Source organism: Chitinophaga sp. YR627, from assembly GCF_900114995.1.
Lineage (GTDB): Bacteria > Bacteroidota > Bacteroidia > Chitinophagales > Chitinophagaceae > Chitinophaga.
This window is the reverse complement of record NZ_FOUX01000001.1, coordinates 1,268,772-1,326,442: the sequence shown is the minus strand read 5'-3', so window position 1 is coordinate 1,326,442 and position 57,671 is coordinate 1,268,772. Positions and strand designations below refer to the sequence as shown.

The window sequence follows — 57,671 nt, the reverse complement described above, 5'->3', positions numbered from 1 at the left end:
CTATTTTTCCGTTGGCCATGTTGCTGTCCATCAGCCGATGTGCAGCCACGATTTCCTCCAGGGTAAAAATGCCACCTATGCTCAAACGGATATCGCCGGATTCTACATCCCGGATAAACTGCTGAAAGCTATTGGCGGCTATCCTGATTTGTCCGCTGCTGTAAATAGTGAGACTCACAGCAGAAGGTATAAAGTCCATCGGGGCAAAATCAGGAACGGACCATTGTTCGGAGAGGATGCCTGTCATACAAACGATCCCTCCGGGGGCAGCACATTGCAGGGAGTCTTTCAGGGTTGCCGTACCTACCAGTTCCAGGACCTTATCAAATCCGCCTGCCTGTAACGACTTCGCCTGCGCTGCCAAATGACCATCGTCAATCAACACATTATCAGCCCCATTCTTTAATAAAGCAGCTCTTTTCTCTTCTTTCCGCGTGGTGGCTGTGACCGTCAAACCCTGTCTTTTTGCGAGCTGGATCGCCAGCATACCGACAGAAGACGTGCCACCTCTCACCAGTAAAGAGTCCCCTTTTGCCATCTTCAGTGCCAGGTGTAAGGAGCCGTAAACGGTCTGGAACATTTCCGGAATAGCGCCCAGCACATCCCAGCTCAGATGACTTTCAAAGGCATAAAGGACCTCTTTGGGTAGTATGGCATATTCGGCGTAGCCGCCATCGAAAACCCTACCCATGCCTCCCATAAAGGCGGCTACTTTTTGTCCGGCGCTCCATTCTCCCGAAGGGTCCTGCTCCACTTCCCCAACACATTCAATCCCGAGTACCCTGGGAAACTGTATACCGGGCGACATGCCTTTGCGTGTCATCAGCTCTGATCTGTTCAGCCCAAATGCTCTTACTTTCACCAATACCCATCCCGCTGGTGCTGTGGGGATCGCTCTTTCTTCGATAACCAGTTGTTCCGGACCACCCGGATGATATATGACTGCTGCTTTCATGATGATCTGTTTAATTATTTTACTTTCACGCGGTTAAACATATACCGGAAGATCTTCCAGTCTTCGTTGTCCTTTCTGAGTACAAAGAAGTCCCGGCTCTGCTGTGTGATTAATTGCTGTGTATCCGGGTCGAGTAGTGCTGCGGCGGCAGTTGCGCGTACAAATGCATAGGGCAAGCCGATCTCCACTTCTTTTATGGTAAATCCGATCTGAAAATGAGATCGTTGCAGATATCCATTACCGGTACGTTTCAGATCAGCTGCTTTCAGTATCTTAAAACCATCTGGCATAAACACGGCATCTTCCGTGAAGAAAGAAGAGATGTGCTGGATAGTTGCCGCATTCAGTGTGGCCGCAAAATCTGATAACAATTTTTCTATCGCCTGATTCTCCTGCTGACTTTGCATAGTGTCTTCAATTTGATGCAAAGTTGGCGCATCCGGACTACCCGGTACAATAAACCATCTTAATAAATAGTCTTAATCTAGTTTAAGGGTAGGTATTGTCACTGCTCTAAAAAGAAGATAGACAAGCTGTTATTTTCTTATTATCTTCGTCACCATATTCAATGCTATGACATTTTCTTTCTTCGCATCCAACACGCCTCCTCCGGTAGCCTAAAGGCTGAATAACCGGATTATCCGATGCCCGCCACTACAACGGGCAGGATGTTCTCTGCAACTTATTGTCTCTTTCAAGGTTGTTTAGCCGCCACATGGCAGGTACTGATTATTTTATATCTATTCACACAATCTTGAAATGAAAAATTTTAGATATTCATTCATGGTCCTCCTGGGAGGCGTGATGTACGGCACGATGTCTTCGTTTGTGCGCTTAATCTATTCCTATGGATATAATGCGGCGGAAATTGCCTTTTCGCAGGCCCTGTTAGCCGCGATATTTTTAGGTATACTATTATTCCTGAGCAGTTTCCGGGGAGAAAAGACACCTTTATCCCGTAAAGGTCTGTTATCATTATTGCTAACCGGCGGTATTATCGGTATTACCAATTTCCTCTATTATCAATCGGTGAGTTATATCTCCGCCTCCCTTGCGATTGTAATCCTGATGCAGTTCACCTGGTTCAGTTTATTACTGGAATGGATCGTTTTTGGTCAACGGCCGGGGAAAGCTGAAGCGATAACTGTTATCTTTATCCTGATCGGTACGGTGATGGCTGGTGATCTGCTGCATGCAAAGGATCTGTCCTTTTCCTGGCAGGGCATCTTATTCGCCCTGGCATCTTCACTGACCTATGCTGTTTATATTGTCGCGAACAGCAGGGTACCAAAGGAGGTGAAATGGCAGTCGAAAAGTACATTCATTATGGTGGGTTCGGCCCTGGCTATTTTTATTGTCAATGCAAAAACGATCCTTGTCGCGAATCACTTCGGATATGATTTCCTCGGATGGGCGATCTTCCTCGCAGTAGTAGGTACGACGATACCAACGGCCCTGTTCGCGGTAGGTATTCCGCATATCGGAGCAGGCACCAGTGCTATTCTGATGACGATCGAGTTTCCTGTTGCGGTGATCTGTGCGCATATCGTTTTAAAAGAGGCTGTCAGTCCGTTACAGATAGGCGGCATCGTGGTGATGCTTGCAGCGATTGCTGCGATGAACTATTATAAATCATTAAAAACCAGAAAGGAAATATCATTATGATCAATGTAAGTGAAGTGATGACGACGGCTCCGGCGGTTTTTAAAACACCATTACAGCAAATGGTTTATACGACGTTGGAGCAGCAAAACATCCCATTTGAAAGAGTGGAAAATGATGAAGCGATTACAATGGAAGACTGTATACAGATCGATGAGCGGCTGCAAATGAAGACGGTTAAAACGCTCTTTCTGTGTAACCGTCAGCAGACGGCCTTTTATCTTTTTGTAACGACTGCGGATAAACCGTTCGTGACGAAAGACCTGAGCAGTGCGCTTAGTATCTCCCGTGTATCCTTTGCACCGGCGGAATTACTACTGAGCATGCTGGGGACTACCGTGGGTGCGACCACTATATTCGGCGTATTACTCGATACCGAAAATAAGGTACAGTTAGTCATTGATAGTGATGTACTTAAGGAAGAATGGTATGGTTGCAGTGATGGTACCACGACCAGTTATATGAAGATCAATACCGATTGGGTCGTGAACGTATTCCCGGAATATGCCAAACATCCGGCGAAGATCATTCAGATATAATGGTCTGATTAAAATAAAGACGGGCAGCAGGAATAATCCTTGCTGCCCGTCTCTTTATTATATATAATATATAAGACGCTTTTATCTTGGTTCTGCCGCAACCCTGTACTCAGGGTCCTCCAATATATTCACCTCGATCACACCTTCCGCATTCTTCAGCAGTAAACGGCAATCTTCACTCAGGTGACGCAGGTGCAGTTTTTTATTAAGTTGCTGATACCGTTCTGTCAGTTTACTCAGAGCTTCGATCGCACTCATATCGGCTACACGACTTTCCTTAAAATCAATGATCACTTCCGCGGGATCATTTTGTACATCAAACTTGTCCATAAAAGCGGACACGGAACCAAAAAACAAAGGACCGTAGATCTCATAGTGTCTGATCCCGTGTTCATCTGTATATTTTCGTGCACGGATCCTTTTGGCACTTTCCCAGGCAAAAACGAGTGCGGAGATGATCACGCCGATCAGTACGGCCAATGCCAGGTTGTGTAACCAGACAGTGATCAATGCCACCAGGATACCAACCGCTACGTCATGACGGGGCATTTTATTGATGATCCGTAAGCTGATCCATTCAAATGTTCCGATAGCGACCATGATCATTACACCTACCAGGGCTGCCATGGGTACTCTTTCGATCACGGGTGCACCGAAAAGAATGATGAGCAGAATGGTCAGTGCTGCGATGATACCGGAGAGTCTGGCCCTGGAGCCAGCTGAGAGGTTTACAAAAGACTGTGCGATCATCGCACATCCCCCCATACCGGTGAAGAACCCATTGACGATATTGGCGGTACCCTGGGCAACGGCTTCTTTGTTACCCCTTCCTTTGGTGCCGGTGATTTCGTCCACTACGTTTAAAGTCAGCAGACTTTCAATCAAGCCCACACCTGCCATCACCAGTGAATAAGGGAAAATGACCTTCAGTGTATCAAAACTAAAAGGCACTGACGGGATATGGAATGGCGGGAAACCACCACTGATGGAAGCAATGTCTTTGACTGTTTTGGTTTCGATACCCAATCCCAATGCCAGCAGAAAGACAACAATGATGGCTACCAGGGAGGCCGGTACGGCTTTGGTTAGTTTTGGGAATAAGAACACAATGACGATGGTCACTGCGACCAGTCCCAGCATGGTCCACAAAGCAGGTCCTGATAACCACTCCATCCCGTTACCCGTATTTACCCTGAACTGCTGGATCTGGGCCATAAAAATAATCACGGCCAGTCCGTTCACGAATCCGTACATCACGGGTTGTGGTACCAGGCGGATAAACTTCCCTAATCTGAAGATACCTACGCAGAGCTGGAAGATACCGGCCAATGCGACTGCTGCGAATACATATTCCACTCCATGTGACTGCATCAGGGCAATCAACACGACTACAGTAGCGCCTGCCCCTCCGGATACCATGCCTGGTCTGCCGCCAAGAACAGCAGTGATCAGTCCCATGAGAAAGGCGGCATATAAACCTGTGAGCGGAGATAATCCGGCTAAGATGGCAAAAGACAGCGACTCGGGGATCATGGTCATTGCCACGGTCAGCCCGGCCAATACTTCAGTCTTGTAATTAACCTTTTGTTTAAAGTCAAATAAATTAAGGTAAGCCTTCACGAAAATGAAAGTTTAAAAAGTAAGATGAATCAATGATTACGAATGATGTGAACAGAACAGTGCGCTCACCGGTAACAGACGAGCGTAAGCGATAGTCAATGATGAACTATCAAGGTGGAGTAAGGGAAGATGATGTGATATTGCTGTTCATAAGTCCGCGAAGGTAAACAAAAAGAGCCTGGTATGCAAGAACCTGGGTATTAATTCTCTTTAAATACATATCCCGGTGTCTACCATTGCTGAATGATCACCCCCAGCTGTTTATCCATCAGGGCGAATTCTTTGGCTCCCCAGGGCCTGCGTGTGATGGTGCTGAGATTGGGGTGTAAAAATGCAGGGTGCGAGGCAGCGACTTGCCGGTAGACGGCTTCTATGTCATCGGTAACAAGCCTGAATTCCGGGTTATGTTCCTTTGCCAGTGCAGCATTCTCAAACAGGTTGATCCGCAGTCCGTCTTTTTCCAGCACACAAAATGGCTGAGCGGCGGTACGTTCATCGTGTGTGATGACGAATGCGAGGCAATCGACAAAGAACGTCAGTCCTTCATTGATATCGGTATAAAACACATTCGGAACAAGTTTGCTGAAATGCATATGACGGGGGTTTCTTAAATGTACACAAAAGATGCATAAGCAGTCTTTACTAACTTAAGCTACGCTCCTTCCTGATCTTGCTGAGGAACTCGGGGGTGATCCCGATATAGGAAGCGATCTGTGTATTGGGCAGGCGGTTGGCCAGATGGGGATATTGCTCCAAGAAATACAGATATCGTTCTTCTGCCGTCGCGCTGATATTGAGGAGTAAGCGATTTTGTAAGGCGATATACTTCTGTTCGATAATGATACGGAAGTTCCGGTCAAACTTGTGATAGTTCATATAGAGATAGATCAGGTCCTCATGTTTGATCTGGAGCACGGTGGTTGGTTCGACGGCTTCTATATATACCTTACCCGGCTTCGCCGCATAAAAACTGGCCATATCGGCAATCCAATCATTTTCGGCCACAAACTGGAGGTTATGCTCTTTACCGGCAGCATCGACGGCATACATTTTCAGGCATCCGGTTACGACGAAGGTAAAATGCCGGCATACATCTCCTGCCTGCAGGACGAAACCCCGTCTTTTGATCTTACGCTCGCTGAAACGGGTGGATAGTTCCTCTTTTTCCTTTGCGGTGAGCGGAAAGTAGTTTTTAAAATATCGGATCAGTGGTTCAACCAGCGTCATATAAAATTTGAGTAATGCCTTGTTCCAAAGATACAATTCTTTGGGAGTGTTCATTTTCATGGAGGAGAAAAGATCAGTTTGCTGATACCTGTTAAACTAAATCTCACCTAACAGTGTTAAATTTATGCCAGTGCATTTTGCCACCAATAAAAATACACGTAATGAAAACTGTTACTTTTTTCCAGACCCTGCTGCTCATCCTGGGTATAAGCGGTATCGTCAGGGCACAAACTTCCGGTGATGATATCGTAAAAGAGTGGGAACGCGCAAAAGCGTATACCAGGGAATACCTGGACTCAATGCCGGACAAGGACTATTCACTCAAGCCAACACCTGAAATGCGCTCTTTTGCAGAGCAGATGTTGCACATTGCTGACGCCAATTATGGTTTCTCTTCGGCAGCCACTGGTGAAAAGCCGCCTTTCGGTTTTGGTGAAGCCGAGAAAACGGCTGATAAATCCAAAGAAGGCGTGACCAAAGTAGTGATGGAAAGCTATGACTTTGCCATCAACTGTATTAAAAAGCTGACGCCTGCACAGCTGAACGAAAAGTTCAAACTGATGGACCGCTTTGAAATTACCAAAGAACAGGCATTTGAAAAAGCGTTCGAACACCAGACCCACCACCGGGGACAAACGACTGTTTATCTGCGGCTGGCCGGTGTAAAACCACCTATGGAGAAATTGTTCTAGCCATAATATAAGGCTATTCACCGCCGGTGGGTAGCCTTTTTTAATGTATGTCAGTTCCATCCTCATTTGCTGTTTAACTGGTTAGATAATCCTATCCCCTTTCTGCCGAAGTCTCTACAGTCTTACTCCTGTCAATATACAGTTAACCCGACGCGGATACGGCGCGCCTTTCATACAATATTACACAGACTTTTAGGTGAATAATGAGACAGTAATTGGCCTCGTGAATACAATACAAATTTACGCCAAAAGGCAGAGAAAGCGTGTGCGGGAAATACTGATTTTTACCCTTCTTTTATTGAAGAGATATTGTTTGCGCTTTTGTTATCCTACGTTAATCTTACGTTCCGGAACGTAAGATTAACGTAGGATAACAAATATCTAAGCGGCATCAAACCGGTAATAAAAGCCGTTATTGAGCCTTCCCCCGTCACCTAAAATAACCTCTTTTTTGCTGGCCCTTTCAACAAAATAATTTTGGACTTTTCAACAAAATGGAGATCGCTGGTTTCTCCCGAATTTTGTACTGCGTAAATGATAAAAAATGGAAAATTCCAACAACAACAAACTGGTACTGGTAACCGGAGGCTCCGGATTTATCGCTTCTTATTGTATGATCGCATTACTGCATGCAGGCTTTAAAGTGCGTGCATCCCTGCGTTCGCTGAAGAAGGCCGATGAAGTGAAGGCGATGCTCCGTCAGGGTGGCATCCAGTCTTTTGATGCCCTGTCTTTTGTTACCGCTGACCTGCAGGATGAACGTTCCTGGGAGGCGGCCGTAAAGGATTGTACTTACGTCATTCATGTGGCCTCACCTACTCCTAATACCGATGCAAAGACCCTGGAAGATTTTTTGGTTCCTGCGCGTAATGGAGTACTGTTCGTCATGCGGGCAGCTAAGAAAGCAGGTGTAAAACGTGTGGTGCTGACCTCTGCATTCGGAGCAGTCGGTATGGGTACCAATAAAACCAGTCTGTATACAGAAGAAGACTGGACCGTTATTGATGATACCGTCGCGCCTTATCAGCACTCAAAGACGGTTTCCGAAAGGGCTGCCTGGGAATTTATAGAAAACGAAGGCGCCGGTATGGAACTGGCAACTGTCAATCCGACGGGGGTATTTGGTCCGGTGCTATCAGGAGATATGTCTCACTCGGTTCAGAGTATCATACAAATGCTGAATGGCAATATGAAAGGTGGTTGTCCGAAGATGTCCTTTAGCTTTGTGGACGTACGCGACGTTGCCGATCTGCACCTGAAAGCAATGATATCTCCTGCCGCTAACGGACAACGGTTCATCGCATCTGCCGGCCGGGCTTATTCTATGCTGGACATTGCCAATGTACTGAGAACGAATCTGGGAGAAAAAGCAGCGATGGCCCCCAAAAAGGAAATTCCGAACTGGCTGATCAAACTCACCGCCCTGTTCAATCCAAAGGTAAGAATGGTGGTACCGCTTTTAGGAATGGTCAAAGGCGCCAGCGGACAGAAAGCAAAAAATCTGCTCAACTGGCAACCCAGAAGCACGGAAGAAGCTATCTTAGCAACAGCTAACAGCCTCCTGGATCTTAATCTTATCAAATGAGATTTACACAGATAAAATCCTGTTTTGTCGGACCGGCCATTTCTCCGGAACAATATATCAGTGAGCACACCTTTATCTATATCGGTAAGGGTGCGATCACAGGGTTTGATGGTAATGCGCAGCATACGCTCAGACCAGGGGAATATTGTGTCATGCGGAAGAATTGTCTGGTCCGGTATAATAAGGAAAAAGAGAACAATGAGTTTGAAAAGGTGGTCATTGTTTTCGATGAGGAATTTCTGAAACGCTTCCTGGACAAGTATAAACCCAACCGGGAGGTGGCGGTACCATCTGATGTGTTTGTCAGACTTACAGAGAATACCCTGATCCCTAATTTTGTACACTCGCTGATCCCTTATTATGACGGACAGGGGAAAATCATGGAAACCTTTGTAGATGTAAAGCGGGAAGAGTTAATGCTGATCCTTTTACAATCGCAGCCTGAACTGGCAGGTATATTCTTTGATTTCGGCGTACCGGAGAAGATCAATCTGGAAGAGTTCATGAATCATAACTACCGGTTCAATGTCAGCATCGAGCGTTTTGCATATCTCACCGGGAGAAGTTTATCCGCTTTCAAACGGGATTTCAGGGCGATCTTCAATGAAACACCCAACCGCTGGCTGATCTACAAACGACTACAGGAAGCCCATTTCCTGATCGCCAAAAAACAGCAGAAGTCATCGGATATTTACCTGGATCTGGGGTTTGAGGATCTGTCACACTTCTCTTTTGCATTCAAGAAGCAGTTTGGGTATGCGCCAACGGAACTGGCGAGATAGCTGCATAAAAAGCAAATCAGTGCTGTATGAAAAAGAAGTTAAATTTTATCTGAATTTTACTCTTTTTATTAATAGCTTTGCCCACATTAACCATTGTATTCTTTCTGATGCGCAAACAACTCATAACGGTCCTGCTGATGATGATCTGGCTCTGCCAGCTCTCCGGCCGTTATTTTGTCATGTTTGAGTTCTATCTGAACCAGGAATATATTGCGCAGAATCTTTGTGTAAATAAGGACAAACCACAACTGCATTGTAATGGGCGATGCCATTTGAAGAAGCAGTTGAATGAAGAAGAAAAAAGAGATCAGAATAATCCGGAACGCAGGACTGACAACAGAAGCGAGATCTTTTACGATGCGTCTTTTTATGTTGCCGACCTCACTCCTGCTTATACAACATTACATACTCACTATAATAATCCAGCTTGTATCGGCACTCCTGTTGATCAGGCGTTTACCATCTTCCATCCGCCAGGAGCTTAAGCTTTCAGCTAATCAGCTTTTCCATTTTATTCTTTTTTGATTCGTATTTATTAGTGGCTGTTCGACATGAACGACTGCTATCAGGACTTGTATTGTCTCATCATTCCTGATGATCTGCAATACGATCCAGCTTGTTTATTTCCATTATGCACGCATATACGGGAATGGATAACTATTGCCCTTATTGACCAATGCATGCTGCAGGTAATCCTTTGCAGATGGATATTCAATAAAACCGGTTATAATATGCTGATGACTTCCGTAACGCACGCGTATACGGGATCGGGAGTGCATTGCCCTTATGTCACATAAGCTATTATAGCTGCTATTTGTAACAAATTTAATCATCATTGATCCGCTTCCGTAGAAACGCATGTACGGAAAAGGGAGGCTATTGCCCATACAGAACGGGGTATATCTCATCATCATTCAATTAAATAAATCAACAGATGAAACACATCAACAAATGTATTGCGACACTGGCATTGTTATCCAGCGTATTTACTTCCTGTGGGAAAGACAATGTCGCACCGGCTATTGACACCAATCAAAAAGCGATGCTTTCTATTCAGTTTGACAATATTGTCGGCGATAAAAATCTGCAACTGAACACGGGCACTTATACGAACGCTGCCGGAGAAGATTTCAAAGTATCCCTGCTTCGTTATTTTATCAGCAATATAAAAGTTAAAACCAGCAGCGGAGAAGAATACACTGTACCGCAGGACAGCAGTTACTTTCTGATTGCGGAAGACAATGCCGCGTCTCAGTTTGTAAAAGTAAAGGTGCCTGTTGGCGAATATGCTTCCCTAAGTTTTGTATTGGGTGTAGACAGTCTTCGCAGCACTATGGATATCAGCAAACGGACGGGGGTACTCGATCCTACAGGCGGGATGGATGACGGTATGTATTGGGGCTGGAATAGTGGATATATCTTCTTCAAAATGGAAGGAACTTCCAGTGTTGCGCCTGTTGATCCAAGCGGGCAACATAAGTTCAGGTACCACATTGGCGGCTTTGGTGGTTATAATGCACCAACGCTGAATAATGTAAGAACGATCACGGTAGATCTGACGGCAGGTGGTATTGCAAAAGTAAGACAAGACCGTGAGTCGAATGTACATCTGATGGTAGATATCCTGAAGATGTTCAATGGTACTACGACGGTGAGTATTGCCAGTAATCCGACGGTGATGTTCAGCGAGTTTAGTACGAAAGTATCCGGCAATTATATCAACATGTTTACACATGATCATACTGAAAACTAGCGCCAACTATGCATCGATTACAAGTAATACTGATCGCGGGATTCTCACTTTTACTACTGGCATGTAGTAAAAGTGATCAGATCCTGGCCTTCATCGGATTTAAAAAACCGGCGCATTTTCCCGCGCCCGTATACAAACTGGAAAACAATCCGGTTACGGAGGGAGGATTTGAACTGGGCAGGAAGCTTTTTTATGAGTCACGGCTTTCCCGGAATAATACGGTTTCCTGTGGATTCTGTCATTTGCAGACAGCCGCATTCACCCATCATGGGCATGATGTGAGTCATGGGATAGACGACCGCTTAGGTAGCCGCAACTCCCCTCCCATTATGAACCTTGCCTGGAATACGACCTTTATGTGGGATGGCGGCGTGTTTGATCTTGACATGCAACCTATCGTACCGATCACGAATCCGGTAGAGATGGATGAAACGGTAGAGAATGTGCTGAATAAATTACGGAATACCGCCCCTTATCCGACCATGTTTAAAAAGGCATTTGGTACGGAAGAGATCACAACGGCCAGGATGATGAAGGCCTTATCACAGTTTATGGTGATGCTGGTGAGCGATCAGTCTAAATACGACAGCGTGATCAGAAAACAGGGTCCTGCGTTTACACAGGAAGAGCAAGAGGGATATACATTGTTTCAGCAGAAATGCAGTAGTTGTCATAAAGAGCCTTTATTCACGGATCAGTCGTTCCGCAACAACGGTATTGGTACGGGTCCGAATAATGATGAGGGGCGGTATCCGGTTACACTCAATGCAGCTGACAAATACAAATTTAAAGTACCAAGTCTGCGGAACCTGGCTTATACAGCCCCTTACATGCATGATGGCAGGATGTATACTTTAAATGCGGTATTGAATCATTATAGTTCGGAGGTGCAGGATATGACGACGCTGGATCCTTTACTCCGGCAAAATGGTGTTGTAGGGATTCCTTTATCTGCGAATGAGAAACAATATTTATTAGCGTTTCTCAATACCCTCAATGACCGGCATTTTATTACGGACAAGCGGTTCTCGGAGGAATCGCAATAAATCACTGATGATGAAAAAACTATGGACGATAATTATCTGTCTGCTTGCAGTGGGTTATGAGACAAGGGCCTGTGACATCTGTGGGTGTGGCGTGGGGAGTTATTATATTGGTTTGTTACCTGATTTTAAGAAGCGGTTTATGGGCGTACGTTATCAATATAAAACCTTACGCTCGCACCTGGGACCGGGAGGAAGTACTTCCTATCTCACAACAGATGAGACTTATCAGACGGCGGAGGTATGGGGAGGATGGAATATAGGTAAGCGTTTCAGGGTATTGGGATTTGTGCCTGTGAATTTTAACAGTCGTGAGAATCAGGGTGTCACCATGAATAAATCCGGTATCGGGGATATTGCCGTTGTGGGGTATTACCAGGTGCTGGACAGGAAAAATGTCATCTTCCATGACAAGCTGCTGGTACAGTCACTCTGGATCGGTGGTGGCGTAAAAGCACCTACCGGCAGATACGAGCCTTCTGAACGTAAAGAGAATGAGGATACGCCGAATAACTTCCAGCTGGGTACAGCCAGTACGGATTTTACCTTCAATGTGATGTATGATGTGCGATTAATGGATTTTGGTGTGAATGCGAATGTGAGTTATAAGGTGAATACCAATAACAAGTATGATTACCGGTATGGGAATAAGTTTACTGCGAATCTGCTGGCTTATTACAAGTTCCGCCTGGCGGATCAACTGACGATAGCACCCAATGCCGGCGTACTGCTGGAAACGGCGACCAAAGACACGGAAGCAGGCAAATATAAGGTAGACGTCTCAGGTGGACATTCGCTGTTGGCTACCAGTGGTATTGAAGCCACGTTCCGGACTTTCTCTGTTGGTGCGAACTATCAGCCGGTTATTTCACAGGAGCTAGCCGATATGCGGGTAAAAGCGGGCAACAGGGCGATGGTGCATATCAGCTATCTGTTCTAGTAAGTACTACGCGTGGTCGCCTCAACAGGTGAGTAACCGAATTTTTTTTTGAAGGCGAAAGAGAAGTGGGAAAGATTTTCAAATCCGGCTTCCAGGTAGATGTCGGCAGGTCTTCGTTTCTTTTCACTCAGGTGATAATGGGCCAGTTCCAGGCGCTTTTGCGTCAGCCAGCGCTGTGGACTTACCTGGAAAGCCTTTTTGAAATCCGTTTTAAAGGTGGTCAGACTACGGCCAGTGAAGTAGGCGAACTTTTGTAAGGGCATGTTGAACATAAAGTTTTTCTCCATAAAATCAGCCAGATCGAGTTTGCCCGGTTCGGAGAAATTAGCCAGCCAGCGATCGATGGTTTTGTCTAGCGTACGGAGCACGGTAATGGCTTCTTCGATCTTGACAGATACGATTGCAGGCGGTACACCTTCTTCCAGGTCGAAATAAGGCAATAAGGAACCGAAAAAGCTTTCCAGCAGCGGATGTGCCTCATATTGCCGGATACCATGGTGCTGGTCGGCCACCATTACCGGCTCATGACGGCTGTAATATTCTTTCAGACGTTCCACCCGGATACAGATCGTTACTGATTTATAGGGTTGACCGTCTTTGGAAGACTTAAAAAAGGTCGCCAGCTGGTTGCGTGGTACGAACCAGGTATCTCCTGGTTTCAGGATATGCGTCTGGTCGCCAATGTTTGCTTTTACTTCTCCGGAAATCAGATGTCCGAAGCTATGGTCCCCGGAAATGACTTCGTGCTGGAAGTACTTATCCTGAATACAGGGTAGCATGATCTCCTGCGGTAAAGTCCAATATGATGACATGATCGATCGCTTTTGATAGTACAAAGGAACGCACAAATTCTTATTGAATCCGTGCGTTCCCTTCTTTGATCAGGATACGGCAAATGTGATACCAGTTAGTTTTTCGCTGAGTGTCCAGAGTTGCCGGGCCTTCTCTCCGTCTACTGCCTCGGCGGTGACACCTTTGGTCATTTCGAATTTCTCTGATTTGAAACCCTGCCAGTCCTTATCAATCCGAGCGACTTCTGTATCCTCGCAATAAACACCCCCTATATTGGCCAATTGAGGGCTTGTAGCGCACCAAACGGTAGTGGAGGCACCTTCTTCCAGTGATTTATATCCGTTGTAAGGATCGTGGCGGAAATTGCCGTCTTCGTCATAGACGCCTAAAGCCCTGAAACCTTCTTCGGGAATGTCCCTGCCAAGGTCGGTCACGGCAATAGCCCCCGGGTGCAGTGAAAACGACCTTACACCGTGTGCCTGTGTGCGTTTGTCAAGTTCCACCGTAAACAGCACATTGGCCTGTTTTGCCCTTGCATAAGATACAGCAGGATCATACGGCTGATGATCGAAATTCGGATCATTCAGGTCTATGGATGCCATATGGTGTCCCCAGGAAGAGACATTCACAATCCTCGCTCCCTGAGCGCTTTTTATAGCAGGCCAGAGGCGGGCGGTCAATTGAAAATGTCCCAGGTGGTTGGTAGAGAACTGTGATTCATATCCACGGGCGTCACGTCTTAGCGGCGTCCACATGACGCCTGCGTTGTTGATCAGGATGTCCAGTGGTTTGTTCAGCGCCAGGAACTGGTTAGCGAAAGCATCGATGGAAGCAGGGTTCATCAGGTCCATTTCCAGTATTGTTACGTTGGGAATGCCTGCGAGGTTGTTTCCTGCTTTTTCTATGCTCCTTGCAGGAATGTATACGTGTACACCTGCGTTGGCAAGTGTTCTTGCCGCCTCCAGTCCGATACCGGAATAACCGCCGGTGATGATCGCTGTTTTACCCTGGATATTGAGACCTTGGATAACGTCTGTTGCGGTAGATGCGGCGTCGAAACCTGAGTTGATCGGGCGCTGTAAAGCACCGTTGTAGTTGTTTGTGCTAGTGGTCATTGGTTAGTGGTTTGTTTAGGGCAAAATTCGGGAGAAAGCCTTCTGGCTGTTTTGTTGAAAAGGCGGAATATTGTTTGTTGAGAAGGCGGGGTTATTCCTTCTTTTGATAGGCGGCTTCGAGGAAATGGATGAGGCTTTCGTAGAAAAGGATACTTGAACCGGCGTTGGTGTCTTTATCCTGAAGCGCGGCAACCAGCCAGTCCCAGAGGAATGTCTTGCATTCAGTGAGGGAGTATTGCCAGAGGAAATCTTGGATAAGAATTTCTGGTGTATTTGTGTCACCAGTGGCTGATGCATGTGATGTTGCTTGTTGAATAGACGCGTTTTCCATATTATCAAAGTGGTTTTTCAAAAAAGAACAGCTTAAAATCAGCAGCCGAAATAGCTCAGATTAACTTTCATTGCATTTATAATATGAAAGGCTAATTGTGCTTTCGGCCTCATTTATTTTCAATACAAAACAAACTCTCATTTTTTAAACACGCACAGTGACACGTCTATGTTTTTTTTTAAGTTTAGACCTACTTTTCGACTATAACATATTTTTAACTGGCAAGGTTTTTAACAAATGAAAAACCTTACCAGTTGCCTGATAAGGTTCAAATATTTAGGGGTATAAACAAATCCGATTTAACGAGATTTAACACTTTCTAGTTTAGCAACGATATCTTCGTTTGCATGATAAGGTGTCCAATATTCAATCCTCTTCAACTCTCCGTTGATATCGACAAGTAGTCTTTCAACTTTGCTCAGTCTCACATCAACCTTATCCAATCTCTCATCAACCTTTTCCATTCGTCCTTCGATGGCATCTAAGCGTCTTTCCACCTTATCTAATCTTTCTTCGATACCATCTAAGCGTCTTTCCACCTTATCTAATCTTTCTTCGATAACATCTAGGCGTCTTTCTACCTTGTCTAATCTTCCTTCGATAACATCTAGGCGTCTTTCTACCTTGTCTAATCTTCCTTCGATTCTATCAAATCGATCTTCAAATGAACTAATCTTACCATTTAACGCATGAATTGCAGATAAAATAATTTGAAATTGACTTTCCGACATATTGCACTTATGTTTTAAAGTTTACTGCCTGCGAAAATAAAGTTTATTTAAACACAAAACATCAGGCAAACTGTTAATTATAAGTTAGCACTAAAAAGAGTGATTCCTATAGATGCAGACGTATTAATTTCAAACCCAAAGAGCTTATTATCGATATTACCGGAGATAAATCATATTGCCTTGTTGTCTCTCAAAAGACTGAAGTATTTCTTATTTTATCACGAAGATTTAGCACTCTGCATTTAGCCCTTTCAATAGCCGTAGAATAACTCAACGCCGATATAAACACATTGCCGTTTCTCTCGCTTCTAATGCCATACTCTATCGGGTCGATATCAGAACCAAGCAAAAAGTAATTCACCTTTGAATTATGCTCCAAGAGCGCCCTCTTCATTAATTCTACCATACATCTCCATGCACGTGATTTTTGTTCATCTCCTATTAAAAAACCCGAACGTACCAACTCTACCACCGTTAGTCTATCCACTCCTATTTCACAACCTTCTTCATCGAATTTCGCCAGGTAATAAATACCTACAATACTATCAGGTAAAATAACAAACGCTGGTTTACTGCCTACAATCTCACAATTTTCAATTCCGCAAAATTGCCGAACTACATTTATTATCTCATAGTGTGGTGTATATTCAATGCTGTCATATTCGGGGCCAAGAATCCATAGTCCATGCCGAAGAAAAGATTGCAATTCCTCGATATCTGTTACTTGCCCTTCCTGTGTCTTCAGATGTATTTCATCTAATAGTGAAATGCGATATTTTATCCTATCCAAAACATCTCCTGAAACTTCCATGCTTGCCGAAAGGTCGGATTGGCTATTCAACATAGGCGTGTATTTAATTTACAAATTGAGGTAACAATGAAATTTTGAGGCCCGTAAATTAGACATTTCGCATTGATTAAAAACAAAAAAAAACATATAAAAAACAAGATAAAATACTCGTTTTTATTAAGTAAATGATACTACTTAAATGATCCCAGCATTCACATTACAATCAACCCAAAATCTCATTCCGCTCCCAACCACTCCCCACTCTCTCCCCAATATACATGCATATAAGACGCCACCACATTCCCTTTCCTATACACCGCCATATCCACCTCCTTCCCCCTCGCATTATACACCTTCCCAATCCGCTCCAATTCCCCCGTCTCCGAACTGGTCGAATAATGAAATTCATGCCCCTTAAACCGCTTCTCTCCTATCTCCACTATCCTATATCCCAATGACAACTTAGCACCCTTCATCGTCGTCTTTAACCCTAAAAATCCCACCATCGGATACTCCACCCCCTCCTTATCACCAATACTCTCCCCGAGGTACATCATCCCACCACATTCCGCAATCACCTTCCCTCCCTTTTCACAAAACGCACGCACAGACTCCCGCATAGTCACATTAGCCGATAGCTGTTCTAAATACAACTCCGGATAACCACCTGCCAGGTATAGTATCTCTGCCGCAGGCATCTCTGTGTCATGCAAAGGACTAAAGAAGCTCACCTCTCCCGCATTACGAAGCACTTCCAGATTCTCTAAGTACGTAAAGTTAAACGCCTCATCACTCGCGACAGCAATCGGCAATCCACCTTTCTGCACACGAATAAACGGTGTATGAACAGGCTCCGGTCTCTGCGTCATCGCCAGTATCAGATCTACATCAACAGTACGACTAATATGCTCCGCCGCCGCTTCTATAATAGCATCATAGTCATTCTCCGCAGATATTGCCAGTCCCAGATGCCGGGACGGTATTTTAATATGCTCGTTCGCGGGCACATACCCTAACGGCGCTATTCCCAAATCAGCACAGGCATCTTTCAGGAACTGATAATGACTCTCGGTATTGACAAAGTTGAAAATTACACCTGCTATCTTCACACCCGGATGAAAATGCATAAACCCATAGATCAGCGGTGCCACGGAATAAGCCATTGCCTTGGCATTGACCACCAATATCACCGGCAGGTCCAGCAGCATCGCAATCTCCGCACTGCTCCCTTTCATACGATCGGCACCGTCAAAAAGTCCCATAACACCTTCTGTGATCACCACATCTGCATCCGCCGCGTATTTACCATATACCTCCTTCAGATGCACTTCGCTCATCATGAAAGTATCAAGGTTGACACTGGTGGTATGCGCAGCAAGAGAGTGATGTTTGGTATCAATGTAGTCGGGACCGCACTTGAACGGTTGTACGCTCAGTCCCCGTTTGTGTAAGAGACGTAGTAAGCCCAGTGTAATGGTTGTTTTCCCGGAATTACTACTGGGTGCTGCAATTAAAAACTGAGGCTTCATTCGGCCAAAGATAGTACATTCGTACTCTTATGCAGCGACTAAAGTCCATCATGTTTGCCGGCACTGCATCTGATGTCGGTAAAAGTTTAATCAATACGGGTTTCTGCCGCATCTTCAAACAGGATGGCTATCATCCTGCACCATTCAAGGCACAGAACATGTCCCTTAACAGCTATGCTACACCGGACGGTTTTGAGATCGGCCGCGCGCAGGCCGTACAGGCAGAAGCGTGTGGGATTCCCTGTAGTACGGATATGAACCCTGTGCTGCTGAAACCTACCAGTGATAAAGCTTCACAGGTGGTGCTGCTGGGTAAGCCGGTTGGCAGTCAGTCAGCCTACGATTACTTTATGGGCAACAACAAACAGGAGCTGTTCGCTGCCTCCAAAGCCGCTTACGACAGACTCCATGAGCAGCATAACCCTGTTGTGATGGAAGGCGCTGGCAGTATCAGCGAACTCAATCTGAAACACCGCGATATCACCAATATGCGGATGGCCCTGCATGCCAACGCAGACGTCTACCTGGTGGCAGATATCGACCGGGGCGGCGTATTCGCCAGTGTATACGGAACTATTGCCTTACTGACGCCGGAAGAAAAACAACTGATCAAAGGTATTATCATCAATAAATTCAGAGGAGATGCCCGCCTTTTCGAAAGCGGCAGAACGATGATAGAAGAGCTTTGCGGCGTGCCTGTTGTCGGTGTGGTGCCTTATAGAAAGGACATTTATATCGAGGAAGAAGACTCCGTCGGACTGGAACACAAACACAACAAACTGGCTTCCGGTAAGGTCAATGTGGCAGTGGTATTACTCAATCGTATCTCTAACTTCACCGACTTCAATGTCCTGGAAAGAGACGAACGCGTACACCTCTTCTACAGTAACAATCCCGCTGATATAGAAAAAGCCGACATTATCATCATTCCTGGCAGCAAGAATACCATTGCAGACCTGATCGATATCAAAAACAATGGCGTAGCCAAAGCCATTGTACAGGCGCATAAAAACAATAAAACCGTCATCGGCATCTGCGGTGGCTACCAGATGATGGGAACAGTTGTTGAAGACCCATATCACGTGGAAGGTGCAATTGAATCCATGCCCGGACTGGGTATCCTGCCAGTAAGCACCGTCCTGACAGAAGAGAAGATCACCGAACAATGCCAGTTTCATTATAAAGGACAGTCTGCTGTCTGTGAAGGGTATGAGATCCATATGGGGCTCACCAGCACCAGCGGAGAAGCACGTCCATTAAACAAGACCCTGAACGATAACGCTGATGGGTACCGGCTGACCGACAATTGCTGGGGTACCTACATACATGGTATCCTGGACAATGCCACCGTTGTGGATGACCTCCTGAAAGATCATACCACACAGTCATCCGGCGCACCATTTGATTACCTCGCCTTCAAAGAGGAACAATACGATAAACTCGCACAACACCTGCGCGAACACATCGACATGGCATATATTTACGGACAATTAAAGACGCAGTCATGATCAACGGGCACGGAGACGACAGATACCTGTTCAATTATCCTGTTAAAGCCGATTTTAGTTCAAATGTCTACTATGAAGGTTTTGCCGGCGGATTACGCCAGCACCTGACCGATTGTCTCTATAAACTAAACAATTACCCGGAAGCCAATGCCCAACGCCTGCAACAGGCATTGGCCGACTGGCACCAACTCACCCCTGAACAGGTGCTGGTCACCAATGGCGCAACGGAAGCCTTTTACCTGGTAGCACATGCATTTCGCAGAAAATCAGTCACTATCGCTATTCCAGCCTTTGCAGAATATGAAGATGCCTGTCAGGCGAATGACCTCAGCGTAAGCTATATTAATTACGATGAATTGCATGCCAGTACACGCTTCTCTTCAGATCTCGTATTCTTTGGGAATCCGAATAATCCCACCGGGGCTGTATTACTGCCTGAGACGATCCGGGAACTGCTGACCGCACATCCACAGACGATATTCGTGATCGATGAAGCTTATGTAGACTTTACGGAAGAAGTGATCTCTATGGTTGACGCTATAGATCAATTGCCCAATCTTATTATTATAAAATCACTCACCAAGACATATTCTATTCCTGGCTTACGACTGGGTTATATCCTTAGTAATGCGGATATCATTCAACAGATCCTGCTGTCTAAAATGCCCTGGTCTGTCAATGCCCTGGCTATTGAAGCCGGACTCTATATCGCACAACACAGGGATGTATTAGCCTTACCGATCGCCCAGCTACGGAAAGACACACTGGCGCTAATGGACGCTGTGAAGCAAATTGAGGGTATTCAGGTCAGGAATACCCATACCAATTTCTTCCTTTCCCAAACAAACTTGGGTACAGCGGATGACCTAAAACACTACTTACTACAAAATGAAGGTCTGCTGATAAGGGACGCGGCTAATTTCAAAAGCCTCCGTCCACAACATTTCCGGGTCGCCGCACAAAGACCAGAAGAAAATCAGCTACTTATAAAAGGCATTCAGGCATGGATCAACAGTATCTCTTAATCATTATCCCCCTGCTGGCAGGCTATGTGCTGGACCTGGCATTGGGAGATCCACGCTGGCTGCCACACCCGATAAGACTATTCGGCAATTTGATCAGCTGGGGTACCAAAACACTGAACCAGGGGGACAACCGTTTCCTTAAAGGCATGATTTTAAGCATCTTACTGTGTACTATTTGCTGGCTGTTCTTTGCCGGCACACAGTATTGGTTACTGCGAATACAGACTCCCTTCTTTTACTACCTGTTCACCAGCATTTTCGTCTTCTTTGCTTTAGCCAATAAAAGCCTCTTACAGGAAGGCAGGGAAGTTTTCGACACACTGAATAACCAGGGACTGGATGCCGGTAGAAAACGCCTCTCCTGGATCGTAGGACGGGAAACCCAAAACCTTAGTGAGAACCAGATCAGGACAGCCGTCTTTGAAACACTCTCTGAAAACCTCAGCGACGGGGTCATTGCGCCATTATTCTATTTCGCTATCGGCGGACTACCCGCTATGATGACCTATAAAATGATCAATACCCTGGATTCTATGATCGGGTATAAAAAAGAGGAATATTTCTGGTTTGGGAAATTTGCCGCCAGGCTGGACGATGTGGCCAACTTCATTCCGGCCCGTATTACAGCACTGCTTATGGTAGTGGTTGCCTTCAGCAGGCGCGGACTGACCTATATCTTCAGATATGGGCACCAGCATGCCAGTCCTAATTCCGGGTATCCGGAAGCCGCCCTGGCAGGCATTATGTATTGCCGCTTCGGGGGCCCCAATACCTACCATGGTCAATTAGTTGTCAAACCCTATATCGGCGAACAGGCCCGGGATATTGCCCACAGCGAACTGCGCAAAGTGGTGTATATCAATCATGCCGTGACATTTCTGAGCATTTTGCTCATTGTCTCCACTTATATAATATACGCCATAACTACCTGATTGACTGCACGCTGTTCTATTCTCCTGCTAAAAAGAGCAAATAATTACCTACATTTGGCCCAGTTTCTTGGTTTTCGTCCGGTCACAAGCCGGTTGAGATTAAAAGGGAATTTGGTGAAAACCCAAAACAGTTCCCGCTGCTGTAAGTTCTGTAACAGCTTTTAACCAGTGCCACTGTCATAATCCCCTATCGGATGGGAAGGCGTTAAGAGTAGAACGAGTCAGAAGACCTGCCAGCAAACTATGTTTATCCAACACTTCGGGAAAAAAGTCATGGGAGAACGTAATACACGTGTGCCGTCCGGTATACCTGTTTCCTGTTTTTCTCTCTTTTTTGCTGAGGTCTTGTTTAATCATTAACGGGTAATTAATGTATTAATCAAAAGTAACCAGTCGTATGGCAATTAAAGATCTGACTAAAGTTCAGAAGATCCTTTTTATCTGTAATGGAGGCACCTGTAATAAGAACAACGCTGCTGATGAGAACACAGTACAACTCAGAACGCATCTCACGGAGCACGACCTGAATGACGAAATCCACACCGTTCGTACCAAATGCCTCGGACAATGTACCTGGGGGCCAATGATCTTTATGCATCCGGAAGGTCTCTGGTATAAAAACGTAAACCTGGATACCACCCGTGACATCGTGACACAACATCTCCTGAAAAATGAACTGGTAGTGGGACATGTGCATTTCCCGGAAGCTGAAGGGGTAGATTCCAAACCACTTACGCTTAAAAGCCCTCAGCCAAACGAATAAAAACCCCACCAGATGAACATCTTACAACAGGATCTGACCGGATTTATCGTCCTGGCCGTACTTGGCTTACGCCATGGGCTGGACCCCGATCATATTACCGTGATCGACGGATATACCTACCGCCTGCATCTCCATAAAAGTATCTGGACCAGATGGGTAGGCACCCTTTTTACCTTCGGACATGGTATCATGGTTACCGCCATTGCCCTCTTCCTTTGTATACTGAAGAATAATTTTGAGATACCAACCGCCCTGGATATCGTGGTGGAATGGCTGTCTTCAGTGATGCTCCTGTTTATGGGTATTTCCAACCTGATCAATCTGACCCGCAAAGACGGTGCTCAGACAGGCAGTTTCCGTAAACGCCTCGTTCCCAAAGCCTTTAACAACAGCCTGAATCCGTTTACCGTCATCATCACCGGTATCATCTTCGGGTTCATCTTTGATACCTCCTCACAGATCGCCGCATTCGGTTATGCCATATCTGTCTCCAACCAATGGATCTATGCCATTATGGGAGGCGTGGTATTCTCGCTGGGACTGATCGTCACCGGCACCTGCGATTCCCTCTTGCTGAGCAAGTTACTTAAGACCTTCGATCAGAAAAAGATCCAGAGTCATCGTTTTAAACTGAATGTGCTGATCACGATCATGTGTTTTGCCATTCCTTTGTATAAAATTGCAAGCGCCTGGAACGAGTCCCTGGAACTAAATGATTTCCAGAATAATATTGTCGGACTCGTTTTTATTAGTATCATTATATCTTTATACGTGGAGCTGTACCTGCGGCACAGATACGCCAAACAGGAAATAGCCAGTGAGGCAGACCCACGTTAAGGATCAAACAGCATATGAGTAAAGCACAGACAAATACCATCAGCATATTAGGCTGCGGCTGGCTGGGTCTTCCGCTGGCAATCCATCTTGTAAAAGAAGGATATGCCGTGAAAGGTTCCGTCACTTCGGAAGATAAAATGGAAGAACTGGCACAACAACAGATCCAGCCTTATCAGGTTATGATCACAGAAGCCGGTATTGAAAGTAATGACATCGCTGGGTTTCTGGAAAGTGAAATACTGATCATTAATTTTCCTCCTTCCCGCCGGGAAGACGTCGTGCTTTATCATCAGGCACAGATGGCACACCTTGTGAAAGCAATAGAGAAAAGTCCGGTACAGAAGGTGCTGTTCATCAGTTCCACCTCCGTCTACCCGGATGTAAACGGCGAAGTTTTCGAACATGAAACCGCCACGCCTGCCAAAGGCAGCGGTAAAGCCTTACTGGCTGTTGAAAAAATGCTGCGTACCAATATCCGTTTTATGACAACAGTGGTACGTTTTGCAGGGCTGATCGGCTACGATCGTATGCCTGGCCGCTTCCTGGCAGGTAAGAAAAATGTAGAGAATGGCGACGCACCGATCAATGTCATCCACCAGGACGATTGCATCGGTATCATTACAGGTATCATCCGGCAACAGGCATGGGGCGACGTATTCAATGCCTGTTCAGATGAACATCCGACACGCAGGGAATATTACACACAGGCGGCCGCTATCGCCGGACTGGAACTGCCTACATTCGCCGCTACCGCCGATCCTCATTTCAAAATAATCAACGCAGACAAGATCAAACAAAGACTGAACTATTCGTTTAAGTACCCTGATCCTGTTAAATTATTACATACCGGCATATGAAAGGGATATTAATCTGTGGTCACGGCAGCCGCGATCCTGAAGGAGTCGAAGGCTTTAAAGCACTGGTGGCATTACTGCGCAAACGCTATCCTGACAGGATGGTGGATTATGGTTTCCTGGAATTCTCTCATCCCGTATATGCGGCGGCTGTCGAGCGGATGTATGTGGCAGGTATACGGGAGATCATTGCTATTCCAGCCATTCTCTTTGCCGGTGGTCACGCCAAGAATGATATTCCTTTCGAAATGAATACCCTGCAGTCTCAGTATCCTGACCTGCGTATCAGACTGGGCAGACATATCGGTATTACACCTTCTATTCTGCAACTCGCAGGTAAACTTGTGACAGCAGCGGAAGCCGCACATCCGCCAATGGACAGACAGGACGCTTGTCTGCTCCTGGTAGGAAGAGGTACTTCCGATCCTGACGCTAACTCAGATGTGGCTAAAATGACCCGTATGCTGGGAGAAGGATTAGGCTTTGGTTTCTCTACCACTGCTTTTATCGGCGTGACACAACCACTGCTGAAAGATCATTTACCCATCATCGATCATCTGCCTTATAAAAGAATTGTTGCATTACCTGTGTTCCTGTTTACCGGTGTACTGCTCAAAAAGATATATGCTCAGCTGGAAGAATTCGCTGCAACGACCAGCAAACAGATCATCGCCACCAAATCATTTGAGTGTGATGAACTGTTATTGCAAACTATAGACGAACGCATCCGGGAAGTACAGGAAGGCAGTCCGGATATGAACTGTCAGCTGTGCAAATACCGCACACAGATCATCGGTTTTGAAGAAGAAGTTGGTAAAGAACAGGTCGGTCACCATCTGGCGGTGAAAGGCATTCTATTCGAAGAAGAAGAAAAACCCGGTGAAAAGAAAACCGTTCTGACAACCGTTAAAAAGATACTCGGCATCTGATACATGAATAGCAAAGGAAAGATATATGGCGTATCATTAGGCCCCGGGGATCCTTTACTGATCACCGTTAAAGGCCTGCAAACACTACAACAGGCAGACAAGATCTATTATCCGGGTTCTCTCCTCGCAGATGGCAGTACTTCCAGTTATTCATTGCAGATTTTGCAGCATTATCAACTGGACGCTGATAAACTGCAAGGCATGTTCCTGAAAATGTCTGATGACCGCGACGCAGCTGAACAGACATATGCCGCTACTTTTCAGGAGATGCTGGCTGAATATGAAGCAGGCTTACAGGTCGCATTTGTCAGTGAAGGAGATATCTCCTTCTACAGCACTTTTGCTTATCTGCTGAAACATATCCAGCAGCACCAGTTAGAACTGGAGATCATTGCCGGTGTGCCTTCCTTTATATTAGGGGCTGCACAACATCAGTCATCACTGGCCATCCTCAACGAGAAGATCGCGATCCTGCCAAGAATGAAAGACAGGGATACACTCTCCCGCTATCTGGAAGAGTTTGAAACTGTTGTACTCATCAAGGTGAGAAGCGTACTAAAAGATATTCGTAGCCTGATCCAACAGACCGGCATCCAGATCGTCTACTGCGAAAGACTCGGCACCACACAGCAATACATCACCACAAACATAAACGACCTGGAAAACAGGGAGATCCCCTATTTTTCATTACTCATTTTAAAAAGAATATGAAGTTAAGCGTAGTTGGCATAGGACCCGGCGGTAAAGACTATATCCTGCCTGTTGCACAACAGGTACTGGCCACGGCTGATATCGCCATCGGGTACAGTTACTATTTTCAGTTTGTAGAGCACCTCCTGCCCGCACACTGTGAATGTATCGGGAAAGACCTGACTGAAGAGGAAGCCCGTGCCGAACTGGCGGTGAACCGTTGTGAGCCGGGTAAACATGTGGTGGTGATCAGCTCCGGAGATGCGGGTATTTATGCGATGGCCTCACTGGTCTATCAATATGCCAGCACCCGTACTGATAAGCAGATTGATTTGCAGACTATCCCCGGTATCAGCGCTTTTATCGCTGCCGCAGGCAGACTGGGAGCACCACTGGGACATGACTTCTGCTGCATCTCCCTATCTGATCTGATGACGCCCTGGCCCGTCATAGAGAAAAGGATCCAGGCAGCTGCTATCGGTGACTTCGTAACTTCTTTATACAATCCCAGAAGTAAAAAGCGTTTCTGGCAACTAGCCCGCTTCAGGGAATTATTCCTCCTGCACAGAGATCCCGCAACACCTGTAGCGATCATCCGTCAGGTGACCAGACCAGAAGAGACTATTACCATCACGACACTGGGTGAGATGGATGTGGAGTCCGTAGATATGTTTTCACTGGTGATGATCGGCAACTCGCAGACGTATCAGTTTAACAATCACCTCGTGACGCCGAGGGGGTATATGGCCAGGAAACCTGCCTCCGGACAGGAAATACAGGACGAAAGTTTCCGCCAGATCGCTGCACAGCTGAAACGTGAAGACGTCAGCGAAGCGGATAGATGGGCTATTATGCGTTGTATCCATACAACGGCCGACTTCGAATATGAAGACCTGTATTTGTCTAATAACGATGCCATTGCACAATGGCACGATTATCTGAGCGCCGGCGGTACGATCGTTACAGACGTGACCATGGTACAGTCAGGCATCACCAGAGAATTTATCAAAAGATATAATGCCAATGTTTACTGCTACCTCAATAATGAAGCAGTATTGCCATTAGCAGAAAAAGAAGGACTGACGCGTAGTCAGGCAGGTATGCGTATCGCGATAGAAAAACATCCAGATGCGCTGTTTGTAGTAGGTAATGCGCCTACCGCCCTGTTTGAACTCTGTGATCAGTTACAGGAACGCAAGTTCTCCCCTGCCGGCATCATCGGCGCACCGGTAGGATTTGTCAATGTGATAGAATCAAAACTGAAACTACAGGCTATGAAAACAGTGCCTTACGTGATCATCCGCGGAAGAAAAGGCGGTAGCAACGTAGCAGCCAGCATCGTCAACGCAGCATTCACCGTAAAAGACAGGTAGTGGAATATATCGTTATCGGCATATCAAACAATCCTGACTATCTCCTGCCGGAAGCTGCCATGGAGATAGTACCGCACTACCGCGTGTTCTCCGGTGGGAAAAGACACTATGAACTGATACAAAAACACCTGCCTGCCGGTCACCAGTGGATCGATATCCGTAGTGATATGCCGGCACTGTTTGAACAATATAAAACGTACGACGAGGATATTGTGATCTTCGCTTCAGGAGATCCCCTGTTCTACGGATTCGCAGCGACTATACAAAAGTATCATCCGGAGGCCGATCTCCAGGTATCGCCCTATTTCAACAGCATACAGCTGCTTTGTCACCGGTTGAACTTTGTCTATTCACATGTGGTAAATACCTCTGTACACGGCCGCTCCTGGCAAGAACTGGACCAGGCCCTGCTCAGACAACACCAAAGTATCGGTATTCTCACTGATCAGGTGAAAACACCAGCTGCCATAGCGGCACGTATGCTGGAATATGGATACGATAACTACGTGATGTACATCGGCGAAAACCTGGAAGGACAAGGACAAAAGATCGTATTCGGTGAACATATAAAAGACATGCTTAACTATGAGGCGCATACGCTCAACTGTGTGCTGCTGAATAAAAAGCACCACAGGTCTTTATCCGCCGGTATACCTGATCACAGTTTTGAAGGACTGGAAGGCCGGCCGAATATGATCACGAAAATGCCCATCCGGATGGTGAGTCTGGCGCAGATGGACCTTTCTGCAAAGCATACCCTCTGGGATATCGGTTTCTGTACAGGATCTGTATCCATAGAAGCCCGCAGGCAATATCCGCATTTACAGATCGTCGCTTTTGAGAAACGGCCTGAATGTGATGCTTTGTTTGAACTGAATACACGTAAGCATGCTACACCCGGTATCAGGAAGGTAATGGGCGATTTCTTCGAACAGGACCTCGCTTCCTTACCCAAACCCGACGCCGTTTTTATCGGTGGACATGGCAACCGGCTGGAAACATTGATCAGTCAACTGGACAGCTATCTGCCGGCAAAAGCGAAGCTCGTTATCAATGCAGTAAAAGAAGACAGCAAAACGCAGTTTATCGCGGCAGCCGGACAATTAAACTATACATTATCTGAACCGATGGTGATCACTGTGGATGCCCACAATCCGATCACTATCCTGACAGCAGAAAAGCAATAAAATGAGTAAGACAGTCATCATCGCCAGTACCGACAGAGGTGTTGCATTGGGCAACAGGATCCGGACAGAGTTTCCGAAATCCCTGCTGGTGAGCACCCGCCCACATGAACAAGCGACGCAGATAGAGAGTATCGCGGCATTTCTGGAAAACAACTTCAGCGCCTTTGATACGTTGATCTTTGTTGGTGCACTGGGGATCTGTGTACGCAGCATTGCCCCCTATCTACAGGATAAACAAAGTGATCCGGCGGTCATCAATATGGATGATAACGGACGTTTTGTACAGGCAGTAGTATCCGGACATGTGGGTGGCGCCAATGATATTACCCGTAAAGTGGCAGCCGCTATTGGCGCACAGGCTGTCATTACCACCAGCAGTGATCTGCAGGAGCTTTGGGCACTCGATACGCTGGCAAAGGAGTTTGGCTGGAAAGTTACGCCTTCGGAGGATATGAACAGCATCATTTCATTGTTTGTCAATAACAAACGAACTGCGTTATTACTCGACATAAAGGATAAAGGAACCGCCTATCTGGAGAAGAGTCTGCCGGCATTTGCGGATGTATATTATGACTTTCAACAGATAGACCTTAGTCAATATGAATTATTGATTGCGGTGACTTATAAAACCTATAGCCTCCGTATTCCGGTGCTGCATTTCCATGCACCCGTCTTACATGTTGGTATGGGATGCTCCCGTGATATTGAAACAGACCAACTGGAAGCATCTGTGTATGAGCAGTTAGCCATACAACAGCTGGCGCCGGCGGCGATAAAAACCATTGGTTCTATTGATGTAAAACATGATGAGACTGCCTTTATTGCTTTGGCAGAAAAGCTGCAGGTCCCTTTCATTACCTATACGGCAGAAGAACTGAATACACAGCATGTAGTGAATCCATCTGAAGTGGTGATGTCGAAACTGGGTGTACACAGCGTATCAGAAGCTTCGGCCATGTTGTCCTCACGTAACCAGGAATTATTACTGGAGAAACAGAAGATCACGGTGCCTTCCGGCAAGAAACACACCATTGCAATTGCACTGGATAGTCAGGCGATCCGTAAAGCAGTCGTAGCTATTGTGGGCGCTGGACCTGGAGATGCGGAACTGATCAGTCTTAAAGGAAAACAGCTGGTTGAAACAGCAGACCTGATATTATATGCAGGTAGTCTGATACCGGAAGAGATCACACATTATGCAAAGAAAGAGGCGATTGTAAGAAACTCCGCCAGTATGACGCTGGAAGAGCAGATCGGACTGATGGAAGAGCATTATGCGAAAGGCCACCTGATCGTTCGTTTACAATCAGGCGACCCAAGTATCTACGGAGCGATACAGGAACAGATGACCATCTTCGATGAAAAAGGGATGGATTATTATATCGTACCGGGGATCTCTTCCTTCCAGGCGGCAGCTGCCAGTCTGAAGTCAGAGTTTACCATCCCTGAAGTCGTACAGAGTATTATCCTGACCAGGGGTGCGGGTAAAACACCTTTACCGGAGAACGAGAAGCTGAACGAGATGGCGAAACACAAAGCCACCATGTGTATCTTCCTGAGTGCAACGATCGCGAAATCAGTACAGGAACAGTTGCTGGAACACTATGAACCGGAAACACCTGTAGCGGTATTGTATCGTGTGAGCTGGAAAGATGAAGAGATCTATACCGGTCAGCTGAAAGACCTGGCGCAGATCATCAGGGAGAATAAACTGACGCTCACCACCCTTGTCATTGTAGGTGTGGCGATCGGCGCAAGAAAGAACCGTTCTCACTTGTACAGTCCTGAATGGAAACACACCTTCAGAACAGGTAAAGCCTTAAAAGCGAAGTAATGATATTAGTTTTTGGTGGAACTACAGAAGGTAAGAAAGTAGCGGGCATACTCGAGCAGCATGCGCGGCCCTATTACTATTCCACCAAAACGGAGATAGATTTTGTAAAAGGTCAATATGGGCAATACCGGCATGGGGCAATGACAGCGGAAGACCTACAGGCCTTCTGTACCGCACAGGGCGTAAAAGCCATTGTGCATGCCAGTCACCCGTTTGCCCGTATCCTTCACGATACGATCCACACAGGTGCACAAGCCCTGTCGCTGCCGGTGTTTCGTTTTGAACGCAGTTATCCTGAAAAGCAGGAACATCCGCTCATCCGGTATGTAGATTCCTATCAGGCGGCGACCGACTGGCTGGAACATTACCCTGTAAAGAAATTACTGGCATTGACCGGCGTACAAACCATCGCGCCGCTGCAACATTACTGGCGGCAGCATGCGACCATCTTCCGGATACTCCCGAGAGAAAGTTCGCTGGCACTGGCAATGGCGGCAGGATTTCCGGAGGAAGACCTGATCCTGGAGATGCCGGGAGATGATCTGCAACAGGAATCCGCACTGATACAACAACATCAGATCGGGGCTATCCTGACGAAAGAAAGCGGGGAATCCGGCTTTCTTTCCACCAAGATCAGGGCAGCCCTGGAAAACAATATACCGATACTGATCGTACAGCGTCCTACCCTGCCGGAGGCATTTATTCCGGTGACGGATGAGGCTTCGCTGATCGGACACTTAAATCGACTAGGGGTATGAGTCTGCAGGAGATACCAGCCGGCCCTTTAAGACAGGGCTATACCACAGGAGCGTGCGCAACTGCATGTACCCGTGCCGCGCTGTTATCCCTCATCAGACAGGAAACAGTTTCCGAGGTGGAAATCACGCTGCCCCTGGGAGAAAAAGTGACATTTAGTATCAGCTCCTGCTCTTTTGACGGCGAACAGGCCACCTGTACAACGGTAAAAGATGCGGGGGATGATCCGGATGTGACCAATGGGGCTACGATCGGTGTGACGGTGTCTTTCAATGATACGCTGGAAGTGAAATTCTTCCGGGGAGAAGGCGTAGGTATTGTGACCCTGCCCGGACTGGCGATCGGGGTCGGCGAACCGGCGATCAATCCGGTACCCCGGAAAATGATGACGGATGTTGCCTTATTCCTGACACACCTGTATAAGCTCAATAAGGGGGTGAATATCGCCGTTTTTGTCGTGGATGGGGTCAATATAGCCAAAAAGACCTTGAACAGCCGTATTGGCATCTTAGACGGCATTTCCATATTGGGCACCACTGGTATCGTGAGACCCTTTAGCGCATCTGCCTATATCGCCAGTATCACCCAGGGTATCGATGTGGCACTGGCCAATAATTGCCGGGAGATCGTTATCAACTCCGGTGGCCGTTCGGAGAATATCCTGCGGAAGCGGTTTGACCACCTGCCGGAATTCGCCTTTATACAGTACGGCAACTGGATAGGCGAAACCCTGGAAAAGATCCGCAGCGTACCCCTGGAGAAGGTAACTATGGGCATTATGCTGGGTAAGGCAGCCAAACTGGCACAGGGCGAACTGGATACCCATAGCGGAAAGTCCTCCTGGGATAAACTGTTCATTCACGGACTGGCAAAGGAATGCGGGTATAGCGATGAGCAATGCGCCCCTATTCTGGAGCTGAATATGGCACGGCGGCTGACAGAAATATTCCCGTTCACCGAACAGGAACCTTTCTTCAGGAAACTGGCCGAATACTGCTACGCGGTGTGTAAACCGCTAATACCGGCGGTAGATCTACAAATATTGCTGATTGACGCAAACGATACTATTCTAAGATTTTAATATGATTGGATATCTTTTTACAGACTCTTTATTATTGGGTATACAGCACTCATTTGAACCCGACCATATGGCGGCCGTTTCTGTGCTGGCATCAGAAAAAGCCAGTAATAAGATCAGTCTTTCAAAGCTGATATGGCGCTCTTCTCAATGGGCTTTAGGACATTCCGTTACGCTGATCCTGTTCAGTTGCTTTGCGCTCTTATTGAAATCTGCCTTACCGCTGGACCTTTCCGGTTATGCGGAAATGATAGTGGGTCCGGTGATGATATGGCTGGGTATCTCTGCTATTCGCAGAAATCACAAACTCAAGCAGATGATGGCCACCCACAAGACCTTTTCAGAACATGAACATATCAACAATGCCCTGCATATACATGGTAAACAGGGACAGGAAATTGCCATGAACCCTTTAAGCCGTTCTTTCTGGGTAGGTATGCTGCACGGACTCGCCGGTACCGGTGGCGCCTGTGCCGTAGCCCTGATTATGGCCTCCCGTGATACGACAACAGCTATCGGCATCATTGTGTTGCAAAGCGTCGGCATCGTTGCCGCGATGACCACTTACAGTTGTGTACTGGCATTTTCAGTATCCCGGTTTATTGAGCGTAACCAGCTGGCATTTAAATCACTTAACGCAGCTGTAGGACTGTTCTCCATTGGCGTAGGCTGCCTGTGGATCTATAATAGTTTTGCGTAAATAGCTATCACATGCAATCATTTCCTTTTACAGCAATATACGCACAGGACGACTTCCAGCTGGCCCTCATACTCTGTATGATAGAGCCGGGACTTGGGGGGGTACTGGCCCTGGGCGACAAAGGCACCGGTAAAACGACGACTGTCAGGGGACTTAGTCACCTGATGCAGCGTAGTCTGCCTGACTTCCCTTTTGTGAACCTGCCAATAGGCGCCACGGAGGACAGGGTATTGGGCACTGTCCAGCTAGATACCCTGATCAACGACAGGAAGATCGCTATTCAGGCAGGTCTCCTGGCTACTGCTAACCATGGCATCCTGTACATCGATGAGGTCAATCTCCTGAATGATTACCTGATGGATATCCTGCTGGATGCTTCGGCCAGCGGTGGTTATCACCTGGAAAGAGATGCAGTGTCCCATTGGTTTGAAAGTAAATTTTGTCTGGTGGGTACGATGAATCCGGAAGAAGGGGAATTACGTCCGCAACTGCTGGACCGCTTCGGACTGAGTGTCACTGTACACACACCTTTGGACCGGACCGACCGTATACAGATCGTGAGCCGCAGGTTACAGTTCGATACCGATATGCCTGCGTTCCTCGCTCAATATGAGGCCACCGAGCAGCAACTGGCAGAAAGGATCGCTACTGCCAGAGAGCAGGTAAAACAAGTGACATACGACGAAATGATACAGGCTACGATCGCAGATACCTGTATTGCACATAAAGTGGAAGGTTTACGGGCCGACATCCTTTTGCTCAAAGCAGCAAGAGCATACGCGGCCTTCCATCACCGGAAATCGGTCACCACGGATGACGTACATAAAGTGATGCCGTTTGTACTCTCTCATCGTTCAAAAAACTTTTCCTCATCGCAAAATCCTCAGCAACAAAGAGAGCAGCAGTCTCCCAGGGATGAAAAGGAGGGCGATTCGATAAGGATAAAAATGAACTGAGTAAACCAGACAGTCCGCTGCAGGAATACCTGCTAAAAGCCGCGAAAACGAATAATTACGTACAGCTGAAGGCCAGTCCGGCGAATACCCGGAAGCACTCCATGGTAAAAAAGGATGCCGGTAAAACGGGCTTTACACAAAAGCCCTCCTACGCTCGTCCTACGTCAAAAGTCGCAGCACTAGCGACCATGATACACTATCTGGTATACGACAAGGCAGAGATCCAGTATAAGCGGGAACAGGCAAAAACGGAGTTATACGTTTGTTTTCTGCTGGATTCCAGCGGCTCCATGATGAAAGATAAACAAATTGCTTTTATCAAAGGTCTTGTAGCAACGACGATTGCCCGGTATAAAACCCGGCGTATTAAATACGCAGCAGTGGCCCTGCATAATGGAACGGCTCAGCTATTATCGGCTCCAACTCTGCATGCGAAAGATCTGCTACAGGCGGTTGCAGCACTGAAAACCGGCGGGAAGACCAATATGCAGTCCGGATTTGCTTTACTGCATCAGCTGATGAAAACAAATATGCAGCAGAAAGCCAGTCTGTACATTTTTACTGATGGTAAGATCAACGCCGGGAATACAGCTGCGCCTTTTGAAGAAGCGGTCAGGTATTATAAACAGTACTTGTCTGCTATCAGAGAGACGACTGTAGTAAATAATGAAAGCGGTTTTGTGAAGTTGGGAAAGGCGGGAGAATTGGCGGAAGCGATCAGAGCGAAGCTGGTGACAATCAGGGAATGAGGAATTAACAATTAGGAATGAGGAATTGGTTAGCCTGAAAAAAGATTTGTGATGTGAGTCAGGTAATCAATGTAATTCGTAATTCGTAATTCGTAATTCGTAATTCGTAATTCGTAATTCGTAATTCTCTGCTTTAATTTTTAACTCTTAATTCTTAATTGTTTCTGTGATACACTACATCTCCGGCGGACAACGTTCCGGTAAAAGCGCATACGCAACCCAACAGGCACTGGATATTGCCGATAATCCCGTATATCTAGCTACTTCGCGTATCTGGGATCAGGACCATCAGGCCCGTATCCAGTTACATAGAGATAGTCGTGATACCCGCTGGGAAAATATTGAAGAAGAAAAGTATGTCAGTAAGTTACAGCTGGAAGGCAGGACGGTGGTGTTTGATTGTGTCACCTTATGGCTGACCAACTTCTTCGTCGACAACCACTATGATGTAACAGCAGCTTTGGAAGAAGCGAAAAGGGAATTCGAGCAGTTCATACTGCAGGATCTCAACCTGATCATCATTTCCAACGAAATCGGTATGGGCGTACATGCCAGTACTGATGCAGGTAGAAAGTTTGCCGACCTCCAGGGTTGGATGAACCAGTACATTGCACAAAGGGCCGATAAGGCTACACTCATGGTATCCGGATTACCGCTGACACTCAAATAACACAAGTAACCAGTTTAACAGATATGACTACATTCCATATTGCCCCCCTCAACAGTGATATTACGGCGGCACTGCAACACAAGATCGACAACAAGACCAAACCCATTGGCTCATTAGGACAGCTGGAGAAGCTGGCTTTACAGATCGGCCGGGTACAACAAACGCAGACACCCGCACTGAATAACCCGACCATCATTGTCTTTGCCGGCGATCACGGTGTTGCACATGAAGGCGTGAGTCCTTTTCCACAGGAGGTAACCTACCAGATGGTCTTCAATTTCCTGCAGGGCGGTGCAGCGATCAACGTATTTACAAAGCAGAATGGTATCGCGATCAAGGTCGTGGATGCGGGGGTCAATTTCGATTTCAACCAACATCCCGGACTGGTACATGCCAAGGTGGCGATGGGAACCAAAAGCTTCCTGCATGAAGCCGCGATGACAGCTGCGCAATGTGAAACAGCCATTGAAAGAGGTGCAGCCATTGTAAAAGAACTGCACGGGCAGGGTTGCAATGTCATCGGATTCGGGGAAATGGGTATTGCTAATACCTCTGCGGCTGCGGTGATTATGAGTCTGCTGTGCGATATTCCGCTGGAACAATGTATCGGTAGAGGTACCGGACTGGATGATGAAGGACTGATCCGAAAAAAAGTGATCCTGGCAGAATCCATGATCCGTCATAACAAAATAGAAAAAACGCCCCTGAACGTACTCAGTACCTTTGGTGGCTTCGAAATAGCCATGATGTGTGGCGCCATGTTACAGGCCGCAGCATCTGGCATGCTGATCCTGGTAGATGGTTTTATCACTACTTCGGCATTGCTGGTCGCTTCGAAAATTAATGAACAGGTACTGGACTACTGCCTGTTCACACATCAGTCGAATGAGCAGGGACACAGTCTGATGCTGGCCCATCTGAAAGCAGTACCTTTACTGAGCCTGGGTATGCGACTGGGAGAAGGTACCGGCGCTGCTGTTGCCTACCCTGTTATACAGGCAGCTGTGAGCTTCCTGAATGAAATGGCCAGCTTTGAATCTGCCGGAGTGTCCAACAAAGCATAACTATGAAGAAAGAGGTCCGCATATTTCTGACTGCACTGATGTTCTTCACCCGTATACCGGTACCCTCGCGTATAGATCATAATACGGCGGACCTGAATAAGTCCAGCCGTTATTTTCCGATGGTGGGTATATTAGTAGGACTGATCGGGGCGCTTCTCTTTGCTGGTGCGAATGCCCTGTTCAAAGATATCTTTACAGCCGTCATCCTTTCAGTGATGGCGACACTGTTAACGACAGGTGCTTTCCATGAAGATGGTCTGGCTGACGTAGCAGACGGTTTTGGGGGTGGCTGGACCAAACAGCGTATCCTGGAGATCATGAAAGATTCCCGTGTGGGCGCTTTTGGTGTGATTGCCATCATGATGATCCTGCTGTTGAAGATTTGTCTGCTGGCAAAACTGGCCCTTGTGATGATCAATACACAACTATTGCCCTTCTGTCTGTTGTATATTGCCGCACATGCATTCAGCCGTACCATGCCGGTATGCCTCTTACGCTTCATGGCTTATTCCCGCGAAGATGACAGTACTTCCAAAAGCAAACCGCTGGCAACAAAGATCAGCTGGCCAGGTTTCATACTGGCCAATGTCACCGGACTCGTTCCCTTGTTATTGCTGATCATCTGCTTCCATCATTCATGGTTGCTACTGCTGGTCATCATACCCTGCGCCTTATTGACCATTTACCTGGCCCGTTATTTCAACAAATGGATCAATGGGTATACAGGCGATTGTCTGGGTGCAACACAACAACTCAATGAAGTCATTTTTTACATGGGCATACTGGCAATATGGAATTACATCTGATCAGACATATCAAACCCGACTATCCTGAAGGCCAGACCTACGGACAGACAGACGTACCTCTTCCGGCAGACTATGCCATCACACATGCCGGCATTATACAACACCTGCCCGACTATGATGTATTGTATAGCAGTCCGCTGACCCGCTGTAAACTACTGGCTACCGCCATTAACCCGAACCATCTGACAGATGCAAGGTTGATGGAACTGAATTTCGGTGACTGGGAAGGCAGAAAGTGGGATAAGATAGATCGTAAGGAACTGGATCCCTGGATGGAGGATTATAACTATATCAACTCAGCACCGCCTAAGGGAGAGTCACTCATGACCTTAGTAAACCGCTTTGCTGATTTTATATATGAACTGAAGCAAACGAAGTACGAACGAGTGTTGCTGATTACACATGCAGGTGTTATTCGTGCTGCGATGTACCTGTTCAATAATGTACCATTGAACGAGATCATGATGCAGAAAGTTGAATACGGCGGCACGTATAGCTTCACTGCGTGAAGAATTAATAATTAAGAATTAGGAATTAAGAATGATAAGATATAGTGTTCCTATCAGGCAATTAGTTTTAGTTAGTACTGGCCCAGAGCTTAGTCAAAATAATTCGTAATTCGTAATTCGTAATTCGTAATTCGTAATTCGTAATTCGTAGTCAGCAATTAAAAAATTATCACACTTATACTTTCAACACACACTAATCATAGGGAATTCTTAATCCTTAATTATTAATTCTTAATTGAATGAAAATATATACCAAGAAAGGTGACCGTGGCACCACTGCCCTATTCGGCGGCAGCCGTGTAGATAAGGACGATGTTCGTGTCAACTGTTACGGCACACTGGATGAAGTGAATTCCACTATCGGGTTGTTACGTGCCAAGCTGGGACCAGAGCACGAGTGGCAGCCAAAGCTGCATAAGATCCAGAAAGATATGATGGATATGATGTCTCATCTGGCCCGGCCTTCTGATTGTAAAAAAGAGAACCCTAATCCTAAACCGGAAGACGGCGCTGAATTCTGCGAACAATGGATTGACGAACTGGAAGCAGCTATGACAAGCAAGTCAGACTATTTCCTGCTGCCTGGCGGGAATGAGATCTCTGCTTTATGTCATGTGGTAAGAACGCAGATGCGCAGAGGGGAACGATTGCTGGTGACACTGATGAAAGCGGACCATGTAGATGAATATATCTCTGCTTATATCAACAGGCTCTCTGACCTGTTCTTTATACTCGCACGTGCAGAAATGGATAAAGCGGGTGTGGCAGAAGAAAAATGGCAGCTGTTTCTTTACAAAAGAAAGAAACAGCCGGAATAAGTTATTCATGATCCACAAATAGTTGCTGCAGGCGTTCCAGCGTTTCCTTTTCGGGTTGTTTCCACATACCGCGCTGGATCGCTTCCAGCATACGCTCAGTCATATCTCTCAATGCCCATGGATTGACCTGCTCTATAAACTGGCGGTTTTCTTCATTGAACAGGTATTCTTTTGTGATACCCTCATACATAAAGTCGTCCACCAGATCAGTTGTAGCGTCATAGGCAAACAGGTAGTCCATAGTAGCTGCCATTTCAAAGGCGCCTTTATAGCCATGTCGTTTTACCCCTTCGATCCATTTAGGATTGATGACACGCGAACGGTATACTTTCAGCAGTTCTTCTTTGAGTGATTTTACCTTCGGATTCTCCGGACGTGCATGATCACCGAAATAGATCGATGGCTGCTCCCCTTTCACAGACTGTATGGCATTGGCCATCCCACCCTGGAACTGGTAGTAGTCGTCCGAATCAAGGATATCGTGTTCCCGGTTATCCTGATTATGCATCACGATCTGGATATCTGACAAGCGCTTTTCAAATACTTCGTGCGCTGACTCCCCGATACGATCTGCACCATAAGCATAACCGCTCCAGTTGATATATACTTTTGCCAGGTCTTCTTTTGATTGCCAGTTCTTTTCATCGATCACCGCCTGCAAACCTGCTCCATAGGCGCCGGGCTTGGAGCCAAAGACTCTGAACAACGCACGCTTATGTGCTTTCTCCTCCTGCAGTCCTTTGGATTGCCATTCCTGTTTTTCCGCCAGGAACCGTTTGCGAATGGGATTCTGCTCCGCTGGTTCATCCAGCAAAGCGACCTTTTCTACGGCAGCATTAAACAGAGAAATCACATCCGGAAATGCATCACGGAAGAAACCGGAGATACGCAGCATCACATCTACGCGCGGACGTCTCAGTGTGATCAGGGGAATGATCTCAAAGTCGCTGACTCTTCTGTTGGCCGTCTGCCATACAGGTTTGACACCCATCAATGCCAGGGCCTGTGCAATATCATCTCCACCGGTACGCATCGTAGAAGTCCCCCATACCGACAAACCGATACTTTCAGGATAATCTCCATGTTCCTGCATATAACGGTCTATGATCAGATTGGCGCTTTTTACACCGAGGTTGTAGGCGGTTTGCGTCGGAATAGCGCGTACATCGACAGAGTAGAAGTTTCTTCCGGTAGGCAGTACATCCAGTCTGCCGCGGGTAGGCGCACCCGAACTCCCGGATGGTACGTAGTGCCCGTCCATACCATGCAGGAGATTGGTGATCTCTTCTGTGGTGCTCAGTACTTTAGGGAAAGTATCCGCAGTAATGAATGCGCAAAGTTCCCGGGTATATTGAAATGCAGTATCGATATCTATGTTGTTCCGGAGATCTTCAATGATCTTCCTCGCCTGTAATTCCAATACTTCTATTACATCACCAATGATCCGGCAGGAAGCGAACAGCTCATGCCGACCAACTGTGACAAATGCAGATTGATAATCACAGTTCAGCGGATCGAATGATAAACCCAGGTCTTTTGCGATGGCCTGTGTAATACCCAGTCTTCCGGATACCGGTACTCGATGCAGCGCTACCAGCAGATCCGTCAGCTGATCTCCTTCAGGAACTTTACCCAGTATATGCAGTCCATCTCTGATCTGTGCCTCTTTCAATTCGCAGAGATAACCGTCCAGTTTTACCAGCAGTTCGTCGATATCTTTCACAGAACTTTGTAAGTCTGCTTCCAGGTTCGCCTCTTTCACCAGCTGCTTTATCTGTGTTTTAATAACAGCTGTTCTTTTCGGATCTACGCTATATGCATCGTAATATTCATCTATCAGGTGTTCCAGTTTGGTGAGCACGCCATAGCTTTCCGCCCTTGTCATGGGTGGGATCAGGTGATCGATAATGATGGCGTGGTTCCTTCTTTTCGCCTGCGTACCCTCACCGGGGTCATTGATGATAAAAGGATAAAAATGCGGAATGGGGTTTAACAGTACGGCGGGGAAACAGGTTTCCCGGCTCAGTGCGACACTCTTACCTGGCAGCCATTCCAGGTTGCCATGTTTACCCACGTGCACAACGGCATCGGCGGCGAAAACATGATTGACCCAGAAGTAATAAGCCAGGTAGCCGTAAGTTGGCGGAAGGTCGGGAGAGTGATAGATCGCTTTGATATCCTGGTTATAACCACGGGCAGGTTGTATGCTGACGAAGGTGTTTCCTAAAAGGAAACCGGGAATGATGAATTCATGCTGATTGAAATGCGGCGAATCTTCCGGAAGGCCCCATTGATCGGTGATCTTCTTTCTCAAGACAGGCGCCAGTGCATTATAATGCTGATAGAATTGCTCCAAAGAAAGGCTCACCTGATAAGGTCTGTGGAGTGTAGTATCCGTATCGTTGGTGATATAATGGGTGATCAGTGTGATCAGTTCACTGCTATCCGCAGGAACAAAACTACCCAATGTATAGTCCTGGGTCTTCATCGCCTGCAGGATCTCTATAATACTGGCCGGTGTGTCCAGTCCTACCCCATTTGCCAGACGGCTATCCTTATTCGGATAGTTCGGCATGATGAGCGCAATGTGTTTATCCCTGTTTTCTTTATAACGGATATTGACCCAGCTATGCGCAAAGTCTACCACAAATGCGCAACCTTCTTCATGGGTGGTGTACTTCAGAATATCTGAATCCGTCAGTTCATCCCGGCCCAGGGAGGATTTAAAAGAAACGGCGGTCGTAATGATCCGTCCGTCTATTTCCGGCAGCGCGATATTCATCGCTACGTCAGTTGGCGTAAGTCCGAACAGGTTTTCTTCCCATACTTCCTTTGTACAGGAAGCAAAGATCGCCTGAATAACAGGTACATTCATTTTCCGGAAAATGAACTGTTCATCGCTGGTATCCAGGAGTGATTTAATAGAAAAGCTGGTGGTATTGATTACTGCATCGATGGTACAGCTTGTCTGCTGTTGCAGGAGCTCAAATAGTTCATCACAGATGGATTGGTCCCGGAGATTATTGACAAATGCGATGATCGGGTTAAGCTGTTTTTCCCGCAGACTGGCCGCAAGGTAGTATACCGGTTCAAGGTTATCCGCCAGGTAGTGCGTCTGGTAGACGAGGATCACGACATTGCCTGTTGCCTGACTGGAGACGGTATGCGCTTCCCCTTCGGGAATAATCCCCCTTGTTGTATCAAAAAGGAACAGCTCAGGCAGGCGCCTCGGAGGGTCGAAGGTATAATCCCTGTTGAAGAAGGTATAGAAGATATAGCGGAGGCAGTGCAGATGGTTTTGTTTTCCACCGGCGCAGAGATATTTCCAGACGGTATCAGCAATATGTACGCCGACGGTGGAACTGTTGAGCAGTTCCACGTCTGGTACATCGTATCCCGGGAGGAAGAGAACGGGGATCTTTTTCAGTTCGCAGGCGATGCTGACAGCTTCGAAGAGGTAAGGATAGTAGTTCCTGCCTCCCAATAGCCGGCAGACCACCAGCTTCGCATTACTAATGACTTCCTCTACGTATTTGTCAATGGTCAGTTCCTGTTTCAGGTATACCAGGTTGGCAATACGCAGGGAAGGTAACGGATGTTCCTTGTCTGCCGTCATGTACAGTTTCCTGTAGGCATTATTCAGCGAGTGTATTTCCGTGTCAGCGGCTGACAGGAATACGATATCACCCGGTTGCTGCTGTATATGGAAGACCCCTTCGCCATTAGGGTTCCATCCTCCCGGAATAGTTGGAATAAGATGCATGCAGAAATTAGCTGACTACGGTCAGTTTTTCATTGATAATAGTAGCCAGGTCTTTATCGTGTAATTCATCACCGATGATCACCAGGCTGGTTTTACGGGTTTCGCTGTCTTTCCATTTACGGTCGAAGTAATGATCGAAACGGTTAGATACACCCTGTAATACCAAGCGCATAGGTTTACCCGGTACATCGATAAAGCCTTTTATACGGTAGATCTCGTATTCTTCGATCAGTTCCTTCAGGGCTTCTACCAGTGCTTCCGGTGTATGAGGTGCAGTGATGTCTACTACTACAGAGTCGATATCATCATCATGGTGGTGGTCGAGACCGTTGGCATGGTCTTCTTCGTGGTGAGAGTGACGGCTGTCGAGGTCATTTTCTGCGGCAGCGTTCACACCCAGCAGGATATCTGCGGAGAGTACACCGTTAGCAGCAGCCACCATCTTCACATCCGGACGTACTTTACCGGCGATGATCGCTCTTACTTCTTCATACTGTGCATCGGCTACGAGGTCTTTTTTGGTCATTACTACCAGGTCAGCGCAGGACAGCTGATCTTCAAAGAGTTCCTCGATAGGTGTTTCATGATCCAGAGAATCATCTGCCAGACGCTGTGCCTGTACACGTTCTCTGTCACAGATCTCGCCGGTTGCCTGTCCGACAACGTCTACCACTGTTACCACAGCATCTACTGTGATCTGTGGTTTCAGTTCCGGCCAGTTGAACGCATGCAGCAATGGCTTGGGTAACGCCAGACCGGATGTTTCAATGATAATATGATCGATGGTGTCTTTACGCTCCATCAGTTGCAGCATAACAGGCAGGAATTCTTCCTGTACGGTACAGCAAAGACAGCCGTTATTCAGCTCCAGTACATCTTCTTCATTGGAACAGCAGGACTTCAGGATTTCTCCGTCAATACCCATTTCGCCGAATTCGTTCACAATAACGGCCAGTCTGCGGCCATTTGCATTTTGTATGAGGTTACGTATGAGGGTTGTCTTACCAGAACCGAGGAAACCAGTAATGATAGTAACCGGAATTTTTGAAGCCATAAGTAGTATCGTTTAGAGAGCGTGTAAATTACATATTATTTAGCAGACATACTACGATCACACACATTTACAACAGACTTAAAATCGGACAAGTCGCGGCGTATCCGTTACAGTTATAGTTTATAGAGACACATTACGTAAACGCATACATACAAAGCATTTAATATATGCTTCGTTTTCTAACTGCGTTAGTCATCTTATAGCAGCTGATTCTGAATTTTGATTTTGGCAGCTAAGAAAAAAGTCTTTACCTTTCAAACCACCTCGAAAGGACCAAATCAATATAGGAAGCAAACAAAATAACTATTACAAAATTTACAGAACAACGAACGTGATACCTCAACATTGCAGGTGAAAACTTCTATTTATTTATTCCACACCAACAACTCACAATTACTTCAAAACATCACTGCTCATGCAACGTAATTTTGAACGTTACCTCGGCCCTGTGTTCGAAAGGGCACAACTCAACAAAGTCAGAACGGAAGCACTGAGATCAGCTAATTTCGATGGCATCCAGTCTATGGACTACTCTACCTTCGAAACCAGTGAAGCCCCTATCAGGATCCCGCCGGAATTCAACGGCAAAGACTATGTTACTTTCCTGCTTTGTATCGATGCAGAAATTGAACATGGTCTGATGCTGCAATATCTGTATGCCGCTTATAGTCTTGGTGGGCCACAGATCCCGGAACCATACAGGCAACAGATCAAAGAAGCGCAGGAAGTCATTCTCGGCATTGCTAAAGAAGAAATGGGGCACTTCGTTTCTGTACAGAATGTGCTGAAACTGATCGGCGCTCCGCTGCATTTTGAAAGACAGGACTATCCATGGGATACCCCCTTTTACCCCTTCCCTTTTAAGCTGGAACCGCTGACCCTGGGTTCGCTGGCAAAGTATGTCTATGCAGAAGCTCCGCAAAGCTGGCTGGATAAAGATGACGAATGGGCGCAGGAGATCAAAAGATGGGTACATGCAGAAGTACCACATGCTAATACAGTAGGCGCATTATTCGAAGTATTACTTAAACTGATCAATGATCCGGATGTCATATCTGATGAAGCTTTCCAGCCGGAGACCTTCCCTTTCCAGGCTAAATTCGACGAATGGGGTCGTGGCTATAAAAAAGGTGAACGTGGCAATCCTGATGGAAGCGGGCCTGCCGGTTCACCGGATGTACTGGTAATGCCACTGGCCAGCAGAGACGATGCCTTTAAAGCACTCAGCGAGATCGCCGAACAGGGAGAAGCCTCCGAAGAGGAGCACCCTCCTACCCCTTCCCACTTTCAACGCTTCCTCAGTGTATATCAGACGCTGAGCCAGATCATGCATGATACTGCATCTACCTTCCCGCTGTCAAGGAATGTAGCGATCAACCCGGAAATACCTGCTGACAGCGGTGATTACCCGAGCGATGATCCTAACAGTTCTCCTTCAGAAGGACAGATCTATGAACCGGATCAAAAATATAATGAACTGGATCTTATCACCAATCCGGAAGCACAGACCTGGGGGCACCTGTTCAACTTACGTTACCGTATGTTATTGAACTTCCTGACACACAGTTTCCTGCTGGACGATGGTTTTAATAATGTAGGTGCGATTGCGCCTCGTGGTATGATCATCAATTCTACTTTTGGTGAAATGTATAATATCCGTAGCATCGCAAGCGTAATGGTGCAATTACCGCTTTCCACTGATCCAAATGAAAAGAAGTTCGCCGGCCCTCCTTTCCTGGTGCCTTACACACTTACGCTTCCTATGGGAGAGCATAACAGATGGCGTACACATAAAGACCTGATACAGGCATCTCAACCGCTGATCGCTAAACTGCTGCAACAGTCAGCTGATCATAATCATCGCTATCTGCATTCATTAAGAGAAGCTGACCTGCGCCTCTTACAGGTAATAGATGAACTTACAGAAATCACTGCTTAAGTCACCGGCAAAAAACCAAGTTATGTCAATCCTAGCACTACGTATACTTCCTCCTATCGCGATAGGCCGACTGGGTGCGTCCCAGATACCCGTGGCCGCTTATGATCTGGTCGTTCCTGAAAACAAGCCCCTTGATTTCAGACAGATCGCGCCACAGCCTACCCTCACGATCGATCCATCAACGAACCAGATCAAAGATGATGATACACCACCACCGGTGATCATTTTCAAAGAGGGCAACTCCACACAGAACACAGACGTTACCATACGTCCGGTAGCTCCTTTCCTTGAACTGTATGCAATCACCAGCGATGATGCCAATACGCTCGTTCCTGTTACACAGGACCTGTTGGAAAAGCATGGCTACAAACTGGAGAACATCAGCTGGTCAGTCAATCTCGGCAACCTCAAAGTGTTCCGTCGTACGGGTAAACCAGCTGATAAGATCATCGCTAAAATTGATAATATTACCAGCTATGATGCACAACCTTTAAAAGGCTTATGTGATAACTTCCTGGCAAATAAATGGCTGCCTTTAGGTACCGTACAATACGTAAAACCTTCCGCCAAATACCCTGGTCTGCGCTTCCGTTTTACGCCAGGGCCAGGTAAAATCTATGGCACTTCCAAACAGCGTAAGGTTGCAGACAACAAGACTGTTGATGATCCTATCATCAACAATGATGACCTGTTATTGTATAATCCGGCCGGTGGCTGGCTGGGATATTCGGAAGGTTCTGCATTCAATCCGACATACACCATGCCTGCACAGATCTTTGCGGGTTATGACAGAGACAACGGCGATCACGTGAGCTGGGGCTACCTGGATGATGAATGTGACGGCGAAGTAACTGCTACCTTACAGGTTTCCGGCACAACGATCAGCGCTACTGCGCACATCGTGGCAGGTCCTCCAGCCTATGCGCCTGATATCCTGCCTATCCGTGCGGTATCAGATGAAATAGAACAGATCTTCAGTGGTATCGACCCCGATGCAGAAGTGCCGATCGAAGAAGCGGAAGATATCGTACGCCGTGCCTTTGAATCCATCACCCTGATGAATACCGCTGTCATGAACGGTAATCCTATCAACGGCCGCGAGAATGTCGCGAGTACGATGGTAAGACAGGATACCAATGATTTCGGCAGACTATACGAGCCTATTATGGCAAGTTCTATTGTCGACAACCTTGCACTGCGTACACTGCATGAAAGGGTGTTCAATGGACTCAGTACCGGCGCTGCTGCCTGGTTTGCTGCTGCCCTGCGCAAACCTTACCAGATCGGCGATCTTTCCAATGCAGAGCGTAGTAAAATGCCAGGTATGATGCGTGGTGCAGATGGAAGAGGTCTGACACTCACCTATCGTATGATCAATAGTGTCATAAAGGCGGCTACAGACGCGATGTTTAAAAATGGTCAGGACAGTCCCGGACTGCCGACACCACCACAGCCAGGCGCACCGATCGCTGCTACTGATCTGAAAGCACAATTGTTCTATCGTGGTGCGGGTAACCCATATAGCGTACTCGCAAGAGCTGCTATCTCCAACTGTTTTCCCGGACTGGAATTTGATTTTCGCAACCTCTGGCGTCATACTTTCGAAGGACTCACCCTCAGCGAAAATGACAACTATGTATTGGAAGATAACAGCGATCATAACCTTACCGGCCGCCGGTTGATCGGCATTAATGGTCAGCCGACAATGGTACGCGGCGAAGGCCCTGTGTTCCCCGGTGGAGATAACGTACATCTGAAGACAGAAGACAATCCAAATGGCGCGGCCTTTATGGAGTGGTCCAATCTGATAGCAGGATTAAAACTGGGTCAGACAGCCGACCTGCAGTTCACCGCAGACGTAGCGACTTTGCCTGTGCTGGTAACAGCAGACGATCTGAAGACGAACACTTATCCCAGGATCACATTTAACGTGAACAGCTACCTGGCAAAAGATGCGGCTAACAATAAGACGGCGGCCCTGAATCCGGCGATCGTGAGTCCGGGTGAACTGACACACGGTCTCTGCGCACCATGGCAGAATGATTACAGGGAATGCGCCTGTTATTACTGGGCTGCCAGCCGGCCAGACTACGTGAACGTACAACCAGGTGATAACGGATTAAGTAAGGGAGATATGTGGCTGTCTAAACGACGCACAGGCACCTATATTCCGGACAATCGTACTGACTCCCGCTTGTTCTCTTACGATGATCTGTTCCTTAACTGGCAGGGAGAACTGAACTTCATTATCGATGGAAAGGATGCACTGGCCAGTAATCCGCTGGTGACACCTCCACAGGTTACCTCGCGGGCTGCCAAGGGATCCAGATCTTCTAAGTCAGGCGATCAGGTACATTCCAATCCTTCACTAATCGACGAGTAATGAATCCTGTAGCAACACATACAAACACTAATTCACTGGCAACCATTGCCAGTGAATTAGCTTCCCGCATACAACAACGTACACCGCCACGTTCCCCACAGATCCACCTTGTGCCTACCGCAGGTAATACACAGCTGTTTGTGGCCAATGGCAGCAGGATGTATACGGTGTCTGCTTCTATTGCAGATCGTTTACAGCAATTGCTGGCAACAGGTGATGAAGCAGCTATTACAAAAGAACTGATCACCCTCGGACTGGACACACCTCCACTGATCGATGACAGACCTTTGGAAAGCCCTAAGTTATATGCCCTGTCACTGGCCATCGCGCAAAAGTGTAACATGGGTTGCGCTTATTGTTATGCCGACCAGGGAGAGTTTGGCGGTCCTATGAAAAACATGTCCCTGGATACGGCGAAACAATCCATAGACCTGCTGCTAAAAGATTGTACACCCGGCAGCAAAGTGCAGGTCACCTTTCTTGGCGGAGAACCATTGATCAACCGCAATGCATTAAGAGAAGCAACTGTCTATGCATTTGAACAGGGCAGACAAAAAGATGTGCAGGTCAATTTCTCGCTTACTTCCAATGGAACTTTGTTGACGGCGGATGATGCCGATTTCTTTGAGCAATATGGTTTCGCGGTTACAATCAGTCTGGATGGTATCGGCGAACAGCATGACCGTTTGCGCCCCATGAAAGGAGGCGCAGGCACCTATGCGAAGATCATCGAAAATATCCGGCCTTTACTGGCAAAACAACGTACCATGCAGGTATCTGCCAGGGTTACTGTAACCCCATTGAATATGGACCTGGCAAAGACCTTACAGGAGTTTATCGACATGGGTTTCCATAGTGTGGGTTTCTCTCCTTTGTTACGTTCCAGCAACGGCAAAGGCGAAATGTCTCCTGAAGACCTGCAACAGATGTTACAGGGTATGATCGAATGCGGACTGTTATTTGAACAGCATGTGATCTCCGGAAAACGCTTTCCATTCCTGAATATGGTCAATGCGCTGAAGGAGATTGCCAAAGGCACTCATCGGCCCTATCCTTGCGGTGCTGGCGCCGGATACATGGGCGTTTCGGCTGACGGCGCACTATCTGCCTGCCATCGTTTTGTGAATGAACCCGCAGGACATATGGGCGATCTGGATAACGGAATAAATCCTACCTTACAGAACGGCTGGTTATCCTCCAGGCATGTACATCAACAGGAGCCCTGTCACCAGTGCTGGGCCAGGTATCTTTGCGGTGGCGGTTGTCATCATGAGGTACTGGAAAAAGGCCGTACTGCCTGCGATTATATCCGTGGATGGCTGCATTACACCATGCAGGCACACGAGCGGATCTCCAGACTGGTACCCGACTGGTACAGATAGCTATAACACCCCATATATGACCCCGGAACAAACATTTGATGTATTGATCATTGGCGCCGGTCCTGCCGGTACCTGTGCCGCTTTACGCCTTCTTTCCCTTGGATACAAAGTAGCATTGGCAGAAAGCGAAGCCTTTCCCCGTCCGCAGATCGGTGAATCTTTATCTCCCGGTGTCCGGAATATCTTTGATTACCTGAACGCAGGAGAACTGCTTCATACCCGCAATTACATACATCAGCTGAACGCACAGGTGATCTGGGATACGCCTGACCCACAGCTTGTCAATACAGCACAACGGGGCGCTGGTGTGATGGTGGACAGGGCACAGCTGGATCAGGATCTGCTGGAACTGGCAGTCCACCGGGGTCTGCAACTTTATCAGCCTGCCCGCTTCGAATCCTGTAAAAGGACGGAGACAATATGGACATCCACACTCAGAACGGACACGGGCATCATCAGTATCAGTTCGCACTTCATACTGGATGCCCGCGGCCGTCGGGGCAATCATATGCAGGACAGGGTATTGACCGCTCCGCAGACTATTGCGCTGTGGGCTGAATTACCCGGACAATCCCTGCCAACAGATACCCTGATCGAAGCAAGACCCGAAGGATGGATATGGGGATCTCCTACGCCCGGAGGACTATTCAGGATTATCACTTTTACTGACCCTGAGACCATCAGACAACAGTCTCTTACACAGGTGTTCAGCGGCATACTATCTGCAACAAAGTTATTTTCCACAGCAGCAAATAGCAATATCTCCGGTATACAGACCTGTAGCGTATTTACCTATGCGCATACCGATCCCTGGAGAGATCATTACCTGCGCCTGGGAGAAGCTGCCTTTTCACTGGATCCCCTCTCTTCTACCGGTGTAGAAAAAGCCATGCGTTTCTCCCTGCAGGCCGTCATTGCTATCAATACCATTCTGAAGACAGGTCAGACGGGCATGGCCCAGTCTTTTTATGAAAATAAGATGATCGAGTCCATTGCCAGTCACACCCACTGGACCAGCGGCTATTATGCCCAGGCCTGGCCGGGACAGGAATACCCTTTCTGGCAAAAACGCTCCCTGCCCTATATCGATGCTGTGGGACAGTCCACCCCTTTCTATGAAAAACTGAAGACCAGGTTTACCCCTCCGCCGCCACCTGGTCCGCAGCGGCTTATTAATATGCAACAGGAACTACCCCGCCTCTGGCATGAAACGGTCCGGTTGTCCCCATCCCTGATATTTGAAGAAGTCCCCTGCGTGATCGACGACATCCTGCAATTACGTACGGCTATCCGGCACCCCAATCTTGACCGGGAAATTGCTTACGTGGAAGAGGTAGAGCTCTCTCCTTTGCTTTCTATGGCCAATAAAAGCGCTACTTTTGGCGCAATTGTGGAAGAGTGGACTACTTTGCTCCCTTTTGAGCAGGCGGTCCGTATTGCCTTCTTTTTATGGGATAAAGACATTCTGTGCGAAATGCCGCAGTAGAAACGTCCGGAAGCGAACATTTCCTTTATCGAAAGCGAACAGCGGTAAAGCCGCTCATATCTGCAATGCGTTGTTTATCAGGCACTCTCCTGTAATGGCACCTGCTTTGCAGCAGGTGCGCATACCCGTATTTAAACCAATCGCATGTTCCGGAACTACGTTATTATCGCCCTCAGGAATCTGAAACGCAATTTCAATTATGCAGCGCTGAATGTTATAGGGCTGACCCTGAGTATTGCCGCCTGCCTGATCATCTTCCTCGTTACCAAAAATGAGCTGACATACGACCTGCATCACCACAAAGCAGAAAGGACCTACCGGGTTACACTACATGCACTGGATTATAATCCCAGCGTATCGATGGCGGTTGCCCCTGCTATGCGTACCTCCTTTCCCGAACTGGAAACGGTGGCGCAGTATCTGCCGCGGACAGACGCCTTTGTTAAAGTGGGTGAAGCCCGTTACAAGGAAAAAGCGTTCGCTTATGGCGATCAATACATGCCGGAGGTGTTCGACTATACCTGGCTACGGGGATCGGCTAAAACAGCCCTTTCTGAGCCAAATACAGTGGTCCTGACCGAAAGCCTGGCACATAAATACTTCGGCGCACAGGATCCTATGGGCCAGGTACTACGCCTCAACAACCATTTTGACCTGAAAGTAAGCGGTGTCATTAAAGACCTCCCTGCCAACACCAGTCAGGTATTCGGATTCATGATCTCCTTTGCCACTATCCAAAAGGAAATGGGCAGGGCGATGGAAGAATTCTATGCCATTGCCGGTGGAGAAACCTTTATCGTTACACCTCCTAATTTCGATATCAGCAAACTGCAAAGCCGCATGAAGCCTTTTATCAAGGATCATTGGGGCACAGAAACTGCCGAAGGAGCCGAACTGCCTTTACAGCCATTAAAAGATATTCATTTTGACCAGCGATATATTCAGAGTACGACAGCTTCCCGCCAGACCTACATGGCGCTCATCGCTATTGCCATATTTATTATCGTAACAGCCTGCATCAACTTCATCAACCTGGCTACCGCACAGGCTGTGAAACGTGCTAAAGAAACCGGTGTCAGGAAAGTACTGGGCGCTAATCGTGGTCAGCTGATCAGACAGTTCCTGGGTGAAACAGCGATACTGGTATTCGCTACTATCCTGGCTGGCCTGATAGCTGCGTACCTGGCTTTGCCACCTGTTGCGGCAGCCATGGATGTACATATTGGTATACAACAGTTAAATCAGCCGATCGTCTATCTTCTGTTGCTGGCATTGGGGGTAGTGATTGTACTTCTGGCAGGTCTTTATCCTGCTTTTGTGCAGTCGTCCTTTCAGCCTGCATTGACCATGAAAGGTACAGGCAGACAGACCTCCGGCGGACTAAATCTGCGTAAATCACTTGTATTTGTACAATTTCTCGTATCACAGGTGCTGATCATTGGTACACTGGTGGTTGCCAAACAGATGGACTTCTTTAAAAACCAGGACCTGGGATTTGATAAGGAAGCGATTATTACTATGCCGCTGATGAACAGAGAAACCCAACAGGTACTGGCCCAGCAATTAAAGGGTATCAAAGGAGTGAAAGAAATCAGCTTTTCGTCTGCAGCTCCTTCCTACAATAACAATTTTGCACCATTCAGTTGTCCGGAAAGAGGTGTCTCAAAAGACGATGTAACTGAGGTACGGTTCATAGACGATCATTATCTGCAATTCTTCAATATCAAATTGCTGGCGGGTACCAATGTATCAAACCTAAGAGATAAGGATTCCCTCAGACAGGTCGTTGTCAATGAAACCCTGCTCCATAAACTGGGACTGAAAACACCGGAAGAAGCGATTGGTATGAACATCCAGTTTGCAGGTGATAAAGTCACTATCAATGGGGTGGTACAGGATTTCCAGAGTGAATCCAAACACAAGGAAAGAAGACCCTGTGTCCTGATTGGGTTCCCAAGAGGTTTTAACGTTGTCAGTGCACGGTTGTACCCTAAAGGAATGCACGCCACCCTGACCCAGATAGAGCAAACATGGGCGACTTTATACCCTGACGGGATGTTCGATTATGAGTTCCTGGATGATCATATTGCAGCATTATACAAACAGGAACAGAAGGTATTTAACGCCTACCAGATCTTCTCCATACTGGCCATTGTTATTGGTTGTCTTGGCTTATACGGTTTAGTTGCATTTGCAGCTGTACAAAGGAATAAAGAAGTAGGTATCAGGAAGATCCTGGGTGCTTCCGGTACCGACATAGTAACACTGTTGGGAAAAGAGTTTATTATCCTGATCGCGGTTGCTTTCCTTGTAGCCACTCCGCTCTCTTATTTCCTGATGCATAACTGGCTGGGGAACTTTGCTTATCATATTTCCCTGCAACCAGGTATATTCTTCATCGCGCTGAGTTGCTCGGTTGCTATTGCGGGTTTGACGATCGCACATCAGTCTGTTAAAGCAGCTGTATCCAATCCGCTGAGAAGCATCAAAACTGAATAAATAAAAAGGGGCTGTTTAATAACAGCCCCCGATACATACATGCTTATTTTTATTGTCAATCAAAATCTAAGGTCTTTTTCACCGATCTTATTGATCTTGTAGTTCAGATCCTTCAGGTGACGCTGCGTATCTTTATCCAGTCCCGGATTGTTCATCATTCTGATGATCAGCTGTTGTTCCTTTGTCAATGCCGCTCTCATTACATCACTGAGGTCAGTCAGATAGAAACTGTACATCTGGCTCATACCGGTAATCATCTGATCCATATTATCCGTAGGATATACCATATCCAGGAGTTTACTGATGTAGATCTTCTGTAAGTTACGTCTGTAGAAACTTACGCTCTTACCTTCATACAGCTCTCTGAAGACGATCTTGTCCAGATCCTGCATCAGCTCATCTGCTGTATACACCTTCCCTGTACCTTTACCATCATGTTGCGCTGCCAGCATGGAGGTCATACGAAAACGGTTTAAAATACCATTTAACACCCCTCTCTGCACCTCGCCCAGGTCAATACCGAATTTATCAGGTATTTTCTCCATTAGCGATTTCTCATTCAGCCATTCAGGCGTTGTGAACAGTTCCTTATCCAGGAAAGCAACCGCTTCTTTCTGGCGTTTGTATTCTACTACTTCATAAGTAGCACCCGGCTGTGCAGCAATTTTCTCTGTGTGGTATTCACCACCGATATTACGTACGACGTGTCCGATATAGGTGCCATACTGGTCGTATACAGCGGACAGCATGCTACGCATGTTGGTATAATCCTTTTCAGGCTCGTATGTCCATTGACCAAGGTTTTTGATAATACGTTTCAGGTTCATGATACCATAGGTACCCGCTTTCATTGCATCATCACCCAGGTCTTCATTCTGACAACGTGGATCCAGTGGCTCCATTTCGCTACCAAACCAGAGACGCTGGTTTTTCAGACTATCTGTAACGATCGGCGTCAGTAATTTCTGCTCTTCGTACTCATCCTTCACGTTATCGCGCCATTTATACGCCCATTCAATCGCCCATTTATCATAGTCATTGATACGGGGATACAGACCGGCACGGCTGATATTATCTTCCGGTTGTGCTACATAGTTGAAACGTGCATAGTCCATGATGGATGGCGTATGGCCATATTTCTCCACCCATGCCTTGTTACGCAGATTTTCTACCGGAACAGTAGAACTGGAACCGAAGTTGTGCATCAGACCGAGTGTGTGACCTACCTCATGAGAAGACACAAAACGGATCAGATCACCCATCAGTTTATCGTCAAACACCAGTTTTCTCGCACCTGTATCAACAGCAGCACACTGTACGAAATACCATTTCTGCAACAGTGACATCACGTTGTGGTACCAGAAGATGTGACTTTCCAGGATCTCACCTGTACGTGGGTCGTTTACATTGGGCCCCATGGCATTGGCAATGGATGATGGCCGGTAGATGATAGCGGAGTGACGCGCATCTTCCAGGCTCCAGGTGCTGTCTTCCTGACGGGAAGGGGCTTCTCTTGCATAGATGGCATTTTTGAAACCAGCACGTTCAAAAGCTGCCTGCCAGTCATTTACACCCTGAATTAGGTAAGGCACCCATTTCTTTGGCGTAGATGGATCGATATAGAATACAATTGGTTTTACCGGTTCTACCAGTTCACCACGTTTGTATTTCTCTACGTCTTCCGGTTTAGGTTCCAGTCTCCAGCGTACCGCATAGGTGGTATTGGCTACGCCCTGCGGATTAGCGTCGAAATCTTTATGAGAAACGGTGAAATAACCTACGCGTTTATCCTGTAAACGCGGACGGGCCATCTTCTCCGGCAGCATGACCATAGAAGAGTTCAGTTCCACGCTATAGTTAGCAGATGTTGGGTTCAAACCAGCTGCATATGTTTTGAACGCACGTACCTCTACGTTGGTAGGATAGGCGTGTACATATTTCACATAGCTCCTGTCGTTCTGCTGAGCACCCATACCTGCACGCGTTTTGAACAGTGGCTTAGAGAAGTAAGTGATATCGTTATCGCTGTTCAGGAATTCGCTCATATTCAGTACCACCGCACTGGAATCAGCGTTATAGGCAACGATCGGGAATACAGCCGCAATCGCTTGTACGTTGTTACGCTGCACGCTGGTGTACATCGGTTTGGAGGTATCGCCGCTATATTCGGAGAAGGAAAGTCTGCGGAGATAGAGATTATTATTACGCGCCTTTTCAAAGCGGTATACCGCCTCACCTATCTGGTCGCCGGTAAGTCCCCAGTTACCGTTACGCATGTCTACAGAAGCTTCTGCCACACGGTTAACGATCAGGATGTCCTTACCCATGACGGTCAATGGCACTTCAAAATAATACTCATCCTCTTTGGAATGGACAATGATGAAACCGGTGTCCGTGCGCATGTCTTTGGTGATCACGTCATTGTACTTCTTCAGCTTCGAGGGTGCGGGCTTTTTACCGGCAGTGGTGTCCGCCTTGATCTCAGTGGGCGTGGTTTCCTTATTATTCTTCTTTTTCCGCTGTGCTGTAGCCTGTACAGATGCGGCCAGCAGGACGCATGACAAAAGCCATGCGCCTGGGCTTAGTTTCAATCTTAACATATGTGGTTAGCTGATGTTGTTATCTCGGATTCTGTACGAGCTCCGGGTTAAATTGGATATTTTTTGCCGGAATCGGAAAAACATAGCGGTTGCTGTTGGGCGCCAAAGTATAGGTTTGTCCGCGGTAAGTGCGGCTCACCGTTACCGTATACTTCGGATCCAGGTTCAAGCGCTTCTGATCAAACCAGCGGAGACCACTGGCCATCAGTTCACGACGACGTTCTGTCAGCACAAGACGAAGCGCTTCCTCCGCGTCATTCGTATCAAGCGCTACATAGTCTGCAGCCGTAAAACGCTTTTCTCTTAGTTTATTCAACAGGGTCACGGCTTCCGCTGTCTTACCCGTACGTGCATCACATTCTGCCAGGATCAGCATCATTTCGCCTACACCCGGACCGGTATAAGCGCCGGAAGCCAGTGTCAGTCTGGTACGCCAGTAACCACGGCCAGGAAAAGAAGACCACTGGAAACTGGAACCATCTGCTGTATACAGGTCATAACGCAGATCACCTGGTTCAAAGAGTTTTACCAGATCAGGATTCAATGCGTAGGTCGTAGAAGCACCTACATTTTTTACCAGCATGATCTCAGGATCTTTGTAAACGGTGGGCATGGTCGACGGACTACCCGCGTAAACCTTCAGGTCCAGTAAAGCGGACTGTCTGCTTAATGCGCTGTCAGCATATGCGGCTGCGTTTGCATAGTCTCCCATATAAAGCGATGCACGGGCCATCAGGGCATATGCAGCTGTGGAGGATGGTAACAAAGTAACCACCGCTTGCGTTGGCAAAACTGGTGCGGCTTCTTTGAGATCAGCCATGATTTGATCATAAACTGCCTGTACAGAAGCCCTGTTAAGTGGTGCAAACAGATCTGGTTTCAGCAGTAAAGGTACACCTGGTGCTGTTGCTGCTGTTGCTTTTTCGTAGTGACGGGCATACCCGTTTACCAGCATCAGATAGGCATAGGCACGGTGTACCAGCGCCTGACTGCGCACTACTTCTTTTTGTTGTGTAGTGCCACCCTGGCTGCTACGCACACCCTCAATGATTGTATTGCAGGTATAGATCTGTTTATAAAAACGTGTCCAGTCCGGATCATCTGCATCCGCAACGATCGTTTCTGCCCAGATATAAGCATTTGCCTGCGCGGTCAGCATGCTGTTTTCAAAAGGATCATAGCTTACGCCATAATCATCAGCTGCATAAACAGGGAAACTGAAGGAAGGCGCCATATCATTCTCACTTTGTAAAAGGAGCTGATAATCGGTTGTATTGACCAATGCTCTTTTACCCTGCGGAGTCACCTCCACATAGCTGCGGCATCCGGTATTCCAGAGCAGGGACGCACTGCCCAATGTGATATATAAAAGTCGTTTTATAGTAGACATGATCAGTAACGATTAGAATGAGACATTTACGTTGAAAGTATAGGTTGGTGCTGGTGCAAGACTGGAATAGCTGCTGGTTGTCAGGTACATCGGATCGATGCCTTCCTTGTTCTTACGCCAGATCACACCCAGGTTGCTGGCAGTTGCACCCATTGTTACACTTTTTAAAGCAGGCATTCTCTTCAGCAGCTTCGCAGCCAGGATATAGCTCAGGGTCACCTGATCCAGACGTGCGTGTGAAGCGCTGATAACATTGATATCAGACTGCGTATATCTGATGATACTGGTAGAGTTTGAATTCAGCAGACCAGGAATATTGGTCGTTGCCTCATCACCTGCTTTACGCCAGCGGTTCACCATCGCCTGAGAGTTGCCGATAAAGCCAGGCGCCTGTCCGAAAGATGGATACAGACCTGGCAGGATATCCTGCTTCAGCACCTTATGTCCCAGGTAATAAGTCGCCCTTGCAGAGACACTGAATTGCTTAAAGCGAACCGTATGCATAAAGCCACCGAAAACAACAGGATCTTTACGACCCTTATAATGCCAGTCAGCTACTGTCAGTGCAGTACCATCAGTAGAGCTGAGGATCTTTCCTTCCGCATTGCGGATCTGGGTCTGTCCTTTATCATCCAGACCAGCCCATTCCAATGCCATTACATAACCTACGGGCAGATCGACAATAGGAGAACCCTGTGAAATAGAGGTAGTGGTAACCGGGAAGCGGGCATCTGTTACCTTATTGGTGTTATAGGCCAGGTTCAGACTGGCTGTATAACCCCAGGTGGCACGGCGGATGATATTGGCATTCAGACCGAGTTCAAGGCCGTGGCTCTTCATAGTTGCGGTGTTATACGCTACGCTGGTCCAGCCATAAGTCGTATTAAACGGCAGGTTTACCACAATACCACGGGAACGTTTGCTATAGTAATCAAAGGTGATACTCAGCAAACCACGCAATACAGATGCATCCAGTCCGCCGTTCAGTGTAGCGGTCGTTTCCCATCCCAGATCCTGGTTACCCGGAGAACCCAGATTACCATAACCCAGA

The 57,671-nt window shown here is 47.0% G+C and carries 51 protein-coding genes and 1 riboswitch (2 of these 52 cut by a window edge); of the genes, 35 read left to right on the top strand and 16 right to left on the bottom strand.

Annotation, left to right across the window (positions count from 1 at the left end):
- Both BMZ72_RS04830 and BMZ72_RS04825 read right to left on the bottom strand, forming a co-directional pair.
- Positions 1–955 carry the 5' portion of a zinc-binding alcohol dehydrogenase family protein gene (locus BMZ72_RS04830; RefSeq protein WP_089805787.1) on the bottom strand. Its footprint begins 20 nt before the window's first position, so 955 of the gene's 975 nt are visible here — the first part of the coding sequence; it begins with the start codon at positions 953–955; its stop codon lies beyond the left edge, outside the window.
- A gap of 14 nt (positions 956–969) precedes the next feature.
- Positions 970–1,362, bottom strand: coding sequence for a YybH family protein (locus BMZ72_RS04825; protein ID WP_089805785.1), 393 nt, complete (start codon positions 1,360–1,362; stop codon positions 970–972).
- Between the two features lie 352 nt (positions 1,363–1,714).
- On the opposite strand from BMZ72_RS04825, the gene BMZ72_RS04820 reads away from it, so the two are divergent.
- Both BMZ72_RS04820 and BMZ72_RS04815 read left to right on the top strand, forming a co-directional pair.
- A complete protein-coding gene (locus BMZ72_RS04820; protein ID WP_089805783.1) occupies positions 1,715–2,620 on the top strand; it encodes an EamA family transporter in 906 nt (301 codons plus the stop codon).
- The gene (locus BMZ72_RS04815; RefSeq protein ID WP_089805781.1) at positions 2,617–3,156 is read left to right on the top strand and encodes a prolyl-tRNA synthetase associated domain-containing protein; all 540 of its coding nucleotides are present in this window, start codon (positions 2,617–2,619) and stop codon (positions 3,154–3,156) included. Before BMZ72_RS04820 ends, BMZ72_RS04815 begins: the two co-directional genes overlap by 4 nt.
- 81 nt (positions 3,157–3,237) lie before the next feature.
- Here BMZ72_RS04815 and BMZ72_RS04810 read toward each other — a convergent pair whose 3' ends face one another.
- The 3 genes from BMZ72_RS04810 to BMZ72_RS04800 all read right to left on the bottom strand — a co-directional run bounded on the left by BMZ72_RS04810 (position 3,238) and on the right by BMZ72_RS04800 (position 6,063).
- Positions 3,238–4,776, bottom strand: coding sequence for a SulP family inorganic anion transporter (locus tag BMZ72_RS04810; RefSeq protein ID WP_089805778.1), 1,539 nt, complete (start codon positions 4,774–4,776; stop codon positions 3,238–3,240).
- Between the two features lie 230 nt (positions 4,777–5,006).
- On the bottom strand, positions 5,007–5,369 hold the full coding sequence (locus tag BMZ72_RS04805) for a VOC family protein (RefSeq protein ID WP_089805776.1): 363 nt from the start codon (positions 5,367–5,369) through the stop codon (positions 5,007–5,009).
- Between the two features lie 49 nt (positions 5,370–5,418).
- Complete coding sequence (locus BMZ72_RS04800; RefSeq protein WP_255373107.1) at positions 5,419–6,063, bottom strand: Crp/Fnr family transcriptional regulator; 645 nt, start codon at positions 6,061–6,063, stop codon at positions 5,419–5,421.
- A 101-nt stretch (positions 6,064–6,164) separates the two neighbouring features.
- Here BMZ72_RS04800 and BMZ72_RS04795 point away from each other — a divergent pair, with 101 nt between their 5' ends.
- The 7 genes from BMZ72_RS04795 (at position 6,165) to BMZ72_RS04760 (ending at position 12,798) form a co-directional block, all read left to right on the top strand.
- The gene (locus BMZ72_RS04795; RefSeq protein WP_089805774.1) at positions 6,165–6,695 is read left to right on the top strand and encodes a DinB family protein; all 531 of its coding nucleotides are present in this window, start codon (positions 6,165–6,167) and stop codon (positions 6,693–6,695) included.
- 544 nt (positions 6,696–7,239) lie between these two features.
- The gene (locus BMZ72_RS04790; RefSeq protein WP_089805772.1) at positions 7,240–8,280 is read left to right on the top strand and encodes an SDR family oxidoreductase; all 1,041 of its coding nucleotides are present in this window, start codon (positions 7,240–7,242) and stop codon (positions 8,278–8,280) included.
- Positions 8,277–9,062: a helix-turn-helix domain-containing protein gene (locus BMZ72_RS04785; RefSeq protein WP_089805770.1), complete on the top strand. Its 786-nt coding sequence runs from the start codon at positions 8,277–8,279 to the stop codon at positions 9,060–9,062. Before BMZ72_RS04790 ends, BMZ72_RS04785 begins: the two co-directional genes overlap by 4 nt.
- Positions 9,063–9,169: 107 nt before the next feature.
- Positions 9,170–9,547, top strand: coding sequence for a hypothetical protein (locus BMZ72_RS36270; protein WP_143087601.1), 378 nt, complete (start codon positions 9,170–9,172; stop codon positions 9,545–9,547).
- A gap of 449 nt (positions 9,548–9,996) precedes the next feature.
- Positions 9,997–10,815, top strand: a complete 819-nt coding sequence (locus tag BMZ72_RS04770) for an MbnP family protein (protein ID WP_089805764.1) — start codon at positions 9,997–9,999, stop codon at positions 10,813–10,815.
- Positions 10,816–10,823: 8 nt separating this feature from the next.
- Positions 10,824–11,861 (top strand): cytochrome-c peroxidase, encoded by a 1,038-nt coding sequence (locus tag BMZ72_RS04765; protein WP_089805762.1) that lies wholly within the window; start codon positions 10,824–10,826, stop codon positions 11,859–11,861.
- Positions 11,862–11,871: 10 nt separating this feature from the next.
- Positions 11,872–12,798, top strand: coding sequence for a transporter (locus BMZ72_RS04760; RefSeq protein ID WP_089807224.1), 927 nt, complete (start codon positions 11,872–11,874; stop codon positions 12,796–12,798).
- On the opposite strand, the gene BMZ72_RS04755 is transcribed toward BMZ72_RS04760, so the two are convergent.
- The 6 genes from BMZ72_RS04755 to BMZ72_RS04730 form a co-directional block, all read right to left on the bottom strand.
- Positions 12,795–13,610: an AraC family transcriptional regulator gene (locus BMZ72_RS04755; RefSeq protein WP_089805761.1), complete on the bottom strand. Its 816-nt coding sequence runs from the start codon at positions 13,608–13,610 to the stop codon at positions 12,795–12,797. The genes BMZ72_RS04760 and BMZ72_RS04755 overlap by 4 nt on opposite strands.
- A 69-nt stretch (positions 13,611–13,679) precedes the next feature.
- Positions 13,680–14,705 (bottom strand): SDR family NAD(P)-dependent oxidoreductase, encoded by a 1,026-nt coding sequence (locus BMZ72_RS04750; RefSeq protein WP_089805759.1) that lies wholly within the window; start codon positions 14,703–14,705, stop codon positions 13,680–13,682.
- Between the two features lie 91 nt (positions 14,706–14,796).
- Positions 14,797–15,036 (bottom strand): hypothetical protein, encoded by a 240-nt coding sequence (locus tag BMZ72_RS04745; RefSeq protein WP_089805757.1) that lies wholly within the window; start codon positions 15,034–15,036, stop codon positions 14,797–14,799.
- Between the two features lie 299 nt (positions 15,037–15,335).
- A complete protein-coding gene (locus BMZ72_RS04740; protein WP_089805755.1) occupies positions 15,336–15,767 on the bottom strand; it encodes a coiled-coil domain-containing protein in 432 nt (143 codons plus the stop codon).
- A gap of 190 nt (positions 15,768–15,957) precedes the next feature.
- Positions 15,958–16,611: a hypothetical protein gene (locus tag BMZ72_RS04735; protein ID WP_089805753.1), complete on the bottom strand. Its 654-nt coding sequence runs from the start codon at positions 16,609–16,611 to the stop codon at positions 15,958–15,960.
- A gap of 182 nt (positions 16,612–16,793) precedes the next feature.
- Positions 16,794–18,086, bottom strand: a complete 1,293-nt coding sequence (locus BMZ72_RS04730) for a cobyrinate a,c-diamide synthase (protein ID WP_089805751.1) — start codon at positions 18,084–18,086, stop codon at positions 16,794–16,796.
- 29 nt (positions 18,087–18,115) lie between these two features.
- Between BMZ72_RS04730 and BMZ72_RS04725 the strand changes: the two genes are divergently transcribed.
- From BMZ72_RS04725 to BMZ72_RS04625, 21 genes are all read left to right on the top strand, one after another.
- A complete protein-coding gene (locus BMZ72_RS04725; RefSeq protein WP_177222675.1) occupies positions 18,116–19,594 on the top strand; it encodes a cobyric acid synthase in 1,479 nt (492 codons plus the stop codon).
- Positions 19,591–20,619, top strand: coding sequence for a pyridoxal phosphate-dependent aminotransferase (locus BMZ72_RS04720; protein WP_089805748.1), 1,029 nt, complete (start codon positions 19,591–19,593; stop codon positions 20,617–20,619). The genes BMZ72_RS04725 and BMZ72_RS04720 overlap by 4 nt, the downstream gene beginning before the upstream one ends.
- Positions 20,598–21,551, top strand: a complete 954-nt coding sequence (gene cbiB, locus BMZ72_RS04715; protein ID WP_089805746.1) for an adenosylcobinamide-phosphate synthase CbiB — start codon at positions 20,598–20,600, stop codon at positions 21,549–21,551. Before BMZ72_RS04720 ends, cbiB begins: the two co-directional genes overlap by 22 nt.
- A gap of 51 nt (positions 21,552–21,602) precedes the next feature.
- Positions 21,603–21,804, top strand: a riboswitch (cobalamin riboswitch).
- Between the two features lie 144 nt (positions 21,805–21,948).
- On the top strand, positions 21,949–22,314 hold the full coding sequence (locus BMZ72_RS04710; protein ID WP_089805744.1) for a (2Fe-2S) ferredoxin domain-containing protein: 366 nt from the start codon (positions 21,949–21,951) through the stop codon (positions 22,312–22,314).
- A 12-nt stretch (positions 22,315–22,326) separates the two neighbouring features.
- A complete protein-coding gene (locus tag BMZ72_RS04705) occupies positions 22,327–23,151 on the top strand; it encodes a HoxN/HupN/NixA family nickel/cobalt transporter (protein ID WP_089805742.1) in 825 nt (274 codons plus the stop codon).
- A 14-nt stretch (positions 23,152–23,165) separates the two neighbouring features.
- Positions 23,166–24,008: an SDR family oxidoreductase gene (locus BMZ72_RS04700; protein ID WP_089805740.1), complete on the top strand. Its 843-nt coding sequence runs from the start codon at positions 23,166–23,168 to the stop codon at positions 24,006–24,008.
- Complete coding sequence (locus tag BMZ72_RS04695; protein ID WP_089805738.1) at positions 24,005–24,934, top strand: sirohydrochlorin chelatase; 930 nt, start codon at positions 24,005–24,007, stop codon at positions 24,932–24,934. The genes BMZ72_RS04700 and BMZ72_RS04695 overlap by 4 nt, the downstream gene beginning before the upstream one ends.
- Positions 24,935–24,937: 3 nt before the next feature.
- Positions 24,938–25,645: a precorrin-2 C(20)-methyltransferase gene (gene cobI, locus BMZ72_RS04690; RefSeq protein ID WP_089805736.1), complete on the top strand. Its 708-nt coding sequence runs from the start codon at positions 24,938–24,940 to the stop codon at positions 25,643–25,645.
- Entirely contained in the window at positions 25,642–26,997 is a 1,356-nt protein-coding gene (cobJ, locus tag BMZ72_RS04685; protein ID WP_089805733.1) for a precorrin-3B C(17)-methyltransferase, read from the top strand. Before cobI ends, cobJ begins: the two co-directional genes overlap by 4 nt.
- Positions 26,997–28,184, top strand: coding sequence for a precorrin-6y C5,15-methyltransferase (decarboxylating) subunit CbiE (cbiE, locus tag BMZ72_RS04680; RefSeq protein ID WP_089805730.1), 1,188 nt, complete (start codon positions 26,997–26,999; stop codon positions 28,182–28,184). Before cobJ ends, cbiE begins: the two co-directional genes overlap by 1 nt.
- A gap of 1 nt (position 28,185) precedes the next feature.
- Positions 28,186–30,018 (top strand): precorrin-4 C(11)-methyltransferase, encoded by a 1,833-nt coding sequence (gene cobM, locus BMZ72_RS04675; protein ID WP_089805728.1) that lies wholly within the window; start codon positions 28,186–28,188, stop codon positions 30,016–30,018.
- Positions 30,018–30,776: a precorrin-6A/cobalt-precorrin-6A reductase gene (locus tag BMZ72_RS04670; protein ID WP_089805726.1), complete on the top strand. Its 759-nt coding sequence runs from the start codon at positions 30,018–30,020 to the stop codon at positions 30,774–30,776. Before cobM ends, BMZ72_RS04670 begins: the two co-directional genes overlap by 1 nt.
- Positions 30,773–31,855, top strand: coding sequence for a cobalt-precorrin-5B (C(1))-methyltransferase (locus BMZ72_RS04665; RefSeq protein ID WP_089805724.1), 1,083 nt, complete (start codon positions 30,773–30,775; stop codon positions 31,853–31,855). Before BMZ72_RS04670 ends, BMZ72_RS04665 begins: the two co-directional genes overlap by 4 nt.
- Positions 31,856–31,922: 67 nt before the next feature.
- On the top strand, positions 31,923–32,552 hold the full coding sequence (locus BMZ72_RS04660) for a hypothetical protein (protein WP_255373106.1): 630 nt from the start codon (positions 31,923–31,925) through the stop codon (positions 32,550–32,552).
- Between the two features lie 11 nt (positions 32,553–32,563).
- Positions 32,564–33,508: an ATP-binding protein gene (locus BMZ72_RS04655; RefSeq protein WP_089805720.1), complete on the top strand. Its 945-nt coding sequence runs from the start codon at positions 32,564–32,566 to the stop codon at positions 33,506–33,508.
- Positions 33,509–33,609: 101 nt separating this feature from the next.
- Positions 33,610–34,257 (top strand): vWA domain-containing protein, encoded by a 648-nt coding sequence (locus BMZ72_RS04650; RefSeq protein ID WP_089805717.1) that lies wholly within the window; start codon positions 33,610–33,612, stop codon positions 34,255–34,257.
- A gap of 166 nt (positions 34,258–34,423) precedes the next feature.
- Positions 34,424–34,927, top strand: coding sequence for a bifunctional adenosylcobinamide kinase/adenosylcobinamide-phosphate guanylyltransferase (locus tag BMZ72_RS04645; protein ID WP_089805715.1), 504 nt, complete (start codon positions 34,424–34,426; stop codon positions 34,925–34,927).
- A gap of 23 nt (positions 34,928–34,950) precedes the next feature.
- Positions 34,951–35,991 (top strand): nicotinate-nucleotide--dimethylbenzimidazole phosphoribosyltransferase, encoded by a 1,041-nt coding sequence (gene cobT, locus BMZ72_RS04640; protein WP_089805712.1) that lies wholly within the window; start codon positions 34,951–34,953, stop codon positions 35,989–35,991.
- Positions 35,992–35,993: 2 nt separating this feature from the next.
- The gene (locus BMZ72_RS04635; protein ID WP_089805710.1) at positions 35,994–36,797 is read left to right on the top strand and encodes an adenosylcobinamide-GDP ribazoletransferase; all 804 of its coding nucleotides are present in this window, start codon (positions 35,994–35,996) and stop codon (positions 36,795–36,797) included.
- On the top strand, positions 36,782–37,306 hold the full coding sequence (locus BMZ72_RS04630; protein WP_089805708.1) for a histidine phosphatase family protein: 525 nt from the start codon (positions 36,782–36,784) through the stop codon (positions 37,304–37,306). Before BMZ72_RS04635 ends, BMZ72_RS04630 begins: the two co-directional genes overlap by 16 nt.
- A gap of 239 nt (positions 37,307–37,545) precedes the next feature.
- Complete coding sequence (locus tag BMZ72_RS04625; RefSeq protein ID WP_089805707.1) at positions 37,546–38,124, top strand: cob(I)yrinic acid a,c-diamide adenosyltransferase; 579 nt, start codon at positions 37,546–37,548, stop codon at positions 38,122–38,124.
- A gap of 1 nt (position 38,125) precedes the next feature.
- On the opposite strand, the gene cobN is transcribed toward BMZ72_RS04625, so the two are convergent.
- Both cobN and cobW read right to left on the bottom strand, forming a co-directional pair.
- Positions 38,126–41,887, bottom strand: a complete 3,762-nt coding sequence (gene cobN / locus BMZ72_RS04620) for a cobaltochelatase subunit CobN (RefSeq protein WP_089805705.1) — start codon at positions 41,885–41,887, stop codon at positions 38,126–38,128.
- A 7-nt stretch (positions 41,888–41,894) separates the two neighbouring features.
- Positions 41,895–42,941, bottom strand: a complete 1,047-nt coding sequence (cobW, locus tag BMZ72_RS04615) for a cobalamin biosynthesis protein CobW (RefSeq protein ID WP_089805703.1) — start codon at positions 42,939–42,941, stop codon at positions 41,895–41,897.
- 415 nt (positions 42,942–43,356) lie between these two features.
- On the opposite strand from cobW, the gene BMZ72_RS04610 reads away from it, so the two are divergent.
- The 5 genes from BMZ72_RS04610 (at position 43,357) to BMZ72_RS04590 (ending at position 52,630) form a co-directional block, all read left to right on the top strand.
- Positions 43,357–44,880, top strand: a complete 1,524-nt coding sequence (locus BMZ72_RS04610; RefSeq protein ID WP_089805701.1) for a ferritin-like domain-containing protein — start codon at positions 43,357–43,359, stop codon at positions 44,878–44,880.
- A 22-nt stretch (positions 44,881–44,902) separates the two neighbouring features.
- Positions 44,903–47,263, top strand: a complete 2,361-nt coding sequence (locus BMZ72_RS04605) for a hypothetical protein (protein WP_089805699.1) — start codon at positions 44,903–44,905, stop codon at positions 47,261–47,263.
- Positions 47,263–48,645, top strand: a complete 1,383-nt coding sequence (locus BMZ72_RS04600) for a radical SAM/SPASM domain-containing protein (RefSeq protein ID WP_089805696.1) — start codon at positions 47,263–47,265, stop codon at positions 48,643–48,645. Before BMZ72_RS04605 ends, BMZ72_RS04600 begins: the two co-directional genes overlap by 1 nt.
- A gap of 16 nt (positions 48,646–48,661) precedes the next feature.
- Positions 48,662–50,131, top strand: coding sequence for a flavin-dependent monooxygenase QhpG (locus tag BMZ72_RS04595; protein WP_089805695.1), 1,470 nt, complete (start codon positions 48,662–48,664; stop codon positions 50,129–50,131).
- A 144-nt stretch (positions 50,132–50,275) separates the two neighbouring features.
- Positions 50,276–52,630: an ABC transporter permease gene (locus tag BMZ72_RS04590; RefSeq protein WP_089805693.1), complete on the top strand. Its 2,355-nt coding sequence runs from the start codon at positions 50,276–50,278 to the stop codon at positions 52,628–52,630.
- Between the two features lie 59 nt (positions 52,631–52,689).
- On the opposite strand, the gene BMZ72_RS04585 is transcribed toward BMZ72_RS04590, so the two are convergent.
- The 3 genes in view from BMZ72_RS04585 to BMZ72_RS04575 are tightly spaced (at most 19 nt apart) and all read right to left on the bottom strand, a layout consistent with a single transcriptional unit that may run on beyond the window.
- A complete protein-coding gene (locus BMZ72_RS04585; RefSeq protein ID WP_089805691.1) occupies positions 52,690–55,230 on the bottom strand; it encodes a zinc-dependent metalloprotease in 2,541 nt (846 codons plus the stop codon).
- Positions 55,231–55,249: 19 nt separating this feature from the next.
- Positions 55,250–56,620: a RagB/SusD family nutrient uptake outer membrane protein gene (locus BMZ72_RS04580; protein WP_089805688.1), complete on the bottom strand. Its 1,371-nt coding sequence runs from the start codon at positions 56,618–56,620 to the stop codon at positions 55,250–55,252.
- Between the two features lie 12 nt (positions 56,621–56,632).
- Positions 56,633–57,671, bottom strand: the end of a protein-coding gene (locus BMZ72_RS04575) for a SusC/RagA family TonB-linked outer membrane protein (RefSeq protein ID WP_177222674.1). Its footprint extends 2,504 nt past the window's final position; 1,039 of the gene's 3,543 nt are visible here — the last part of the coding sequence; its start codon lies off the right edge, out of view — the gene reads right to left on this strand; its stop codon occupies positions 56,633–56,635.

Bases quoted from the DNA above. Each gene is read 5' to 3' on its own strand.
- BMZ72_RS04770 (WP_089805764.1), top strand. From the start codon at position 9,997: ATGAAACACATCAACAAATGTATTGCGACACTGGCATTGTTATCCAGC.
- BMZ72_RS04655 (WP_089805720.1), top strand. From the start codon at position 32,564: ATGCAATCATTTCCTTTTACAGCAATATACGCACAGGACGACTTCCAG.
- BMZ72_RS04595 (WP_089805695.1), top strand. From the start codon at position 48,662: ATGACCCCGGAACAAACATTTGATGTATTGATCATTGGCGCCGGTCCT.
- BMZ72_RS04625 (WP_089805707.1), top strand. From the start codon at position 37,546: ATGAAAATATATACCAAGAAAGGTGACCGTGGCACCACTGCCCTATTC.
- BMZ72_RS04585 (WP_089805691.1), bottom strand. From the start codon at position 55,230: ATGTTAAGATTGAAACTAAGCCCAGGCGCATGGCTTTTGTCATGCGTC.
- BMZ72_RS04695 (WP_089805738.1), top strand. From the start codon at position 24,005: ATGAAAGGGATATTAATCTGTGGTCACGGCAGCCGCGATCCTGAAGGA.
- BMZ72_RS04700 (WP_089805740.1), top strand. From the start codon at position 23,166: ATGAGTAAAGCACAGACAAATACCATCAGCATATTAGGCTGCGGCTGG.
- BMZ72_RS04670 (WP_089805726.1), top strand. From the start codon at position 30,018: ATGATATTAGTTTTTGGTGGAACTACAGAAGGTAAGAAAGTAGCGGGC.
- BMZ72_RS04705 (WP_089805742.1), top strand. From the start codon at position 22,327: ATGAACATCTTACAACAGGATCTGACCGGATTTATCGTCCTGGCCGTA.
- BMZ72_RS04800 (WP_255373107.1), bottom strand. From the start codon at position 6,063: ATGAAAATGAACACTCCCAAAGAATTGTATCTTTGGAACAAGGCATTA.
- BMZ72_RS04665 (WP_089805724.1), top strand. From the start codon at position 30,773: ATGAGTCTGCAGGAGATACCAGCCGGCCCTTTAAGACAGGGCTATACC.
- cbiB (WP_089805746.1), top strand. From the start codon at position 20,598: ATGGATCAACAGTATCTCTTAATCATTATCCCCCTGCTGGCAGGCTAT.
- BMZ72_RS04765 (WP_089805762.1), top strand. From the start codon at position 10,824: ATGCATCGATTACAAGTAATACTGATCGCGGGATTCTCACTTTTACTA.
- BMZ72_RS04720 (WP_089805748.1), top strand. From the start codon at position 19,591: ATGATCAACGGGCACGGAGACGACAGATACCTGTTCAATTATCCTGTT.
- BMZ72_RS04650 (WP_089805717.1), top strand. From the start codon at position 33,610: ATGGTAAAAAAGGATGCCGGTAAAACGGGCTTTACACAAAAGCCCTCC.
- BMZ72_RS04820 (WP_089805783.1), top strand. From the start codon at position 1,715: ATGAAAAATTTTAGATATTCATTCATGGTCCTCCTGGGAGGCGTGATG.
- BMZ72_RS04610 (WP_089805701.1), top strand. From the start codon at position 43,357: ATGCAACGTAATTTTGAACGTTACCTCGGCCCTGTGTTCGAAAGGGCA.
- cobW (WP_089805703.1), bottom strand. From the start codon at position 42,941: ATGGCTTCAAAAATTCCGGTTACTATCATTACTGGTTTCCTCGGTTCT.
- BMZ72_RS04760 (WP_089807224.1), top strand. From the start codon at position 11,872: ATGAAAAAACTATGGACGATAATTATCTGTCTGCTTGCAGTGGGTTAT.
- BMZ72_RS04825 (WP_089805785.1), bottom strand. From the start codon at position 1,362: ATGCAAAGTCAGCAGGAGAATCAGGCGATAGAAAAATTGTTATCAGAT.
- BMZ72_RS04660 (WP_255373106.1), top strand. From the start codon at position 31,923: ATGGCGGCCGTTTCTGTGCTGGCATCAGAAAAAGCCAGTAATAAGATC.
- BMZ72_RS36270 (WP_143087601.1), top strand. From the start codon at position 9,170: ATGCGCAAACAACTCATAACGGTCCTGCTGATGATGATCTGGCTCTGC.
- BMZ72_RS04600 (WP_089805696.1), top strand. From the start codon at position 47,263: ATGAATCCTGTAGCAACACATACAAACACTAATTCACTGGCAACCATT.
- BMZ72_RS04605 (WP_089805699.1), top strand. From the start codon at position 44,903: ATGTCAATCCTAGCACTACGTATACTTCCTCCTATCGCGATAGGCCGA.
- BMZ72_RS04745 (WP_089805757.1), bottom strand. From the start codon at position 15,036: ATGGAAAACGCGTCTATTCAACAAGCAACATCACATGCATCAGCCACT.
- BMZ72_RS04580 (WP_089805688.1), bottom strand. From the start codon at position 56,620: ATGTCTACTATAAAACGACTTTTATATATCACATTGGGCAGTGCGTCC.
- BMZ72_RS04730 (WP_089805751.1), bottom strand. From the start codon at position 18,086: ATGAAGCCTCAGTTTTTAATTGCAGCACCCAGTAGTAATTCCGGGAAA.
- BMZ72_RS04630 (WP_089805708.1), top strand. From the start codon at position 36,782: ATGGAATTACATCTGATCAGACATATCAAACCCGACTATCCTGAAGGC.
- BMZ72_RS04750 (WP_089805759.1), bottom strand. From the start codon at position 14,705: ATGACCACTAGCACAAACAACTACAACGGTGCTTTACAGCGCCCGATC.
- cobT (WP_089805712.1), top strand. From the start codon at position 34,951: ATGACTACATTCCATATTGCCCCCCTCAACAGTGATATTACGGCGGCA.
- BMZ72_RS04785 (WP_089805770.1), top strand. From the start codon at position 8,277: ATGAGATTTACACAGATAAAATCCTGTTTTGTCGGACCGGCCATTTCT.
- BMZ72_RS04790 (WP_089805772.1), top strand. From the start codon at position 7,240: ATGGAAAATTCCAACAACAACAAACTGGTACTGGTAACCGGAGGCTCC.
- cobM (WP_089805728.1), top strand. From the start codon at position 28,186: ATGAGTAAGACAGTCATCATCGCCAGTACCGACAGAGGTGTTGCATTG.
- BMZ72_RS04725 (WP_177222675.1), top strand. From the start codon at position 18,116: ATGCAGCGACTAAAGTCCATCATGTTTGCCGGCACTGCATCTGATGTC.
- BMZ72_RS04805 (WP_089805776.1), bottom strand. From the start codon at position 5,369: ATGCATTTCAGCAAACTTGTTCCGAATGTGTTTTATACCGATATCAAT.
- BMZ72_RS04815 (WP_089805781.1), top strand. From the start codon at position 2,617: ATGATCAATGTAAGTGAAGTGATGACGACGGCTCCGGCGGTTTTTAAA.
- BMZ72_RS04795 (WP_089805774.1), top strand. From the start codon at position 6,165: ATGAAAACTGTTACTTTTTTCCAGACCCTGCTGCTCATCCTGGGTATA.
- cobI (WP_089805736.1), top strand. From the start codon at position 24,938: ATGAATAGCAAAGGAAAGATATATGGCGTATCATTAGGCCCCGGGGAT.
- BMZ72_RS04590 (WP_089805693.1), top strand. From the start codon at position 50,276: ATGTTCCGGAACTACGTTATTATCGCCCTCAGGAATCTGAAACGCAAT.
- cobN (WP_089805705.1), bottom strand. From the start codon at position 41,887: ATGCATCTTATTCCAACTATTCCGGGAGGATGGAACCCTAATGGCGAA.
- BMZ72_RS04740 (WP_089805755.1), bottom strand. From the start codon at position 15,767: ATGTCGGAAAGTCAATTTCAAATTATTTTATCTGCAATTCATGCGTTA.
- BMZ72_RS04755 (WP_089805761.1), bottom strand. From the start codon at position 13,610: ATGTCATCATATTGGACTTTACCGCAGGAGATCATGCTACCCTGTATT.
- BMZ72_RS04710 (WP_089805744.1), top strand. From the start codon at position 21,949: ATGGCAATTAAAGATCTGACTAAAGTTCAGAAGATCCTTTTTATCTGT.
- BMZ72_RS04735 (WP_089805753.1), bottom strand. From the start codon at position 16,611: ATGTTGAATAGCCAATCCGACCTTTCGGCAAGCATGGAAGTTTCAGGA.
- cobJ (WP_089805733.1), top strand. From the start codon at position 25,642: ATGAAGTTAAGCGTAGTTGGCATAGGACCCGGCGGTAAAGACTATATC.
- BMZ72_RS04635 (WP_089805710.1), top strand. From the start codon at position 35,994: ATGAAGAAAGAGGTCCGCATATTTCTGACTGCACTGATGTTCTTCACC.